The sequence below is a fragment of the Bacteroidota bacterium genome (genome assembly GCA_013696965.1).
Lineage (GTDB): Bacteria > Bacteroidota > Bacteroidia > JACCXN01 > JACCXN01 > JACCXN01.
Window position 1 is genome coordinate 1 of sequence record JACCXN010000004.1, and the last position, 57,671, is coordinate 57,671.

The following is a 57,671-nucleotide window of genomic DNA, read 5'->3' on the forward strand; positions in this document are numbered from 1 at the left end:
GACTGGCTCGTTTCATACACTCTTTAAAAGTCTATCATCTCTATAAAAGTTTTGTTACCTTGTCAAAGAACTTATCTTTGTACCCCGAGGTAACGCAGGACACACAACGCCCTATAACAGCACCTACAAAAAATTGGCGGTTCAGTGGTTAAATGAAGTTTTGTGCTTCGTATCAAGTTTTGTCGTGGCAGACAGTTTAGTGCTTCGAAATCGCCAACTTCTTGTAGCTGCAAAACGTTAGCGGTCATTGTAAAGGACGACAGCGCAGCCTGATAATTTTGTGCGGACAGACAGATTGAAAAAAAAAATTAACTTTGACTTTTACTGACAGTTTTTTACGACTGGTAGACAAAAATAAAAGTGGAGACCAGCAACCACTAAAAAAACGGGGCGACACCGAAAAGCCAAACGAGTAGGACAATTTTAAAACAAAAAAATATGAAAACAATTTTGACAATTTGCTTGTTATTGACCGTTTTCGGTGCAATGAACGCTGTATTAAATGGGACAGTTGGTAAAGACATTATCCAAATGGTAATGGGAGACGAAAGAACAATCGGGACAGATTTTTTGAGAATATTGATTGGACTTTCTGCAATTACTACTCTTGTTTGGGGACTTAAAAACCTCTATTCAAAAAAAGCATAAAATTAACCTGACAGTTTATCGTGACACTTACTGCAAAGAGAAAGGACGGATTAGTTTAGTTTTGGCGAGAAGGCAAACCGACAACAACACAAACCGTGACAGTAACGGACAATGACGAAAAAAAAAACAACGAACCGCTAACAGCACCTACAAAAAATTGGCGGTTCAGTGGTTAAATGAAGTTTTGTGCTTCGTATCAAGTTTTGTCGTGGCAGACAGTTTAGTGCTTCGAAATCGCCAACTTCTTGTAGCTGCAAAACGTTGAGCGTAATGCGTGCATTCAAAAAAATCGGATTTGAAACCGTTATTACTTTCGAAAATTTTTTAGATTTTAGTTGATATTTCTAATATTCAATTCCTATTGATTAAGTCAAATCCTTGAATGTTTTGAATGACCAGACGGATTTTGGTTTTTGTTATGTTCTTCTTAATGCTTTTGGAATAATTCTATGTTTATCACAATCTAATTTCTTATGTTTAAAAACCAAAATCCTTGGAATCTTTTGGACGGTTATTCAGGATAGGATAAAAATTGAAATGTATCGAACTTCCGTGCATTAAATGTATCATAAGGAGTGATTACTTATTTGGAATACAACCAACTCATTGCAGAAAAAACAGGGAGTGAGAAATTAAATATAATTGATAAAAATAAGTTTAATGAATTAAAAGACTATTATGATACCAGAAGATAAAATTGACCGCAGAAATAAAATTTTAGAAGGCTTGAAAAAGGCTTATGAAAAAATGTTAGAATTTAAAAAAGAGAGAAAAAGCGAACTTGTTGTTATTAGAGACAATAAAATCGTTAGAATAAAGCCATAAATTAGCACTTCAGCCAACACTGGGAGCTTTCAACTAAAACTTCGCTCAGCAGAGATTGCCAGTCTGAGAAAATATACTTATCCAATTACGAGCCATAGAGGAGGTCCAGGGCAATCATCTTTTTTTACAGCCTGTGATTGTTATTGCAAAGGCGGCTAAATAAATTATTTTTTTCATAATTGTTTTTTAAATTGTTAGAAACATTTTTGTTAGTCTTTTTTTAGGAAGAAATTGCATTGTAGCTAATGCGCTATTAAATGCGGTAATTGAATTTTTTGTTGATTTTCAACTATTTCTTGATCCAAAAAATTATGCCGAAAATTATAACAAATACCAACAGGGAAACAACTTTATATCATAAAAATATTTGTGGAATTTGTTCTCGAATTTTCCCTACTGGAGTTGCTATCTACATTGGTAAATTGTTTTAGCAAATCACTTGGAGACAAAAAGAAGAGCATGGCCAATTGCTTCGCTGGATGAAAAAGTTGGGTTACAATACCAAAATTAAAACAGGAAAAGCCTAATTTTTTATTAAACCGGTATCGTATGGCAAAAGAGAAAAAGGCAGAAAAACCAAATAGTCCAAATGATGGATTATTTGAAAATCTTCAATTAAAAAAGAGAGTGGCTGAACTGGAAAAACAATTAAAAGAAGCAGAACTTAAAGCCATAGTTTTTTCTACAATGGTTGATATTGCTGAAAAAGAATTTAAAATTCCAATCAGAAAAAAGCACAATATCAAACCACAGAAGCAATGGAAAAAGACTTTCCGCACATAGGAAATGCCAAATTATGTGGATGGTTAGTTATTACCAGGCAGCTTTCATATTTAAGTAAATATTTTGATATAATTGAGCATTGTACCCCAGGTCAATATTGTTTTCAAAGGCAACTACAGAATTGGTGGATAATTATTTCTTAAAACACTCTTCTTATTTGTAAAACCTGTAGCCAATAGTGGCCTGGTACCAAACATTTTTGTAATTAGGATTGGTAGATGTTCCATCGCCATTGTTTTTCTGGATATCCCATCCTGCTCTTGCTCCAATTACCAAATGATTAATATTAATATCAGCCCCGGCAACAAAACCAAAAGTGTTTTTACGGAAATTGGTATTTTCTATTTCTTTTTCCTGCTCATAACTTATGCTTCCATTAGAAAACACATCCTTTTGATGAAACAGATAAGAAACTTGAGGGCCGGCCAAAAGAGTTATAAATTCACCTGGCTTTAATGTAATGAACAAGGGTAAGTCAATATAACTTGTGGTTCGCGTATGGTTATAAGGTGAACCAAGAAAACTGCCTGATGAGCTATACCCTTTTTGAGAAAGCAATACCTCGGGCTGAAGCCCTATGAATTTTGAAATAGGAATTGCTAAAAAAATTCCAGCTGCCAAACCTATTTTTGAATTGGCATAAAATTCTTCACCTTGAGAATCATAAACATTTGAATAATTCAGTCCCGCTTTTGCTCCGAAAATAACCCTTTCTCGCAAATCATTTGTTTGGGCTTTACCACTTTGAACTATAAGGAAAAACATTGCTATAATTAATATTGATTGTTTCATACTATTTAAGTTTTAGATTAAAAATTTGTTTACTGTTGAGTTCCTGTATTATTAATTTATTTTTAACTGAAAAAATTACTGAAAGCCTGTCTTAATTCTTCCAAAATTTACTTTTATTGTTTAATAAACATTTAAAACATTTCTCTTATACAAAGGTGAGTTGCTTATTTCCTTTTATTGTTACACAACTTATTAAAGTTGTTACATTATTCACACTTTTTGCAACCCTCTACTATAGTAAATTCATTTACCTTCCCCTCAATTTAAACAACGTTGGCCAGGTAACATGTAATGATGCAATCAGCGTTCAGAAAATAATGATCAGTAAATAAGCTTCTCCTTCTCTTAATTAAAAAAGCACCCAGCAAATTGCGCAAATTGCTGCGGTGCTTTTTTTAAAAACTCCTGCATTATTCCAAGCTACATCCTAAAAGAAGATAGTTTTCAGTAATCTTATATTCTAAGGGGATATGAAAGTAAAGAAGGTGTTGATCCTAAAAGAAGGTAGTTTTCAGTAACCCGTAATCTTCGGTTTTTGTCCAACACAGTACTATTAAATCCAGAGGGATATTATTACTTGCTTTTCTACCCCTCTGTTCTTCCCGTTGGTTTTATCTTTTAGAGTAATTGTTAATAACCCGCCTCTGAACGCTTATATTAAACACTTCGTTCTTTACATGCCAACCTTAGCAGCAGGTTTTTTGGTAATTTGCTGTAAACCTTTTACTTAACCCACTTATAACAAAAACTCATTTTTGGATGAAAAAGGACATCTAAATTTTATGATTTTATTACTTTATGGAAACTGCATGTGTAGCTAAAAGCTACCTTATTTTCGGACGTAGTTTAAAACTACGCCTAGCTTCTAACTAAAACTATGCACAGCAGGGAGCTTTCAACTAAAACTTCGCTCAGCAGAGGCGTTTTTTGTTTTTATTACTTAAATTCTTAATCATAAATTCCAAATAAACAGTCCTAATGAATTAGTTTGAATTAGCAGCAGCAGCAAAAGTCAGAAAATCACTTAAAAGGTCGCTAATACATACAATATCAGTAACACCAAAAATTCGTTCTTTAAACAGTATAGGATTTCGTTTTTTAATGACTTGTTTTTTACTTAACTTCAATGGAAATAAAAATCATTACAATGAAAGAAAACGGAGAAGAAAAAAAAGAAGCTAATCAAAATCTGACAAGTGACCAGGGAGTAAGAATAAATCATACAGATGATTCTTTAAAGGCTGGTTTAAGAGGACCAACATTAATGGAAGATTTTCACTTCCGTGAAAAAATCACTCATTTTGATCACGAAAGAATCCCAGAAAGAGTTGTACATGCAAGAGGGTCAGCAGCACATGGCTATTTCCAGTCTTATGTGCCAATAAAAGGGTTAACAAAAGCATTGTTTTTAAATGACACTTCAGTAAAAACACCTGTATTTGTGCGTTTTTCTACAGTTGTAGGATTTCGAGGTTCAGCTGACACTGTAAGGGATGTAAGAGGATTTGCGACAAAGTTTTATACTAAAGAGGGTAATTTCGACTTAGTGGGTAATAACATTCCTGTATTCTTTATCCAGGATGGCATTAAATTCCCTGATTTAGTCCATGCAATTAAACCAGAACCTCATAATGAAATGCCTCAAGCATCCGCTGCACACGATAATTTTTGGGATTTCACCTCCTTGATGCCTGAGACCATGCATATGATCATGTGGGTTCTGTCTGACAGGGCTTTACCTAGAAGCTATGCAATGATGGAGGGTTTTGGAGTGCATACATTCCGAATGATTAATGAAGAGGGGAAATCAACATTTGTAAAGTTCCATTGGAAGCCACTTTTGGGAATGCATTCCCTTGCATGGGATGAGGTTCAAAAACTAGCTGGAAAGGACCCGGATTTTAATCGAAGGGATTTATGGGATAGAATAGAAAAAGGAGATTATCCTGAATATGAATTAGGGGTTCAAATAGTAGAAGAAGACAACGAGTTTGATTTTGCATTTGATTTACTCGATGCTACCAAAATCATTCCTGAGGAACTTGTGCCTGTTCAAAAAATAGGAAGAATGGTGCTTGACAGGAACCCGGACAATTTTTTTGCAGAAACAGAGCAGGTAGCATTTCACCCGGGAAACCTTGTGCCAGGGATTGATGTAACTAATGACCCATTGCTACAAGGAAGATTATTCTCTTATTTAGATACCCAACTAAACCGTTTTAGCAGTGCTAATTTCACAGAAATTCCAATTAACAGGCCCCATGCTGATGTTACAAATAATCAGCGGGATGGTTTTATGAGGCAAACAGTAAACAAGGGAAGGGTAAATTACACTCCCAACTCCCTTGCTAAAGGTTGCCCTTACATGTCCTCATTTAGTGAAGGAGGGTATGTGCATCATCCCCAACATGTAGAGGGAAATAAAGTAAGGGAAAGAAGCAACAGTTTTAAAGATTTTTTCAGTCAGGCAACCATGTTCTATAACAGCATGTCTGAAGCAGAGAAAAAACACATCATCAGTGCATTCCATTTTGAATTAGGAAAAGTAAATACCATGGAAATAAGGGAAAGGATGGTTAATATGTTGACGAATGTTGACCTTAAATTATCACAAGAAGTTGCAAAGGGTATTGGATTAAAAGAACCTATGGAAATGGTTAAAGTTAAGGGTGTAGATTATGAAGTGATAGAGAAACTAAAAGAAGAATGGAAACATAAAAAAAGCGTTATCAGCTCCCCTGCTTTAAGTATGGAAAGCACAATAAAGGATACCATTAAAACCAGAAAAATAGCCATTCTGGTAGAAGATGGATTTGATTATAAAAGCCTGAAAGAGGTAAAGGAGTTTTTAATGAAGGAAGGAGCTACTATTGAAATAGTATCAGAGACATTTGGCGAGAAAAAAAGTATGGACGGACAAATGATTGATACAGATAAAAGCCACCTTACTACTGCCTCTATTATGTATGATGCGGTATTAATTCCAGCCGGTCAGGAATGCCTGGAAAATTTACAAAAGCAAGGCGATGCAATTCATTTTATCAATGAAGCTTTCAAACATTGTAAACCAATAGGCGCCATATCCGAAGGGGTAGGGCTGTTAAAAAAATCAGACATCCCGGACATGTACATTAATTCAAACAATGTTGTAAATACCCAAATGGGTATAATATCCATGAATGGAAGTGGAAATTATGAACTGTTTAAGTCAGAATTTAAGACCGCAATAGCTCAGCACCGTCATTGGAGCAGAGAACAAATGGAAATGGTTCCTGCATAAGTGGGATCCACAAAAAAAAAGCTTCCTGAGATTTTATCACCTTAGGAAGCTTTTTTATTTACAATAATCCAGGTTATTTGCACTATTATAGACTTTTTATGTTTTTTCATGTCCCAGGCTATTGCCTGAAGGCCTGTAGAGTACAGGTTTGTTGTTTTCTGTTTTCCAAATATCATTCTTCAGGTGTTTTTGGATATAAAAGTCTAAACGAGTTTGAAAAAGCTTGATGCATTATTGTTACATATCCAGCTAACTAAAACTATGCACAGATGGGAGTGCAAATAAAAATCCACAAAATTCTTAGCGCCCTTTGCGTAAATCTCTTTGCGACTTTGCGTGAAACTCCAGGTATCTGTTTTTGGAATAAGAATGTAAGCTTGCCTTTAATATCAAATAAAAAAATACTTGTTTTATTTAAGTGCAATTCCTTCTTTAGGCTTTATTACCTTAGAAACGGTATCATGATGGAACATGTGTACATCTCTTTGAGGAAAAGGAATTTGAATATGATGTTCTTCAAGAGCTTCTTTTAATGTTTCCATGTTGTCGAAATAAACTGGCCAGAAATCTTCGGTTTTTGTCCAACATCTTACTATTAAATCCAGGGAACTATCTCCAAAAGATTTAAAATGAACTAATGATTCAGGATCCTCGATAATTCGCACATCTTTTTTTAGAGCTTCCAAAATTACTTTTCTTGTTTTTTTAAGATCTGTTCCATAAGCAACTCCCACACTCATTTCCACTCTGCGAATTGGTTTGGCAGTAAGGTTGCTAATATTGGAATTGGCTAAGGTACCATTTGGAATAACAACCACTTTATTATCCAGGTTTCTAACTTTTGTATATAAAATATCAATCCCTTCAACTTCTCCTAAAGTGTTTTGAGCATCTATAATATCTCCAACTTTAAATGGTTTGAAAATCAAAATCAATACTCCACCCGCAAAATTTGCAAGAGAACCTTGTAAAGCCAAACCTACAGCCAAACCAGCTGCACCCAAAACAGCAAGAAAGGAAGTAGCTTGAATTCCCAGGGTTTGCGCAAGGGCCAGAAAGAGCATTACATATAGAAAAACTTTTAGGAAACTGGAAAGAAAAATAGCCAGTGAAGACTCTAACTCATATTTTGTAAAAATTTTCTTTATTGATTTTACAAGTAATCTTATAATGAAAGTGCCAATAAAATAAGTAATTAACGCAAGTAAAACCTTAGGCACAATAACAAAGCCAAGATCTATTGCCTGAGTAATCAGCTTATCAAGGGTCTTCATATCCATTTCCATATTCATTATTTTCATCGCAGGTAAGTTTATTTCTTGATTTATTATTCAGGGAATTATTGCAAAATACGCATTATATCCTGTATTAACAGCAATTGCACATTAATAGTGGGTTATAACAATTTATTTTCTTGAATTTTTTTCTTTTTACCTATAATGAAAAACAGTTTTGGAAGAACTATTTATTTTAACTTTTATTGACATTCTTTTCAAAAATGAGCTGTTCTGTTTTTGAAAATAGATAAAAACAAAGAAAACCACACATCAAAAAACAAAGAAAATTTAACTAAATTCCACTGAAAAATCTATTTTAAAAAATTAGAAATTTCAACTGTTTTTTTGTGAAACAAAGATTACAAGTTCAACCAAAGGTTCTATTAATTACAACAATAACCGGAGCTTTTAATCCCTTTTAAAAAATTAAATATTTGCTTAGACACAACCAAAAAAATTAAATTTTTATTTCTGTTCTAATTATTAACCCAAGCGTTTTATTAAACGACTAAGGTTCATTTAAACAATTAGATATGATTTATCAAATAGAGGTCTTTTTTATTTTTCTCCATTAGGTATTTATTTAACAATTCTTTAAGGGTATCAAGGTAGGAAGCCAACGACCTGTAATTTACCTGTGGATTCTCCTGTAATTTCTGAGGATCTTCCTCTCCTCCGGTATAATAATTATATTCCTCAAGCTCATAAAGAAGTTCAGGATATTTTTCCTGAATTACTGTACTTATTTCTACAATCTTCTTTATTAATTCTCTTTCTTCAGGTTTCATATGTATATAATTTGATTTTTAGTTGTCATATGGTATTGCCATGTTAAACTCATTAGCGTTTGTGAACGGTTTGGTGAATGGCTATTTCATAGGATGATTTGTTGGATTAATGCAATTTAATGTTCAATTTTAATACCTTAATTTTTCAACTATTCTCTCAAAGAAATACAAATTCAATACCTAAAAAACAAGTAATGACTGACCGGATAAAAGAACTTCAGAAGGAATCTCAAGCACTAGAGCCGCTTGCTCCAATAAGAAACAAGGTAAGGGAAAGTGTAGTAAATTATACCGAAAATTTTCTTGATACCTTAAAACATCAAAAAGCATTTACTATGGAGGAGAGCAAAGGAGAAGATATTTATTCTTTTGCTCCCTCAGAAGAATCTTTAAAAATGGATACATTAATCGATGTTTTGAAAAAAAATGTTGATTATCCCTCATTAAACCCTGCATCTGCCGGACATCTTGGCTACATCCCCGGTGGTGGCTTATATTATTCTGCCCTTGGAGATTACATTGCAGATATTACCAACCGTTATGCCGGTGTTTTCTTTGCTTCGCCAGGAGCTGTACGTATGGAAAACATGCTTCTTAGATGGATGGCAGAGCTTATGGGTTATCCACTTGAATCTGGGGGGAATCTTACCTCAGGAGGAAGTATAGGCAATTTAACTGCTATTGTAACCGCTCGTGATTCCTTTAATTTAAAAGGCAGAGACCTTGTCAAAAGTGTAATTTATTTTACAAAACAGGTTCATCATAGTATTGACAAAGCAATACGCATTGCAGGGCTTGGGGAATGCATAATTCGTTATGTTCCGGTTGATTTAAAATTCAGGATGAATGCAAAAAAGTTAGAACAAGCAATAAAAGAAGATAAATTAAAAGGTTTAAGCCCCTGGCTAATAATTGGATCTGTAGGCACTACGGACACAGGAGCAGTTGATCCGGCACTTGAAATAAGTGCAATTGCCAAAAAGTACCATCTTTGGTTTCACCTTGATGGCGCATACGGAGCATTTTTTAATTTATGCGATGAAGGCAAAAAGGCTTTAAAAGGTGTAGCTGAATCTGATTCTATTGTAATGGATCCGCACAAAAGCTTATTTCTTCCTTATGGATCAGGGGCGGTTTTGATTAAGAACAGAGACCAAATGGCCAAATCGCACCAATATTCGGCAAATTATATGCAGGATACAATTTCCTCAATGAATGAATTTTCCCCTGCTGACTTATCCCCTGAATTATCTAAACATTTCAGAGGACTAAGACTTTGGCTTCCATTAAAACTTATTGGTTTAAAGCCTTTCCGATCCGCGCTTGAAGAAAAAATATTACTTGCACGATATTTTTACGAAAAAATTGGTGAAATTAAGGGTTTTGAACTTGGGAATTACCCTGATTTGTCTATAGTTACTTATCGTTATATTCCTAAAAAAGGGGATGTAAATGAATTTAATAAAAAGCTGGTAGAAGAAATTCAAAAAGACGGAAGAGTATTTATTTCCTCAACAATTTTGAATGGAAATTTCATGCTAAGACTAGCTGTTCTTTCATTTAGAACACATCTTGACACTATTGATTTAGCCCTAGAATTATTAAAAGAAAAGGCTCAAATGATAGAGAAAGAATTGTGAATACTGCTTATTATCTTGGTTTAAAACTCCTGGGATTAATAATTTATAACCACCAATCTTCTTAAAGCTTAATGCAAACATTTTTAGGTTCGGTAAAAAACTCAAGTGCTTCAAATCCTCCTTCACGGCCAACTCCTGAATTTTTAACACCTCCAAAAGGGGTACGTAAATCACGAAGTAACCAGCAATTAATCCAAACAATACCAGAATGCAGCTTATTGGCCAGGCGGTGAGCACGTGAAAGATTTTCTGTCCAAAGAACTGCTGCAAGTCCATACTGAGTACTATTTGCAGCGTTTAGCACCTCTTCTTCGGTATCAAAAGGCATAATGGTAACAACTGGACCAAAAATTTCTTCCTGGTTGGTACGGCAGTTATAGGCCAAACCTTCAATAACAGTAGGTTGAATGTACCAACCATCCTTACATTCCCCCTCTAAAATAACACGCTGCCCACCTGAAATCACTTTACCTCCTTCTTCCTTAGCCAGCTTAATGTAGGATAGCACTTTTTCCATATGGGATTTTGAAACCACAGCTCCTAACTTACTGCTCTCCTCCATTGGGTTGCCTACTTTCATGGTTTTTACCTTTTCCACAAAAGCATCACGGAATTTTTCATATAAGGGCCTTTCTATAAATATTCTCGATCCGCAAAGGCAAATTTGTCCCTGATTTGCAAATGATGATTGAAGAGTAGTATGCAAAGCCTTTTCAAAATTACAGTCTGCAAAAATTATATTTGGATTTTTACCTCCAAGTTCAAGTGAAAGTTTTTTAAACATGGGGGCAGCAACCCTGGCAATTTCAGCTCCGGTTTGAGTTCCTCCGGTAAAAGAAATCAGAGGAACATCGGGATTTGCTGTAATAGCAGCACCAACCTTATGACCATAACCATGCACAATATTCAAAACTCCTTTTGGCAAGCCTGCTTCAATACATATTTTTGATAAAAGATAAGCTGTCATAGGGGTAATTTCAGAAGGTTTGGCAACAACACAATTTCCTGCAGCCAAAGCTGGTGCTATTTTCCAACTAAACAAATACAACGGAAGGTTCCAGGGTGAAATACAACCCGCTACTCCAACAGGAGTTCTGAGCGTATAATTAAGTGCAGTTTCTTCCATTGCATGAGCACTGGAGGCAAAATGAAGAATGGCTGTGGCATAAAAATGAAAATTACTTGAAGCTCGTGGAATATCAACCATTTTAGCAAGCCACAAGGGTTTTCCATTATCTATTGATTCAGCAAGAGCAAGATTATCCAGGTTTTCTGTTATTAATTCAGAAATCCTGATTAAAATTTCAGATCTCTTTTCTTTTGAAGTTAATGACCAGGATGCAAATGCACCTTTTGCAGCTTTAACCGCATCTTGAACATCTTCTCCATCAGAGTCGGGTATCAGGGAATAAATTTTCCCGGTAGCAGGATTGTAATTGTCTATAAAAGAATTGCTATGAGGCCCAACTAATTGACCATTAATATAGTTTTCTATTTTTTGCATTGGTATATAGTGTGGTTTTATTTCTATTTATTTCAGTGCTAAAGTCATTGTAATATTATCAAAATAGCTATTCTTTTGGTTCTTGAAAAACTTTTCCTGAACTCCATTTTCCTTAAATCCTGCTTTTTTATACAATGAAATTCCGGCACTATTATTTCCATAAACCTGTAGCCATAACAATTCTAACAGTGAATTTTGTTTTGCCCAATTAATACTGCAATCCATTAATGCTGTCCCCAATCCCGTGTTTCGCCATTCTTTGAGCATACCCATTCCTATTGCAGCAGTATGCTTTAAGGCTCGTCTTTGATTCCCTTTTAGGTCAATATTCCCAATTATTTGTTTTCCATAAATGGCAATCAGAAAAAGTGAATTGTCGTTTTCAATAAATGATTGTATCCACTGACTTTCCTGATCAATGCTTGGATTAAACTCATCTGGTTCAAGAGGTACACATTCACTATCAGAAAGATATTCTTTAATCGTTTTAATTAATCCTTCAGCATCTTCACAACAGCATTCTCTAATAGAAACAACTTTATTGTTTTTCAACCTTTTTTCTATCTGCTGAAATTTCATATGTATATAATTTGTTTTTTTAGTTGTCATCCCGATTTATCGGGACGCCATGTTATATTCATTAGTGTTTGCGCACTTTTGGTGCATGGCTATTTCATAAATATAATTTATACTTTATTTAATTATTCCTCTAGGGAACTCATGAATGCTAAAGCATTTGTTTTTTAATTGTCATCCCGATTTTTCGGGTATCATGTTCTATTTCATTCCTGTTTGTGCAGATGGTTATTTCATAAAGAAACGCAAATAAACAAAAAAACAGCCAATGACGCACATTGTGCAGTCAAAGACTGTTTTCTTTTAATACTTATTTATTAATTATTTAACAGGAACTTCTTCAACGTTTGCTGAAATGGTCAGCATAGTTTGTTTTGGCTCAGTGTTAGCAGTAATAGTAACAGTTTTTGATTGTGCCCCTTGTTGTTTTCCAGGACTGTATTCCACAGTAATCTCGCCTTGGGCCCCTGGAGCGATTGGCTCTTTAGGATATTCAGGAACTGTACAACCGCAAGATCCCGTAGCATTTTCAATGATCAAAGGATTATTCCCGGTATTAGTGAATTTGAATTTAAAGGTGTTTTTAGTGTCTTGCTTTATTTTTCCGAAATCATGTGCTGATTTTGCAAAAGCAACACCAGTTACAGGACCGGTATTTACTTCGGTAGCCTGGGGGGTTTCAGTGTTAAAAGGATTTTTTTCTCCATGATCATGCCCTGTATGGTCGCCTCCATCATTTGGATTATGAGCCGTTGCAGCCGTTGCTGTTTGGTTTTTTGAGGATTCGGATATTGAACCTTTGTTTTGCAAAACAGTATGAGCAACTAATGTTACTGCAATTACCGCTAATAATCCGATTTTTAAATTTTCTTTCATCTTTCTAATATTATTTATAATATATAATTCTACAAACGGGGCAAAATTATAAATTATTATTTTGATAATCCAAGATAATTCAGTTTCATTTTTTCAAAGGAATCATCTTGTATTACTTTCACGGCTTTAATCAATGCTTCATTAGATTCATTCATTACTTCATAATAGGCGTTAGTTTGCCAGAAATTTCGAGCAATAAGCGCTTTTATCTGCTCGCGAATGATCTTTTCAGACAATAAAAATTCATTCTCAACCTTTGGAACTCCTTCTTTCTCGGCATATTTTAAAAACCCATTCATTAACTCTTCATCAACTATAAAATCAGCTTTGAACTTTTCAAGAGTAGGGTATTTTGAAGAAAAGCCTTTTCTGTTTTTGTCAATATAGTTTAAAACATATTGATTTAATACATTTTTTCTTATTAAATCAATATAGTAATCAGTAGCAAAAGTAGTATCAACCGGAACAAAAATATCTGGCATAATTCCACCCCCACCGTAAACCACACGGCCTTGGGGAGTATAGAATTTCAAAGAATCATCCATTTTTATACTGTCAAGATGATAGAATTCTCCATGTTCACGCCTTTTGAATAATTCTTTATTGTATTCATCCGTTCCATTGTCATATGGTTTTTGGATAGACCGTCCTGTTGGAGTAAAATAACGTGCAGTAGTAAGCCGCATAGCAGATCCATCAGGCAAAGGGAAAGGCTTCTGTACAAGGCCTTTTCCAAAAGATCTTCTGCCGATAATAAGGCCTCTGTCCCAATCCTGAACCGCTCCAGAAACAATTTCACTAGCAGATGCGGATGCTTCATCAATTAACACAACCAGTTTTCCTTTTTGAAATTTCCCCCGGGAGGATGAATAGTTTTCCTGTTTAGGCTGACGAAGCCCTTCTGTATAGACTATCAGTTTTCTTTCTGTCAAAAATTCATCAGCAAGGGCAATAGCAACATGTAGATAACCTCCGCCATTACCCCTTAAATCCAACACAAGGTCTTTCATTCCCTTTTTCTGAAGTTCGTCAAGGGCTTTATGAAATTCATCCATGGTATTTTGGGCAAATCGGTTAAGTTTAATATAACCTATTTCAGGAGCGGCCATGTAGGAGGCATCAAGACTATAAATAGGAATTTTATCACGTGTAATGTTATAATCAATTAATTTATCAGAATCTCTTCGCATAATTGATACCAATACCTTTGTGCCTTTATCGCCTCTTAGTTTTGACATAACATCACTGTTCTTTATTCCAATTCCTGCCACAGTAACTTTTTCGATCATCACTATTTTATCTCCTGATTGAATGCCTAATTTTTCTGAAGGCCCCCCTGGAATGGCGGCAATAACCATGATTGTATCATTGAGTATTTGAAATTGAATTCCTACACCATCAAAATTACCTACCAAAGGTTCATTCATTTCCTTTAATTCTTCTTTGGAAATATAAACAGAATGTGGGTCTAGCTCCTTAAGCATACCTATAATGGCGTATTCAACCAGCTTTTCCTCATCCACCTTATCAACATAACCCATAGAAACAGTTGCAAGGGCAGCCTTATACTTTTCAGAAGACTTTAATATATCCTGGGCAAAAAGCCCCGATGAGAAAAAAAATGTTAAAAAAAGGAGAAACAGGTTCATCCTGAAATTATTCTTATGAATCATACAATTTTATTTAATAGAGATTAAATATACTAGCTTTTTGCTAACGTTTATATCAATGATATGGTATAATTGTTACGATTATTGATTTCAAAATGTGTTCCAATTTTTTATCCTTAAATGAAACCTTTATAATTAGGAGGTTTGGTGGATTTTTTGTTTTTGAACCGGAAAAAATTATTTATCCATAAAGTTATGCTTTAATTAATAAAAACATCTCAATTTATACTTCATTTGCTGTTTCTTATATACGAATTGAATCCATAGTGCTTTTCCCTTCTCTTGAATCTATTGATAAGGCTCAATTCCTTGTAATTTTCGGATATTAAATATTACTTTTGTTAAAAATCAAATCAAATGGGACTTCCTTTGTCAACACTTATCATCATTGGTATTGCAGTTATTGCATTTGTAATTTTTATTCTGTATGTTGTTTTTAGTGAAAAGCCAGAAATTTCTCAGGAAAAAGAAGATGAAAACGATGAACTGATTTTTGATCCTGTAACAGGAAATTATGTAACCGTGGAGCAACTGGTAGAAAATCACAAACTGGATTACCTTGATGAACAAAAATGCCAGAGGGTATATGATGCTTTATCACAAGAAATAAAAAATGAACTTACTTTTAAAGATGTTGAAACTATAATGGAATTTCATTATCAGGTACAGGCTACAGTTACGGATGAAGATGAAAAGAATGAAGAGGAAAGCGTATTTGTTTTTTTAGCCGATACTTTTGAAAAAAAAGGAAGATCCATAAGCAAGAACGCAATTGAAAAAGTAATTGAAATTGCCAAAAATAAATCATTCACAAATTGACCAATCTTTAGATCTGTGTATCCTGAATTTTTTTGTTTTTGGAAAAAACATAAGATTTAACATTGCATAATGATAGCCGAGTTTTCTTATTTGTGTTTGTTGATTATTAACCCCAGTTGATGCCAACGCTCCGCTACCAACTGTTGCCTTATAATTAATCTGTTTTATTGGATTTATATTGTATGTTAAATTAAGATGGAAAATATTTTTTTTTAGTTTTTTAATTATTCCTAATCCTGCAAAAAATTCCGGTTGAATATAATTGGCTGGAATAAGGGAGCTTTTATATGAAAAAGAATTTGAATCCGTTTTTATGGAGGAAAAATTTTGACTATTTATGTTTAATCCAAGGATAATTTTCCCGGTATGAACATTTCCCCTGTATGTAAAAGGAAAGGATTTGTTATAGCTAAAACCTCCGCTAAGGAATGAATAATTAAATGTACCGGTATACTGAGTGCCAAAATCCATGTAATGAAAATGAAGGCGGTGATAATTAAATCCTGAATTAACAATAATCTGGGAATGGTTATTTGGCTGAAAAAGCAAGGCAAAGCCTGAGGAAACACCATATTCTCCATGTGGCTTTTCATTGGGAGACTCAAACAAGGAACCTGAACCTGTAAAAGGGAAATAAGTAGCCCCTAGATATGCACCAATGCGGAGACCGTTTTGTGAGTATACATTCTGTAAAAAACAATTAAGAATGAATATCAACAAGAACAAAGGCTTTAATTCCATTCCACAAATTTAACAAATCAAAAAAAATAAAATTCTGCTATTAAACTTGTAATAAACAATAAATATTTCGGTTTACTGATATCATTGGATTGTTTTTTTTTTTACTTTGCGTATCCATCGGTTGAAAATGCGAAAACTTCTACATTTAGTTATCTTCTTTATTTTGCTCTTTGGCTTTAATGTCAATGCCCAAAATAACAGCATCAAATTTATTAATCTTTCTATTAAGGAAGGTCTTTCTCAAAGTTCGGTTAATTATGTTTTGCAGGACAAAAGTGGATTTATGTGGTTTGGCACCCAAGACGGGCTCAATAGATACGATGGATATAACTTCACGGTTTTAAAATTTAATCCTTCTGATAGTTTTTCCATTTCAGACAACTTTATTAACACCATTTTTGAAGATAAAAACGGTATTCTTTGGATTGGTACTGAAGGGGGCTTAAATAAATTTAATCCTGAAACACAAAAATTCACTGCTTATAAAACTAATTTTACAAATAAAAACAGTCTGAGTAACAATTCTGTATTATCAATAGCTGAAGATACTAAAGGGTATTTATGGATAGGTACAGAATCGGGTTTAAATAAATTTGATCCAAAAACAGAAAAATTCACGCAGTACTTTCACAATGCTTCGAATATAAATTCTATTAGCAATAACAGAATTAAGGTTTTGTATTTGGATAAATCAGGAGATTTATGGGTTGGTACTAACAATGGACTTAATGTTTATGACAGTCGGAACAATAAATTTATTACTTACCTGAATAACCCACTCAATCCTACAACTCTGAGCAATAATTCCATTTTATCAGTTATTGAAGACAGGCAGGGTTTTATGTGGATTGGTACGAATGATGGATTAAATAGGCTGACTAAAAACAAAGGGAATTTCAAACGTTATTATTCAGAGGAAAATAAATTAAATAGTCCCTCTCACAATGTAATTAATACCTTATTTGAGGACAAATCAGGCGTTTTGTGGATTGGAACTAGTGGAGGAGGCTTAAACCGATTTAAAAAAGAGGAAGAGCAATTCACTCGGTTTCAGTATCATTCCAATATTCCAAGCAGTCTTGTAAATGATATTATTTATTCTATTTATGAAGATCGAACCGGTACTTTATGGATTGGCACCAACGGGGGAATAAGTAAATTTGATCACAACAAACAAAATTTTCATCATTACAGGAACATTCCCGGATCTTTCAATTCCATTAACAGCAATGTTGTATGGTCTCTTTTCGAAGAAAAAAATGGTGTTTTATGGATAGGTACAGACAGGGGACTAAATCGTTTTAGCAGATTAAACAATACGGTTAAAACATACCTGCATAAATCTTCAGACCATAGCCGGAATTTTAATGAAAGTGTTTATTCCGTATACAAAGATAAATCCGGCATATTGTGGGTAGGAACCGATGCAGGCATTTACAGTTTTAATCAGACTACAGAAACCTTTACTGTTTTTAAACCAAAGAACAATCGTGATTTAGGTCTTAAATCACTACGTGTTTATACTATTTTTGAAGATAATGAACAAAATCTTTGGCTAGGATCAAAAGAGGGGCTTTTTTTTATTGACAAGGCAAGGGAGCAAGTAAAAGCATATCGTTCCGATCTTTTAATTCCAGGAACAATTACCCATAATGTAATCCGAAATATTTTGCAGGATTCCCATGGAAATATTTGGGTAGGAACTAATGGAGGAGGTTTAAATAAAGTAATTAAACATTCCAAAGACTCCGTTTCATTTGAATATTTCATGAGCAACGAAAAATCAGAGAGCTCAATAAATAACAATATTATTTTATCCTTAAATGAAGATCACGATGGATTTATTTGGATTGGCACATATGGAGGGGGTTTAAACAGGTTTAATCCTGCTACTGAAAAGTTCATCAATTTTACAGAAGAAAATGGCCTGTCCAATAATGTCATTTATGGTGTATTAAGCGATAAAAATCACAATTTATGGATGAGTACCAATAAAGGTGTTTCTAAGTTTAATTCCCAAACAGAAAAGTTCCAGAATTATTTCGAAAATGATGGACTACAAAGCAACGAATTTAACATCGGTGCATTTTTTGCCAGTAATTCAGGTGAATTGTTTTTTGGGGGTATTAATGGTTTCAATGCCTTTTTTCCAGAAAATATTCATATTAATAAAGTTCCGCCTCAGGTTATACTCACCAATTTATTGATCTTTAACAAAGAGGTAATTGTTGGAGAAAAAAACGCTCCTCTAAGTAAAGCATTTCATGAAACATCTGAAATTGAATTAAGCTATAAACAATCCGTCATTACTATTGAATTTGCTGCACTGCATTATTCTTCTCCTGATAAAAACAATTATGCCTTTATTATGGAGGGTTTTGATGAAGAGTGGAATTATGTGGGGCAAAGAAGACAGGCTACCTATACTAATCTTGATCCGGGTGAATATGTTTTCCGTGTAAAAGCATCAAATAGTGATGGTATTTGGAATGAAGAAGGAGTATCGGTAATTGTTACCATACTTCCACCTTTTTGGAAAACTTGGTGGTTTAGGCTCCTTGCCAGTGTTTTTATTGTAGGTTGTTTCTTAGCCATATATAAATCAAGAATAAAAATAATTGAAGCCCAAAACAGGCATTTGGAACGCCTGGTTAAAGAAAGAACCACTGAAATTTTAAATCAGTCCAGGAAAATAGAGGCACAAAAAGAAATGCTGGAAAAGGAGAAGGATAAGGTTGAAAAACTCCTTTTAAACATGCTCCCGCAGGAAATGGTTGAAGAGCTTAAAAACAAAGGAAAAGCATCAGCCAGACATTACCGGATGGCCTCAATCATGTTTACCGATTTTAAAGGATTTACACAAATTGCAGAGTCGCTTCGGCCTAAAGATCTTATTGCTGAATTGGATAGGTGTTTTGTAAAATTTGATGAGGTAATCGAAAAATATGGACTGGAAAAAATAAAAACCATAGGTGATTCATATATGTGTGCTGGCGGATTGCCCATTCGAAATAAAAGCAATCCAGTTGATATTGTGCTAGCCGGATTAGAAATTCAACGCTTTATTCAGGAACTCAGAAGAGAGAAAATTCAAAATGGCCAACAATTTTGGGAATTAAGAATAGGAATAAATACAGGTGAGCTTATTGCTGGGGTGGTTGGAATAAAGCGCTTTGCTTATGATATATGGGGTGATTCTGTAAACATTGCCAGCAGAATGGAAATGCATGGTGAGGTTGGAAAAGTAAATATATCAGGTAAGACCTATGAACACATTAAAGATTATTTTGATTGTACATACAGGGGAAAGGTTTTAGCTAAAAACAAAGGTGAAATCGACATGTATTATGTGGACAGGATAAAGCCTGAATTATCTGAAAACAATGAAGGAATTATACCGAATGAGATTTTCAAAAGCAACCTGGCCACAATTTTATTTTACAAAATAAATTATAAAAAAGCAGAGCAGTTTATTATGAAAAAGCTCGAAGATGAGTTGCCTGAGGATTTATTTTACCACGCAATTAGTCATACCATTGATGTTAGAGATAATGCGGAGAAAATCGGGGAAATAGAAGGTGTGGAAGGAGAAGATATGATGGTTCTTAAAACTGCTGCAATGTATCACGATGCAGGATTCACTAAACAGTATTTTAAAAATGAACCTATTGGAGTTGCAATGGCAAAAGAGATATTACCAAATTTTGGTTATAGTCCTGAACAAATTGAAATGATCGAAAAAATGATCATGGCAACACAAGTTCCCCAAACTGCCACAACCCTTCTTGAAAAAATACTTTGTGATGCAGACCTTGATTATTTAGGCCGTAATGATTTTTATCCAATTGGCAATAAGCTAAAGAAAGAATTAATGGCAAGAGACATTGTAAAGGGTGATAAGCAATGGGATGAATTACAAATCTCCTTCCTTCAAAAACACAAATACTTTACTGATTCCTCTAAAAATATAAGAGAACCCGAGAAGCTAAAGCGTTTAGAAGAAATTAAAATTCGCCTGGCTGAGAACAAATACAAGGAAAATAAACCCGAACAGATTTCCTGATTTTTCTCCTGATAATATAAAATAAAAGCACTTCTTAAACAGGATCATTCAAAAAAGAATGAGGATGAATGTATTTGCCCACGCTTTTCTGATCTGTTTCTGTGCCTTTATTTTAAAAAACAAGCTCGCTTTGGCATGAGTTTAACCCTTTAAAATAAATAAATCCCGATTACCGGTAGTAATCGGGATTATTAAAAGCTGTCAAAAAATTTCTTTGTTCTATATAATTAAGATCCTAAAATCCCACTACTAACGGTGGTCTGGGCAGGGTTAATACACAAAACAGGAATCTGAAATTCATTGGTGATTATTTGCTGTTCATCGGCACTGGCTAAAAAATCAGGCAATACAGATCCATCCGGAGAATTTACTATTGCAATTAAATCCGCATCAATTGAATGAGCATATTTAACAACTTGCTTCACGAAACTACCTTTCTCATCAGCCTGTTTTACAGAAAAGGGAACGCGTTGTTCAGCAAGATAATTTTTAGCGAATGCAAGGTTTCTATTTACTGTATTGCTTAGGAATTCATCATCTTCTTTTGGAGCGATAATAAACACTTTTGATTTAAAATATTTGGCAAGGTTTACAGTGGCAGAAAGTTTTTGTTTTGTTTCTCTGGATAAACTCAACGGAAGAACAATTTCATTATACCCGTTCTTGATTGATTTTTCTTGTACAACAATAAAAGGAACCGAGGAATTAGTAATTACTTTTAGTGCATGGCTTCCTGTTATATGCTGAAAACCCTTAACTCCATGAGTTCCCATAATAATTAATCCAGCTCCTATTTCCGCTGCAACATCTCCAATATCTTCAAAAATATTACCAATTCGGATAATAATATTCGTTTTTACACCACTTTTGTTTGTTATATCTTCTGCTAAGGTTTCTAATTTTTCTTTTACTGATTCAACTTGAACTTGTTTTGCAACAACATGCAGCAGACTTATTTCTCCTACTTGCGTTTTAGCAATTTCAATGGCATGTTCAATCGCACAATCAGCTACTTTTGTAAAGTCTGTTGGTACCAGTATTATATTACTTCTGGTTTTCATAGTATAAAATTTTATAAATCTTTTGGTGTTTTATTTAATTAATGACAAAATTATTAAAAAACAAGCACAAAACTATCCAATTGCAAAAAATATTATTTCCTTTATATGTTGAATATCAGCGATTTTATTATTTTAAATGAAATAACAAAGATTAAGTTTTCGTTTTAATCAAGTCATATATCCTAAAAACGAATTCAACAAGTGTAAGGTGTTTTACAACAAAAAATAGCATGGCTCAATTAAATGCATTAATTATTGATGATGAGAATGACATCCGTTTTCTTATGCAGATTCTTCTGAAATCATTGAATTTTCAACCTTTAAGTAGTGGCTTAATAAGCCAGGGCATAGAGTTGGTTAAATCTTTTGATTTTTCTGTGGTTTTCATGGACATTCATTTACCGGATGGCTCTGGGCTTGATGCAATTGAAAAAATAAAAAAAGCAAGTATTGGAAATCCTGTAATTATTATGATAAGCGCTAATGATGGGGCTGCCGAAAGGAAAACTGCAAAACAAAGGGGCGCAAATTTTTTTATAGGAAAACCCTTAACTAAGGAAAAAATAATAGCCGCACTTGTTGCAACTAATTTATTAAAGAGATAATCAATAGAATTTATTTTTGCTGTTTTTTATCTTTATCACCCGGGTTATTATCCTTCCTTTCTTCTTGTTTTACTTCCTCCACATCTCCAATGGCAATAGAATTGTCTATTGAAGGCACTAATGCCTGAATAAAGGCATTTCGGAGCAAGAATGCAACAGCAGTCCAAACTTTAACATTCGGATCAACGAGTTTTCCTTCCAGCGGAATTCTTGTACCAACCTGGTCCTTTTCCGGTTCGCGACTCTCCAGTATATTTGCAATAACTGCAACTCCGGCCTCATACAATCTTTGAAGCAAGCCCCTTTGCTGATTTTCAAGTGGCGCCACTTTTAGATCATTCACAAGAGGTTTTGCATAGCCCACAAAATAACCCTCTTTGGCTGCAATTTCAGTATGCAAATTAAAGGTGCCGGCCTCAACATTTATATTTCCATATTTCCTTATAAAATCATTTAATGCTTTTAGTTGTAATTTTTTTAAATCCATATTTAAATCAAAAGTGGGAACCTTATTCAGGGGATCAAGTTTCATATGTATGTACAGCCTTCCTTGTCCTGTTGTATTGGCAAAGCCTACAACTTTCGATGGCAAAAGAGTATCAGGTGTAGGTAGACTGGTAAGATTGCTAGCTTCAATATCTATATTATAAGCCTGTAAATCAATGTTTGGTTGGGTAGTAAAATCTATGAATCTAATTTTTCCATTGGTAACATTTAACTTATTTATTCTCACAGGCATGAACTGATTTATTGTTTCTGCCAAATCTTCTTCCACCTCTTGTCTGGATTCTTCTTTTGTGGGTCCTGCAACAAAATTAATTTCAGGCTTAACAATTTCGATACTGCCCACTATTTTTCCTTTAAATAATGAACCATAATCAAGTTTAAACCATACTTCATCTATAGTTAAAAGCGGTTCTCTTATCTGGCTGTCAACCTCATCTATACTAATATCCCTAATACTGTATTTTCCAGCTAGTATAGCTAATTTCAAATCACCTATTTTTCCTTCATAATCAGAATTTTTATCAAGTTCATTGTTTACGTACTTAAGCAGAATTACAGGCAATAACAACCTTACAGCAACAATCAATACAATAAAAAGCACTAAAAGAGCCCAAATCCATCGCCTATTGTTTTTGTTGTTCTGCTTTTTCATTCACAATTATATTATTGAGGGAATACCAGTTTAAAGATGGGTACTAATACGCGGAGCAGAATGGCAATTCCTATTATTATGCCAACAATAAGCCAAACTCTTTTCTTTGTTTTTTCCTTTTTTCCCATGCTATGTTTCTCTTAATAAATTTAAGTAAAACTTTAATAAAAAGAAACAGCAGGCATTCCCCCTGTTTTTGGTTTTCTTTAATCCCGTTTAAGAGATATTAATTTAATAATCAGATGCTTGATTAATGAATTTATTAAAAAAGTATGTCATCATCTATTTCTTTGGATTGAAATTTGCCTTATAACTCTCTTCCAATCAAATTCTCATTGAGTTGAAAAAATACATACTCTCAAGGTATACCATTATAAAAGAAACATTCCAGGCATTTATTGGGAATAACGGACCAAAATATAGTGCCGCCTTGGCATATTATACTATTTTTTCCCTTGCACCTATGATGATAATAATCATTTGGGTAGGAGGCCGCTTTTTGGGTGAGGCTGCAATTGAAGGGAAAATTTATGATGAGATTAAGGATTTTATTGGTCCAAGTGCCGCCCTTCAAATACAGGAGATGATTAAAAATGTTTCTATTTATGAGGATGACACTTTTGCAACGGCAATCGGCTTTGGAACCCTTTTTGTTGGTGCAACCATTGTATTCACCGAGATACAAGACACTTTGAATATAATTTGGGGAATCAAGGCAAAACCAAAAAGAGGACTTTTGAAATTTCTTACAAACAGGCTGATTTCCTTTTCCATGGTAATTGGAATCGGTTTTTTGATGTTGGTTTCTTTGGGTGTAAACGCTTTAATTTCAATATTCAGTGAATTTATTAAAGGTTACATTGGACAATCCTATTTACCCTTGTTTCACATCCTCAATTTCCTGCTTACATTCTTTATAATAACGGTATTGATTATTTTTATTTTTAAGTTTTTGCCGGATGCAAAAATCCGCTGGAAAGATGTTACAGCGGGAGCCATAGCAACCTCACTATTGTTTATGGTGGGTAAATTCGCAATTGGCCTGTATTTGTCTCACACTGATATTGCATCTGCATATGGTGCGGCTGGATCATTAATTTTGGTCCTTGTTTGGGTATATTACTCCTCTATTATCTTATTTTTTGGGGCAGAATTTACCCAGGTATATTCAAGGCATTATGGGACAAAAATAATTCCAAGAGAGTATGCTGTTTTAATTGAAAAAAAAGAAATAGAAATAGAAAATAGTGAATAAAAAATACTTTTTGTTATTTGTAATAAAATCTTAACTTTATATTAATCTTTGTGATCGAAACCGAAAAAAAATTATCCTATGAAAAAAATTCTAGTAATTGATGACGATGTTGATATTTGTTTATTGCTTTCCCGGTTTTTAACAAAAAATGCATTTTCTGTAAGCACCGCACACAGTGGTGCAAAAGCATTGGAGATATTGAAAAAAGAGACCTTCGATTTAGTCCTTTGTGATTTTAGGTTAGGGGATACCGATGGAACCGAAATCCTCACTAAAATCAAAGAAATAAATCCTGCCATTGCAGTTATTATAATAACCGGATATCTTGATATTAAAATAGCAGTAAAAGTTATTAAACTCGGTGCATTTGATTATGTTACCAAGCCTTTGTTTCCAGAGGAAATTCTATTGACCGTAAAAAAAGCCTTGGAATCCCTGGAAAACAAAAACAGCAATGAAGCTGTAAGGGCAAAACTTGATGTAACTGATTCAGATTTCATATTTGGAGAGAGTTCACAATCCAAAGAACTTTACAGGCAAATCGACCTTGTAGCCCCTACCAGTTACAGTGTTATTATTTATGGAGAAAGCGGGACCGGTAAAGAATCAGTGGCTCAAACAATCCACAACAAAAGCCCTAGAAAAAACAAACCATTTATTGCAATGGATTGCGGTTCATTATCTAAGGAATTGGCAGGAAGTGAATTGTTCGGGCATGAAAAAGGCTCCTTCACTGGCGCCCTTACTTCAAAAATAGGGCATTTTGAACTCGCAAATGGCGGAACTTTATTTCTTGATGAGGTTTCTAATCTTTCCTATGATATTCAGGCATCCCTTTTAAGGGTACTTCAGGAAAGAAAGGCCAAAAGAATTGGTGGGCTTAAAGAAATCGATCTTGATGTACGTATAATTGTGGCAACAAATGAAAATCTATACGATGCAGCAAGCAAGGGAGAATTCAGGGAGGATTTATACCATCGTTTCAATGAATTTGGAATAAATATTCCATCTTTAAGAGAACGTGACAAGGATATTATGGCCTTTGCCAATCATTTTTTAAAGCTTGCGAATAAGGAATTACAAAAAGATATAAAAGGGTTTAGTGAGGATGTGACAAATTCTTTTAAAAATTACCAATGGCCTGGAAACCTTAGGGAATTAAAGAATGTCATTAGAAGATCGGCCTTGTTGACCGATGAGGAGTTTGTTCAAAAAAAGGTTCTTCCTCCCGAAATATATAACTTCAACAATTCCTTTTTGGAAAAAAAGCAAGGATTTATGTTGCACCAGGTTTCCTCTGCTCCCAATTTGAAAAACGTAGCTCATGAGGCAGAATATGAAACAATTACAAGTGTTCTGGAACAGGTTAATTACAACAAAAGCAAGGCTGCAAAAATACTTAACATCGATAGGAAAACCTTATACAATAAAATGAAAGCTTTTAACATCTAATGACTGAACATTTTTGTTTCCTTTTGTGTTTTTATTCTCTGATTTGCAATAAAAACAAGTTAAATGAAAGGATTAAAAATAAAGAAAAGTAAAATTTATTGAATCTGAATTAACAATTCAAAAGGATTTGGTTTGTAATTAAATTCTTTTGAATTGTTAAATTAAATGAAAGGCTATCCCATATTTTGGACGTAAAAGCTCTATAAACCTTTTCATTTAAGATAGCCAACATAAAAAACAAGAAGATGAGTGATATATTAAAAAAGAATGATCTTTCAGAAGCAGAGCTGATTAATTCCTATAGGATTTTATTGACTGAAAAAATCGCAAGAAACATTGCACATGAAATAAGAAATCCGCTTACAAACGTGATGCTTGGTTTAGACCAGTTAAAAAATGAATTTACCAGTGAAAAAAATGAACCATTTGCGCTTTATTTTAATATTATAAAAAGAAATTGCGATCGCATAAACGAACTTATTTCCTCGCTCGTTGATGCAGCCAAACCACTTAGTCTGACAATTTCAGATCATTCGGTAAACAAACTACTTGATGAGGTTTTAGCCGGAGTTGATGAAAAGATAAAATCAGGAAAAATAAAAATTCAAAAAAAATACACCTTAAAAACTTCACCTATTGCACTTGATGGAGAAAAAATAAAATCTGCGTTTTTAAATGTTATTTTAAATGCAATTCAGTCTATGGAAGGAAAAACCGGCCTTTTAGAAATACAAACTGAGTTTAAGGATAAAAAATGCACCATAAAATTTACTGACAACGGCATTGGGATTAGCAAGGAAAACCTTCCCCTTATCTTCGATCCCTTTTTTAGAATAAGATCATCAGGCAAAGGCCTGGGATTAACCACAGCTCAAAACATAATTCACAACCATAAAGGGAATATAAGAGCTGAGAGTCAACCTGGCATTGGTAGCACCTTTACAATAAACCTTTCTGTTTAAGCCTTTTGATTTCTTTTTTGGCTCAAATGTTTCACAAAATGTGGAAGGGGTTTCTACACTTTTGAAGAAAAATACCATCCTGAACTTTTTAACCTGTGTAAAATCTTAAACACTAGCATTCTATAATTTTGGGAACGCTCTGGCAGGAAAATTTCATTAGCATTTGGAAAACAGAAAACCCAGATGAGAAAACATTTTACCATAGAAAAAATCACTTTTGGGGCATTTATTTTAACCCTTTTTCTTTTACTAATAGCTGCATTTATTTTTTACAAAAACTCCTTGCACTTACAAGAAATAAAACGAAAGGAAAATGCAGAGAAAAAAAATGAGTCGGCAATTAAATTGACGGATTCCTTTTCCACAAATACCATCTTTCCGGATTCAAGAGAGATTTTTAGGCCGGAAATATTACATACCAACCCCGTGGCAGGTTTACAACTCTCAATTGCAGAATACATGGTTGCAATATATATTCTGAATCTATACCATGAAAAGGATAACAAGGCCACGCCATTTCGTAAAAAGAAAACTAAACATTTGGTAACAGGAATAGAAAACTATCAGTTAACTGCTAACAATTACGGCAATCTTTTAATAATCCTGATTTTTTCAATTGTAACTTTAATACAACTCTGCCTTTATCATATGATAAATAAAAAAGTTCCGGTTAAGGAAAAAAAACAGGCAACGGAAAAATTTATAGCAAAATTTGAAATGAATACTTTCCAAAGGTTTAACTACTCCAAAAAGATTAAAAGCATTTTTATTTATAGCTTTTTTGGTTTTAATTTTAAGCCCTTATTAATTTTTAAAAACCCGTTTGTTAACCCCGAAAAAAGTACCAAGAACGGTATTAAATTAAAAATTGAATCCAACAGAATATGGATGAAAAAACCTATTGACAAAACCAAAATAAAATGAATTGGTATTTGGAAAATAAAATAAAAAGTCATGCCCTGAAATTTTCCTTTTTTTGAAAAGGAATTAAAAAACCAGATTAAAATTGAAAATTCAGGCTGTTAAATGAATCTTTTTAGAATGGATTTAAAAAAAATTTACGCAAAATATCCTTTTTGCTGTTTAGATAAAAAACATGCTTCCAATTATGGGAATTAATTTCCAAATATAACCTGGTTTTAACAAAGGCTGTTTTTTTAATCCTGCTTTTACACCCCTGAATTCAAGCTGATTAAGTGCAAATCTATTGGTGGCAGGAAATTATGGGCATGAATACAAAGAATGAATTTAAAAATTACGATAATGAAAATCAATAAGAAATTAACATTCATGCTTATTTTTTTATTTCCTTTTGCAATGATAGCTCAAATACTACCCCAGGAAAGGAACTATAAAATAGGGATTAAAACAGGATTAAACTTCTCTACCCTAAATGTTTCCGGGGTAATTAATGAAAGAACGCGAACAGGATTAAATTTGGGAATTTTTTTTAAGCAGCAAATAACCGATCAATTCGCTGTACAGCCCGAGCTATTATTCTCAGCCAAAGGTTCTGAACTACGCTTTAATGAGCGAAATTTTCTTGGGACAGCAAAAGTAAATTTAAACTATCTCGATTTGCCTGTATTATTGGTATACAATCCAACTTCCTTTTTTAATGTTCACCTTGGTCCATATTTAGGAGTTCTTTTGTGGACAAATGTAAAAACAGTAAATCAACCAATACCAGAGGAGCCATTTTTTGATTTGGGAGAGCAAATAACAGGAAGGAGTTTTGGCACATTTGATGTTGGTATTGCAGCGGGAATGGGAATAGAAATAGGTGTATTTAATGCGGGAATGCGCTATAATTTCGGACTGGCTGATATAGGGCAAAGAACAATTGTATTTGGAAGGAATTATGGTTTCCCTGATGCAAAAAATCACCTGGCACAACTGTATGTAGGAGTAGCATTTTAATGCACAAAATAAAACCAAAGAAAAAATTAGAATTACAAATCAAGCTTTTTAAAATAAAAAAAAATGGATCCTGAAAAAACACATTCCGATCAATACCAATTCAACCTTGTAATGAAATATGGGCTTTTAGCAACTGCAGGCTATGTTGTTGTTTTTTTTATAATGAGTTTGCTAAACCTGCACATTATCCCTGAATTAAGAGGATTAAACTATCTAATACTTCTTATTACTGCCTCTGTTGCCATAAATACTTTTAAAAAGCAAAGTCAGAATCAAATGAGTTATCTGAAAGGGTTTTTAACCGGCCTTTTTGTAGCAATATTAAGTTTCGCTTTTTTTGCTCTATTAATGTATATTTATCTTAAATTTCTTGACCCCGAGTTTTTACAATTCATTGTTGATTATTCCCCAATGGGAATAACATTAACCCCACTTAGTGCAGCCTTACTCCTGTTTATGGAAGGCCAGGCAGTAGGTATTGTTTCTGCTTTAATTCTAATGCAGTTTTTTAAGAAAAACATTAATAAAATCAGCAAAACCATCTAATTCCAGGCTTTACTTTGGCTTTTCAAAAAAAGCAAAAATGGCTGAAAAAGCTTCCTGACAATGTGGATACTAACCACCTGAAATTACAATGAAATAAACGTTTTTTTCTTGTCCTTCTCCTTTATTGAGTAGACGATTGAAAATCTCAAATCAAGTATTTTCCTTTTAAAACTGGCAAGATATTTAATTGATTTCTTACAATAAGCACATTTTTTAAGCAACCATTTGTATTATTTAACCACGCAAATTTAATGATGAAAAAACAAGAAAAACATCCTTTAACAAGGAAAGAGACAGATTTAAAAACAAAATCAGGAAAAAAAGAAAAAGAAATTGCTGTAACTGCTGAAAATGAACCCAAGCTTACTAAAACTGGCGGCACACAAGGAAACAATCCAAAAACGGACCATACAAAATCAAATAAAATGAAGGCAGGCAAGCCTTACAAAGAACAGTAATATATTAATGAAGATCGGAAGTTTATATTTCCTCTGTTTTATTATTCTTGCCTACACTTTGGAGAATACTTCTGCCCAGAACAGGAGAATTCTCCAAAGCGTTGACATAAGCACTGATGCAATTATTGATAAAACAGAACGATATACGCAATACCAAGGAACTGAAATAAGAAAAATAAATATTGTTGTACTAGAACCATTCGGAAAACCATCTCAAATAGATACCTTAGAAAATTACACCGTATTTATTGGTAAAACAATAAATACACTACATATTAAAACGCGTAAAAAAGTTATTGAAAATTTAATGCTCCTGAAAGAAGGAGAATCTTTTGATGCTCTTGCAGTACGTGAAACTGAAAGACTTATCAGATCAGGTGTTTATAATAAGGATTCCAGAGTAATTGTTTCAGAAACAGGTAGCAACCAAGTAGATGTTACCTTTATTATTTATGACAAATGGACAATTAACATCGAGGCAATACCTTCTAAAGAACCTCTTGAGTTTCGTTTTTATGAAAATAATTTTCTGGGGCTTGCTCATCAGTTGGATCATACTTTTTCCTATGATCTTCAAAAAAACACCTATACACCACTTTCGGCAAGCTATACAATTCCTTATATTCACAATACTTTCACCTCCATTACTGCTCATTATGGTGAAACTCCTTTAAGTAAGGCAAAGGCACTTATAATAAACAGGCCATTTTATTCCATTGTAACTAAATGGGCAGGCGGAATTGCCTTGAAAGAAAATTTTTCTTCCCTTGAACCTGTTCCTGCAAATGGAACAATTCCCTACCAAATAAAATCTATGGATCAGGACTACTGGCTGGGTAAAAATTTCCAGATAAAAGGCCATAAAAGGGAGTCCGGGTTGGGAATTGCCGTAGGGGTTAATTATTTAAATTACAGTTTAAAACCACAGCAAACAGACTCTCTCAACTTTTATCAAAATAGCCTTTTTGTATTGGGAACTGTAGCCTATACTTTCAGAAAATATTATATCATTAGAAATGTATATCGATTTGGAGTAACAGAAGATGTTCCTACTGGCATTATCCTTGCTTTTACTGGCGGGTACCAACAAAAAGAGCTTTTTGCACGTCCTTATTTTAGAACCAGGATTGCATTTGGTGAACATTTCACAAGATTGGGAAACATCTCTACGGGTATTGATTTTGGGGCCTTTATCCATAAGGGTAAAGCGGAACAGGGAAGTTTCAATTATACTATTTCCTATTTCAGTGATATGTTTTTGTTTGGAAAATGGGGAATCAGGCAGTTTGTGTATTCACTTTCTTCCATTGGAATTAACCGTTTACCCAATGAAAGTATAAGTTTAAATTCAGATAATGAATTATTTGGATTCCCTGAAGAATTGACAGGAACAAAAAAAATTGCACTTAATTTCCAGAGTGTTTTTTATGCACCATTTTCGATTATTGGATTTCGTTTTGCGCCTGTTCTACTAATTGGTTTTGGATTACTCGGAGATAATGAAAATCCATTGTTTGGAGGTCCAATTTATCAGAGTTATGGAGCAGGAATTTTGATTAGAAATGAAAACTTTCTCTTCCAAACCTTTCAATTGTCTTTTGCACTATATCCCTATTTAAACAATCTTAGCATCCCTAATTATAGCATTAATCCACTAGGCACTTTTGATTTAAGGTATCCGAATTATTTTATGGATAAACCAAGCCAGGCACCCTATTAATAGAATAAAGCAAATTGGTATTTTTTAAATTCAAACAAATTTGAAACTTCAGCACTTTTTTGCTAACGTATTGACCATGTATTTTTTCCAGCCAGCAAAGAATCAAGATCGCCTTTCCCTTTCTTGTTTAGAGCGTCCATGGTTTGAGCAGCAAGTGCCTCTTCATAACTATATCTTTCTTCTCTGTAAAAAACACCGAAAGGCCTGGGAAGGCGCTCTGTTTGGGTTTGATCGCTAAAAAACCTTACAAGCATTGCAGCTTTTACGCGGTCTGTTTCATCATGTACCCATAAATCATTAGCCGATTCCTGGTTCAGGTTAACCACCACTGGCTTAAATCCATCCAGTTTAATTCCTTTATCCTTATTTTGTCCGAAAATTAAAGGCTGTGCCTGTTCTATAAAAATAGTTTCATCTGCTTTAGTACCCTTTTCCGTAAACACTTCAAAAGCCCCGTCATTAAAAACATTGCAATTCTGGTAAATTTCCACAAGGGAAGTTCCTTTGTGATTGTTGGCTCTTAATAAAATTTCTCTTAAATGTTTTGGATCCCTATCCATTGATCTGGCTATAAATGTGCCTTCAGCACCTAGAGAAACAGCAAGGGGATTAAAAGGATGATCTAAACTACCCATTGGTGTTGACTTTGTAATCTGCCCTTTAGGTGATGTGGGAGAATATTGGCCTTTTGTTAAGCCATATATTTCATTGTTAAACAAAAGAATATTTACATTGAAATTTCTTCTCAAAAGATGAATGAAATGATTGCCCCCAATAGAAAGAGCATCTCCGTCTCCAGTGATTATCCACACACTTAAGTCGGGTCGGGTTGCTTTTAGCCCACTGGCAATTGCTGTAGCCCTGCCATGAATACTATGCATCCCGTAGGTGTTCATGTAATAAGGGAACCTGGAAGAACAGCCAATACCAGAAATAAATACTACATCCTCTCTCTTTACGCCTATTTCTGGCAGAATGCTTTGCACTTGCTTTAAAATAGAATAATCCCCACAGCCCGGACACCAGCGCACATCCTGGTCCGTAGCAAAATCCTTAGCCGATAATTGTTTTTCCTTTATGTTTTCTGATGTATTATTCATTGGTATTAAGCATTTCCCGGATTTTAACTTTTATTTCATCTACAGTAAAAGGCAAGCCTTTAATTTTATTCAGCCCTTTTGCATCTTTCAAATAAGCCGCTCTAAGTATCTGTAATAATTGGCCATTGTTCATTTCGGGGATGAGAATGTTTTCAAAATTATTCAAAAGTTGCTCAAGATTTTTTGGAAGGGGATTCAGATAGCGCAAATGCAAATGAGAAACTTCAATTCCCTCATTTTTTAACTCATGCACGGCAGTTTTAATTGCCCCATAGGTTGAACCCCAGCCAATAACTAGTAATTTTCCGGAATCATTTCCTGAATCAATTTTTTGCAAAGGAATATAATTAGCAATGCGCTGCACTTTTTCTTCCCTTAGCTTAACCATAAACTCATGGTTATCGGGATCATAAGAGATGTTGCCGGTTTCGTTTTCCTTTTCCAATCCGCCAATTCGGTGCTCCAGGCCTTTTGTTCCAGGGATGGCCCAGGGACGGGATAATTTTTCATCCCTTTTATAGGGCTTAAAATTTTCCTTATCCACATCAGATGCATCAATAAAAGGAGGAACTATAGCTTTAATATCCTTTGTTTGAGGAAACTTCCATGGCTCTGCCCCGTTTGCAATATATCCGTCAGAGAGAAAGATAACAGGAATCATGTGTTCAATTGAAATGCGGCAGGCCTCAAAAACGGCTTCAAAACAATCAGATGGAGATGATGCAGCAATAACAGGAAGTGGCGATTCACCATTTCTTCCGTAAAGTGCCTGGAACAAATCGGCTTGTTCAGTTTTTGTGGGCAAACCTGTTGAAGGCCCTCCTCTTTGAACATTAATAACTAACAGTGGAAGTTCAAGCATCAATGCAAGTCCCAATGCTTCACCTTTAAGAGCAATGCCGGGACCAGAAGAAGCAGTAACTCCAAAACTGCCTCCAAAGCTTGCGCCTATAGCCGAACAAATAGCAGCAATTTCATCCTCAGCCTGGAAAGTTTTTATGTTGAAATTTTTGTGTTTTGAAAGTTCATGTAAAATATCAGAAGCAGGTGTTATGGGATATGAACCATAAAACAATTCAAGACCTGATTTTTGTGCAGCGGCTATTAAACCTATTGCTGTAGCCTGATTACCCATAATGTTTCGATAATTTCCGGCAGGCAATTGGGCTGCTTTAACTTCATAATTTGAAGTAAATACTTCACTGGTTTCCCCATAATGAAAACCTGATTTTAAGGTCTTCACATTTGCATCAATTAATTCAGGGCTTTTTTTGAACTTTTCTTTTAGAAAATTGATCGTTTTATCCAGTTCCCTGTTATACATCCAGTATATAAGCCCAAGCACAAACATGTTTTTAGACCTGTCCATATCCTTAGTGCCTAATCCTGATTCTTTAAGGCATTCCCGGTTAAGCTTTGTGATATCAAGCTGAATAAGTTTGAATTTATCCAATGAATGGTCAGTAAGCGGGTTTACGCCCTCAGGATATTTAGAAAGTCTTAAATTTTTTGAATCAAATCCATCCGTATTGGCAATAATTGTCCCGTTTGGTTTTAGTTGTTTCAAGTTTGCCTTAAGGGCAGCAGCATTCATAACTACCAGCACATCACAATTATCTCCGGGAGTAAAAAGCTCAACACTTCCAAAATGTAACTGAAAACCAGAAACACCCGCCAGGGTTCCTTGTGGGGCTCTTATTTCGGCAGGGAAATTAGGAAAAGTGCTTATATCATTTCCATAAGCAGCGGCTGTATTGGTAAATTCTGAACCGGTTAACTGGATTCCATCTCCAGAATCTCCTGCAAAAAGAATGGTAACCGATTCTTTTTCTTCTTTAATACTATTTTTCATCACTAATTTATCACAAATACTCAATTGCAGTTGTAAATTAAGAATCGTTTAGATATCCCAATTGAAAAACTGCCACAAAGTTATACTATTTATACATCTTTTTATGATATATGTCAGATATTAAGAACGCTTATTAACCGATTTTGTTTTTTTAGTAAATGAATAATAATTGAGTAACAACAGGCTATAAGTGAGAAAATAATTAATTTCGCTTCCATTGATAATAATGCTCAAATGTTTATTTAGCAATAATAATTTTATAAAGGGCGTTTATTTTCAGGTTTAAATCCATACTTCAAGATTAAAAAACATTCGTGAAAATGATAAAGACCTACAAGTTAATGATATTGTTACTGTTTATTGCACCACCTGTTTTTTCACAAAAATCAGCACAGGAATATTTTATTATAGGAAACGACTTTTTTAAAAAAGGCGATATTGATATCTCTATAAGAGCATACAACAAGGCTATTGGTCTTGACAGTACCAATGCTGATTATTATTTTTCCCGGGCAGTTGCAAAAACATATTTTCATGAATATTATGATGCACTTCCTGATTATAACAGAGCTATAAGTCTTGATTCACTTAATGCATTTTTTTATTATAACCGTGGGCATGCTCATTTTGACAGAAGTGAATATTCACCCGCATTTGATGACTATTACCGGGCTACCTTATTAGATCCGGGTGTTGCGGAATATTTTTTCAGCAGTGCAATGGCAAGGGCAAAGTTAGAGGATACCGAAAGGGCTTTGGAAGATTTTAATTCCGCAATATTATTGGATTCAACACGAAAAGAATATTACCTGAACAGGGGCCTTACCCTTTACAATTTGGATATGAAAGAACAGGCAATGGAAAATTACCTTCAGGCAACCCGAATAGACCCTTATTACACTGATGCAGTTTTTTACAGAGGATTATACTATCACCTGGATAGGAAAGATTATGAGGCTGCCATTAAAGATTTTACTTTTTTAATCAGGAAGAACCCTTACGATTTTGGAATGTACTTAAACCGTGGCAATGTAAAATACGACAAGGGTGATTTTAATGGTGCTATCAATGATTACTCCATTGCCATTGCCAATGACAAAGACGATGGTTATTTGTTTTATGTAAGAGGACTGGCAAAACTGGCAATGGGAAAAACAAAATCAGCTTGTGCAGATATTCGTAAAGCCAACACCCTTAATTATGAATTTGCTGCAGATAAATTAATGGAAGTTTGTCAGTAATTTTTTTGTCTTTTTTACCAGGTTAAAACCAAAAATCACAGCTTGATCAACACATTAAATTGCGATACATTTATTATCGGCTCTAGTCAAGTATGACTCTTTATCCAGGACTTAAACAGAAACCCGCGCCTGGCATTAAACCTCAGCATTGTGTATAAAAGTAAAATTTAAAACCCAATAAAAATTTAAGGTTCTCGGATTATAGATCACCCCTAGGAATTGTAAAAATAAATAGACTTCCTTTCCCAAGTTCGCTTTCAACAGTTATTGTTCCATTGTGTTTTTCAATAAATTCCTTAACCAATTCCAGTCCCATCCCAGTCTTTTTTGATTTTTCACCGCTCATTGGTAATTTTTCCTTAAACAGGCTTTCTTTTACTTCTTCTGACATTCCTATTCCAGTATCCTTAATCCTTATTTCAACCATTTCACCCATTTCCTTAGCATCAATAGTTACAATACCTGATGCAGGAGTAAATTTAATGGAATTGGTTACTAAATTTTGAATGATAGAACGGAACATAATTTTATCTGCATTTATAAAAAGAGCAGAAGACACCTTGTTTTCTAATTTAACATCGTTTTGGTCTGCCAAGTCTTCCAGTAATTGAAGAGATTCATTTATTGCTTCCCATAAATTAAGTTTTAAAGGATTAAAAATTTTGCTTACTCTTTTATTTTTTGCCCATTCAACAAGTTCATTCAATTGAGTCATAACCTTTACAGAAGCCTTGTTAATAATTCTGGCAAATTGGCTAAGTTCTTCTTTATCTGTTTTTTCATTTTTATTGATATCAATCAAAGCCTCTGAAGAAGCTAAAATTGTAGAAATAGGATTGCGAAGATCATGAGAAATAACTGAAATAAATTTATCCTTGGCAAGGCTAAGTTTTTTAAGTTCCGAATTGTATAAGGAAATTTCCCTGTTTGCATCTTCAAGTTCTGTTGTTCGATCTGCTATTTTATTTTCCAAGTCCTGGTTTAATTTTTCCAGTTCATCTTGTGCTTTTACTTTTTCCAATCTTTCTATTTTTAAAGCCAAATAATCCCTGGTTAGGCCTTTATAGATTTTCAGAATAAAATAGCTGTTTATTAAAAGAATTAAAATAACAGCAGCAATGGCAATATTGCCCATTAGCCTTGTTCTATTAACTTTTTCAACTGCTTCTGTAATTTCATATTCTGCATCATTTACAACCAGCGTTGTTAGTTTCTGAATAGCAGAAAAATATTCTTCGAAAAAAAACCTTGTTTCCGATTCCTCATTTTTAAATTGTTCCGAATTCTGTAAAGGAGTTGGGCTTGCAATAATTTCTTCAATCTTTTTAATGTATGATTTTCTCACCCTTAAAACATAATTCAGGTATTGTTGGGTTTCGCCTTCCTTAATAAGGCTTATAAGCTGTTCAAACAATAGATTGTTTTGTTCTGTTTTCTCGTTTAATTTTTTTAATCGAAATTGTTTTTCTTCTGAAAGATCAGAGTATAAAAATTGAAGAATATCACTTTGGTTTACACCTGTATTTAGGGAAATTTCTCCTATTAATGCAAGTTTTCTAATTACTGAACCTTTAATGTTCCTTATGCTTTCATCGTAACTTTTTATTGTTTGGTAATTAAAGAATCCAAATCCTAATATAATTATGGCAAATGCCACGAACAATATTATTACCTGCTTTTTAATTGAAAAATGTGCAAGATTTAATTTCATTTTTTTTACCACTTTAGAATCCGGAAAATTTTATTAGTCGTATATGAAAAGCAAAATTTCTGCATTTAATATAAATGTTTTTCTGATTTTTAATCACAGCAAAACGCAGCCAAAAATTTGTATCCGAAAACACTTTGAAACTAAACCGATTGAAGATATAGGAGAAAATGCAAAAAGCAAATTGCGCATTTTTTTACTCAAAAAAGGGTGTTTTGCGAATTTATTAATTTGATATTCCCATTAGGCCTTAGGCTGAAGGGCAGGTTTGAGTGAAGGGCTTAGTGTACTTACTGTGATTTGGCTATAATATAATTAGGTGTGGATTAAAGCTCCTCACTCTTTGATTTTTTTGCGCCCTTTGCGAGAAACTTTGCGCTCTTTGCTTGAAAATGATATTTCTCTTTTTAAAATTCACGCAAAGGCGCAAAGAGGTTTACGCAAAGGACGCTAAGGGTTTTTGGGGGTTTTTTAATTGCAGTTCTTTGTTTTTTGTGCCCTTTGATAAAAACTTTGCGCTCTCTGCGTGAAAATGGTATTTCCCCGTACGCTAAGCTGAAGGGCAAGTTCAAGGGAAGGGGCTTAGTGTGTACCTATCAGGTAACTTGCAGTTACCCTTGCAGCGAACAATAATTTCAGAAAAAGTGCTTTTTTAAATCCTTTCATTTAATTTTATTTGACTTTGTTCATTTGCGCTGCTCAATCTCCATTCATATGGATAATTTACAAATCCAGCATTAACAGGATTGAAATGAATATAATCCACTTTTTGTTGGATCATTTTATTGCTGTATAAATAAAAGGGATGGTTATCATGTTTCCAGAACTGCATGGTTTGTTTCTGTGGACTCATTTTTCCATAATACTTGAATTGATTCAACAGGAATTCCTTTCGACTTTCCTGAGGATTTTCTTTAATCGCATTTATTAGCTGCTTTGCAGTATAGGCCTTCAAATCCCTAAGAATGTCTGACAATTCTTTATTCTCTGAATAGCTTATAAAATGAACATGACTTGGCATTATGCAATAACAATAAATTTTCAGATTCTTGTTTAACTGACAATATGAAATAATGTCGGTTAAAATATCCTGGTATTCTCTTCTGGTAAATACATCCAGCCATCCTACAACACTAAAACTTACAAAGTATAATCCTTTACTGTCTGTTTTATATTTCTCTGACATAATTTTTTTTAAAATAGATCAAAAAGATATGCGAAATTTTTGAATTATCTAAAAATACAGTATGTTTATTAAAAAATTGATTTTTTTGATCCTGCTAGTGTAACTATAAGTTACCCGATAGGTACACACTAAGCCCTTCCCAATAGCTTACCCTTTTAGCTTAGCGTACGTGGAATTGTGATATATTTCTCCAAAGGACTATTATTCTTCTTATTATCAAATGCATTAAAGTCCTTAGCTTTTGTATTTCCTAAATGATTTAAATGGTCTATCTCTATTTTTGACTATCTAAGAGTGGCAAAATCAGGTAATTTTACCTCTTGTGAGGATAAAGAATAGATATATGTTTGTTCCCTAATAATTTAGGTTTGTTAAAAAGACTTTTTACGGTGTTGATTGTTATTCTCAATTTTAGTTGACCTTATTAATTAAAATTACAATGTAAACCTCTTTAAAAAAAATTAAAATGAAAAGATCGCTCTTAATAATAATGCTTTTTTTTAATGCATCCTATTTACTTTCTCAGGAATTATATTTTGAATTAATAATAGAAGATGCAACTGGAACCCGAGATACTTTAATATTAGGTTATGATTTAAATGCAACGGATAGTATTGATAATTCATTTGGTGAAATTAATATAAAACCTATTCCTTTTGGCAATTTATTTGAAGCACGTATTACCGATTATGATTATTCAGACATTAGTCAGCTGATTTATGATCCAACTACATTTCATTTAAAAAAACAAATAAAAAAGAAAGATTGTAATAGTAATGGTTTCCCGTTTGTATCTGCTATAGTATTGAGTAATCCTGTTTATCCAATCACGGTGAATTGGAATAAAGTTCTATTTAATGATTTTTGCTTAGAGAAAAGCTTTATTACCGATTGGCATCCTGGTGGATGGTTTGATGCTTTTCATGGAGGCGAACAAGGGCCTTTTACTTTAAGAGAAACTGAAAATACTATGTTTATTAATACAACACATTCTTATATAACAGTTTCAAATGACACAGTTGATGTTTTATTTATTTGTCTTGCCTCTATAAACAATTTTACTACAAACATTTATACAATTGCTAATTCAACAAATATAAAAATTACCCCTAATCCTACTCTTGATTATTTAAAAATTAATTTAATTGATCAAGAAATTGAAAATGTAAAAATTTATAATTTTAAAGGCCAAGAACAAGTAGTAAAAATGGACAATAATGTAGTTAATATTAGTGATTTCCCAACTGGAGTTTATTTTTTGCAATTAATATTTACGAATGGCGAAACTGAATTTAATAAAATAATCAAAAGTACACCTTAAAAAATCATTTTTCAAACCACTATAATTTTTATTTATTATGAGAATATCCTGTTTATGTTTTTTAATTTTATTCCTAAATAATTCGATTTATGCTCAAATAGTAAATACTTGTTATTTCACGGAGCCAATAGACTCTTTGGTTTTACCATTAGCAACAAGTTGCAACCGAAACTCAAACACCTTCCTATCCAAATATAATCTACCTACAACCTAAATTCCTAATGCTAATTCATTATGTAAAACAATAAAATTCCCCGTACGGCTAAGCTGAAGGGCAGGTTTGAGGGAAGGGCTTAGTGTGTGCCTATCGGGTAACTTGAAGTTACACTTGCACGGACCATAAAAATCAGTTTTCAGAAAAAGTATTTTAATATATTCTTTAATTTTATTTGACTTTGATCCTTTGCGCTGCTCAATCTCCAGGATAATTTACAAAACCAGGCTCAATAGGATTGAAATGAATATAATCTACTTTTTGCTCTTATGTAAATAAAAAGGATGGTTATCAAGCTTCCAAATTATTTTGTTCAACCTTTATTAAGTAGTTTCATTATCTCATCCAATTTAGGAGAAAGAATAATTTCAGTTCTACGGTTGCTTGCTCTACTCTCTGTTGTTGCATTGTTAGCCTTTGGTGCAAATTCACCTTTGCCTGAGGCAGTAAGACGTGTTGGAGTAATTTTATAATCATCAGTCAATACACGAACTATTGCAGTTGCTCGTGCAACACTAAGATCCCAGTTATCGCGATAAACATCAGTTTTAATTGGAACATTATCTGTATGCCCTTCAATTAATATAGCAATATCTGAATTCTTTTCAAGCACGTCAGCTAAAACCTTTAATGCTTCTTTGCCTTTGGTTTCCACAGCAGCACTTCCTGACTTAAACAATAATTTATCTGACATGGAAACATAAACTTTTCCGTTTTTTATCTCAATTGAAAGCTCTTCAGAATTAAATCCTAACAAGGCATTCCTCAAATTATCATTCAAGTGTTTTGTAATTGAATCCTGGCGGGAAATTATTCTTTGCAAATCAACCAATGATTTTTCTCTTTCTAAAAGAAGTTTTTCTTTTCCTATTAACTCATCTGATTTTTGTTTCATAGCAGAATTAAATTGATCTGCTTGAGATAGTTTATCACTGTTCAGATTACTGTTCAGTTTTTTAACTTCCGAAATTTTATTGTTTAATTCCGAAACATCCTCTTTAAGACCTGATATTTCGGCATCTCTGGTTTTTACTGTTGAGCAAAGATCATCACGTTCATCCACTACAGTTTGAACTCTTGCCGAGTATTTTTTGTCCAACTTGGGTTGTCCGCACTGGTATATAGGCTTGCATGAGTAAAAAGCCAAAGCAGTGACTGTGCTTAAAAGAATTATTTTTTTCATAAACTAAATTTTTGTTTAATAAATTCCCAGAAAGCCGGGTTTGTTATAACTTTTCAATACACAAAAGTGCACAGCTTTCTCAAACTCTGTGTTACACATTATTTATAAGTAATTACATAATTCACAGATTGAATTTTGCAACAGGGGTATGGCAGATTTTTAATTAATTTCTATAAGATTAAGCTATAGGGGCTGGTTTGAGGGACATGGCAACTTAAAGTTACTCGATAAGTACACGCGAAACCCAGTCCAATAGCTAACCCTTCAGCTCAATGCCAATGAGGGTTTAATCCATTTGAAAAAATATTGATGCTTATTGAGGATTGCTGCAAGTAACTTGAAGTTACACTTGCAGCGAACCATAAAAATCAGTTTTCAATAAAAGTAGTTTTTAAATTCTTTCATTTTATTTGACTTTGTTCATTTGCGCTGCTCAATCTCCATTGCAAAGAGATTTACGCAAAGGACACGAAGAGATTTGGGAATTAGGCAGAAAGAGTTATAATCCTTTTGATACAGATTAAAAGTACTAATCCTTTTTGTCCTGCAAAGGCTGCTCTTCTGGTTTATCAAAACCTGATATAAGATGCAAATCACGCTGTGGATAAGGAATTCTAATCTTATGTTCCTTAAATTTTTCAAAAATAGAATAATACAACTGGCTCTTTAAAACATTTGGATTATCGCTGTAGCTAGAGGTCCAAACTCTGAGGATGAAATTTAATGAGCTTTCACCAAAAGAATCAAATAGCACATCGGGTTTGGGAACCTTCTGAACACCCGGGTTTTCATCTACCACATCAAGGAGTATTTTTTTAATTCTTTCAGGATCTTCGGTATATGCAACCCCCACCGGAAAATTAAACCTAACATTCCTGTCGTTAAGTGTCCAGTTAATTACTTTTGCATTTATGAATTCGGAATTAGGTACTACAATTGCAATATTATCATTTGAAATAACTGTTGTTGCCCTTGCGGCTATTTTAATAATAATTCCTGTTACTTCTCCAACATCAACTCTGTCACCAACTTTTACAGGTCTTTCGAACAGAATTATAATTCCACTGATAAAATTATTTGTAATTCCCTGCAAGCCGAAACCAATACCAACACCAAGGGCACCTGCAATTAAACCCAATGTGCTTAAATTAAAGCCCGTTGATTCCACAATTACCATCAGCCCAATAACTACAATGGTGTATTTTACTATAGTAGCAATGGATTGCCTAACTCCAAGTATAATGTTGTATTTTACTAAAATACGCCTTGTTAACAATACACGTAGTTTCTCTGAAATATAAAAAAGCAGAAAAAGACTCAGGATAAGGTAAAAGATGGTTCCAAGGGTAAATGGAGTATCTCCTAATTGAAAAAGTTTATATCCCAGAGCCGGCCTTAATATTTCCTCTAAGTCCTTAAACCATTGTTTCATTAAAAAAATTTCTTACAATTTAAGCAATTTCTGCTGTTTGTCAATGATAAAAAAACAATGTGCCTGAGTAAGGAATCATAATTATTGTTCAAACTTATTTAGGATAAATGCTTGATACCAATCAATTAATACCTCTTTCACCGTTTTGATTATTTTGATTTCACCCTTTTAAACCCGGCTTATAAATACTTTTTCTGTTTCTGCGTTTAAATGCAGTTGATCTCTCTTCCTCTTTAATAACCTGATTGAAAAATCAAAAAAAACAGTATTTATGTGTGTTTTCGGAGCTTGTGAGCCAAATAAACATGACAATTATCATACGGCCTATGACAATTCTATGACAATAATAAGAGTTGGAATTCCGAGTTTTGCATCATATTAAGGATTTGAGCATTGAATAAGTTTAAAATTATAGCATTTACCCATAAAGTTGCAGAACTTAATGAAATTGGAAGATTTCATCTGGGCTCCGACCAACTGGAAGATTCTTTGGTTTCACTTAAGAAAATCATGGAAATCGATGAGCTCATGTATCTTTCAACCTGCAACAGGGTGGAGTTTTTAATTGTTACTTCAAAAGAAATCAACAAAACTTTTTTAACTTCCTTTTTCAGCAAATTTAATGCTTCTTTTACAAGCAATGAAATCAATAATGCTGTTGAAAAAGCTTTGGTTTTTGAAGGGGAAGATGCATTAAACCATCTTTTTAGTGTAGCGAGTTCTGTGGATTCACTTGTTGTAGGTGAACGAGAAATTATTACTCAGGTTAGAGCTTCTTATGAGACTTGTTCTAAACTTAGACTTTGTGGAGATGTAATTCGAATTGTAATTAAAAAAACAATTGAAACAGCAAAGCAGGTTTACACCCAAACTCAAATAGCAGGAAAGCCCGTTTCAGTGGTTTCACTTGCATATAGAAGACTAAAGGAACTTAAAGTGCAGCCAGATGCTCGTTTTTTGATACTTGGAGCGGGAAAAACAAACACTTTAATGGCCCAGTATTTAAAGAAACATAAATTTGGAAATTTCACCGTTTTTAACCGTACGCTTGCAAATGCAGAAAAATTAGCTGCCGAACTAAAAGGCAAAGCACTTCCATTGACAGAATTATCAAATTTCACTGCTGGTTTTGATGTAATTATTTCTTGTACAGGATCAACTGATCCGATAATAACCAAAGAAATTTATGCTTTATTAATAGGAACTGATTCCACTAAAAAAGTAGTTGTTGATTTGGCTTTGCCCAATGATATAGATCCGGGGGTTATCGAAAATTATCCGGTAAACTATATAGAAATTGAAACACTAAAGGCTATAGCTTTAGAAAATCTTAAGGAACGCCAGAAAGAGCTGAAGGCTTGTGAGCTTATCATTTTAAATGCAATTGAAGAATTCAGGCTGGTTTTTAAAACCCGGATGGTGGAAAATGTCATGAAAGATATTCCTTTAAAGGTAAAGGAAATAAGAGAAATGGCCATGTCCACAGTTTTTGCAAAAGAATTAAGCGGGCTTGATGGGCAATCCAAGGAAGTACTGGATAAAATACTTTCCTACATGGAAAAAAAATACATTAGTGTACCTATGAAAATGGCAAAAGATATTTTCATGGATTCCCAAGCCAGTCAAGAAAAATCCATTAAACAAACTAATTCCAATCCTTTATAAAAAGGAGCTTTCACATTTGAAAAGAAAATTAATAATAGGTTCTAGAGGCAGCGGACTTGCATTGTGGCAAGCCAACTATGTACAAGCCATGCTAAAGGATATCGGAGTAAAATCTGAAATAAAAATAATAAAAACCCAGGGAGACAAAATCCAGCATTTGAGTTTTGATAAACTCGAGGGTAAAGGATTCTTTACAAAAGAAATTGAGGATGCACTTATTTCAGGTGAAACTGATCTTGCAGTTCATTCACATAAAGACCTTCCAACCACTTCGCCCATAGGCCTTATTGTTGCTGCTGTTTCCATTCGTGGCAATCCTTCGGAACTCATTATTATCAACAAAAATGCGGTTGATTATTCCCTTAAATATTCTATAAAAAAAGGAGCTGTTATTGGTACTTCTTCTGCAAGAAGAAAATGTCAATTGCTGGCCCATCGTGATGATTTACAAATAAAAGACATAAGGGGAAATGTTCCAACCCGGATTGATAAATTAAGATCGGGGGAATTTGATGCAATTCTTATTGCTGCAGCAGGTGTTGAAAGACTTGAGCTGGATCTTAATGAATTTACTGTGGAAAGGCCTTCTCCAAGGGAATTTATTCCTGCCCCTGCCCAAGGGGTATTGGCAATACAGGTAAGGGAGCAAGACAAGGAATTAATCGAAAAGTTAAGTGAAATAAATGTTCCATTTGTACAGGAATGCATTGCAGTTGAAAGAAAAATACTCAACCTCTTTGATGGTGGTTGCCAATTACCACTTGGATCATATTGCTTTAAGGAAGATGGTATTTACAAAGTTTTTTCTGCAAAAGCCGATAACTGGAGCACTCCGCCAAAAAGAATTTATGCCCAAGCTTCCTCAACAGAAGGTCTTGCAGAATTAATAGTTGAAAAGATCAGAAATTTTAAACCCTGTCAGGTTTTTATTACCAGGGATCTTGATGAAGATAATTATTTGCTAAAATCCCTTACTTCAAATCGCTACCAGGTTACAGGAATTTCACTTATTGATGTTAAACCCATTCGCTTTTCATCTATCCCTGATACGGATTGGATCTTTTTTTCCAGCAGCCATGCGGTTAAAGAATTTTTTAATCAAAATCCTCTTGTAAAGCCGGGGATTAAATATGCCGTAATAGGAAAAGGCACGGAAACAACCTTGAATACAAAAGGAATAAAAGCTGATTTTGTTGGCTTATCTTCTGATACAAGCCTTGTAGGAAAAGAATTTGCAAAAATTGCAAATGAAAAAACCGTTTTATTTCCACAAGCTAAAGATTCATTAAGAAGTGTTCAGAAACAATTGTCTTTCCAGACAAAGATTTACGATCTTTTTGTTTATAAATCTACTCCGAAAAATAATATCTCTATTCCCCAATCAGATGTTGTGGTATTTACCAGTCCATCAAACGTTGAGGCATATTTTAAATTCTCTGATTTAAGCAATGTTCAACGTGTAATCTGCATTGGTAGTGCTACTGCTGAAAAGCTTAAGACACATGGATTTAATGAGTCTGTTATTCCAGAATATCCAGATGAAGCCGGGTTATTACAAGCAATTTTTGGATTAAGTTTCGAATAAAAATAAAAGCATGATTGTTCAACGTCCACGCAGAAATCGCAAATCCCAGGTAATCCGTGACATGGTTCAGGAAACAGAATTATCTGTAAAGGATTTTATCTATCCTGTTTTTTTAACCCAGGGAAATAACAAATCCATTGAAATAAAATCAATGCCGGGAATTTCTAGGCTTTCTTTGGATTATTTGCTTAAAGAGTTGGAAATATGCATGAATAATGGAGTTAAATCCTTTGCGGTATTTCCTCAAATTGAAGAATCTCTGAAAGATAAATACGCAAAAGAAAGTTACCGCGAGGGAAGCCTGTATTTAAAAGCAATAGCTGAAATTAAAAAACAGTTTCCTGAAGCATGTTTGGTTTCGGATGTTGCAATGGATCCATACAGTTCCGATGGGCATGATGGAATTGTAGAAAATGGTGAAATAATTAATGATCTTACTTTGGAGGTTTTAGGCAAAATGGCCATTGCACAAGCTCGTGCAGGAGCTGATATTGTTGCTCCTTCCGATATGATGGACGGGCGTGTTGGATACCTGCGCAAGGCTTTAGACAGAGAAGGTTTCTTTAATGTATCTATAATGTCATATTCTGCCAAATATGCAAGCGCTTTTTACGGGCCTTTTCGTGATGCACTTGAATCTGCCCCTAAAGCAGGGGATAAAAAAACCTACCAAATGAACCCGGCAAATCAGCGAGAAGCTTTGATTGAAGCAGAACTTGATTTTGCTGAAGGCGCAGATATACTTATGGTTAAACCAGCACTTGCTTACCTTGATGTAATTAAATTGCTGAAAGATAATTTTGATTTGCCTATTGCAGCTTACAATGTTAGCGGTGAATATGCCATGATAAAAGCCGCAAGCCTAAATGGCTGGATTGATGGAGAAAAAGCAATGCTGGAAAGCCTTATATCTATAAAAAGGGCTGGTGCAAAAATTATTTTATCCTATTTTGCAAAGGAATATGCTTTATTGGGTCGATAGTTAAATTATTCTTAGAATTTTAAAGAATAAAAGTTCTTTCCGCCAATAAATCCTGTATTCGTGCAACACAACAAGATCGTTTTTATTTTTCGTGCAAAATTTATCAAATTCTTCGCCTGTATGATTTATAACATAAAATAAAAAAACTGTAATTATTAAAAACAATGCAGAAACAATTAAATATCGTTTTCGTCCTGTTAACTGCCACCGTGTTCCTGTTTTTACTGGTCCCTAATATTTATCAGGAAGGACTGTTTATGGATGGTTTGATATACAGTACCACCGGCTTGAACTTAGCCAACGGAATTGGGACTTTCTGGAATCTCACATTTACCAAAACGGTAATCAGTAATTTTGATGGGCATCCTCCACTTGCTATGTATTTTCAAAACATCTTTTTTAAACTCCTTGGAGAAAGCCATTCTGTAGAAAAAATTTATTCCTCTTTCACTGCGGTTATTACAGTATTATTACTAATTGTTACTTGGAATTTTTTTCAAAAGGAAAAACAAACAAACTCATTGTATTGGATTCCCATTTTGTTATGGATTACTATTCCCGTTTGTTTTTGGTCTTATCAAAACAATGTTTTGGAAAACACTATGGGCATTTTTACCCTGGCCGCTTGTTTATGTTCTCTTTATGCAATATATAAAACAGGTTATTTGAAGTATGCTCTATTATTCTTTGCCTCAGTTTTTATTGTTTTAGGATTTTTAAGCAAAGGATTCCCTGCATTTTTTCCTCTTGCTGTTTTTGGCCTTCATTTTATCGTTTATAAAAAAGAATCTATTGTTCAGGGAATTACCAGTACCGTTTTCACCCTCTTTACCTGTGCATTTATTCTCAGCTTGATTTTTTGGGATGAAACGGCAAGAAAATTTATTTTCCATTATCTGGATATTCAGGTAATGGAAAGCCTTAAAGGAAATCAGGTTGTTGATCCCAGGTCCTTTATTTTAATTCGACTGTTACGCGAATTGATGGCCCCCTTTCTTTTATTGGTAATACTATTCTTATTTGCGTTTTTTAAACACAAAGCAAAAACCCTTTTCTCAGTATATTCCAAAGAGCAGATGAAAGATTCTTGGTTCCTTTTTTTAATCGGGTTATCCGCATCATTGCCCATAATGATTTCACCAAAACAAATGGGTTATTATCTGCTTCCTGCACTACCGTTTTTTGTATTGGCAATATCAAATCTAATTGCCCCATTAATGGTAAAGGTATGTGCTAAAAAAACAAGCATTCGCTTTTTCTATTCAAGCTATTTAGTCTTTTTTGCAGCATTAATTTCTATTTTTATTTATGCTCAAATTAATTCTGTAAATCCAACAAGGGATAAAGATCTGATAAATGATGTGAAAACAATTGGAAACTATTTAGAAAAGGATATTACAATTGGAATAAAAGAGTCATTGCTTGTAAAATGGTCTCTTATTGCCTATTTACAGCGGTATTATTTTATCAATGTTGAAACTTTTGATAAGCACAAATATGTTGTTACCGAAAAAATTTCACCTTTGGAAAACCCAAACTATGTATTGGTATTGGAGGCAAAAGGCTTTCTGTTGTATGTTAATCAAGGAATTGAAAACAAACAAGGTTCATTCAACTAATCTCGCTCAGGATATTTACCTAAACATTTACAATCCCAATAAAACCTCAACAGGATCCTTGGCTCCAAAAAGTAATTTAGTAGGATTTTCAATCATTTCCTTCACTTTTACAAGGAAAGAAACAGATTCTTTTCCATCTATTATTCTATGGTCATAAGAAAGGGCAATGTACATCATTGGACGTATTACAACTTGTCCGTTTACCGCCATAGGGCGTTCAACTATATTGTGCATACCTAAAATAGCACTTTGAGGAGGGTTTATTATTGGAGTGGATAACAACGATCCAAATACTCCTCCATTTGTTATTGTAAAAGTACCTCCTGTCATTTCATCCACAGAAATTTTTCCTTCCCTTGCTTTTTTAGCAAGCTCTCCAATTTTTCCTTCAATTTCTGCCAGAGACATTTGTTCAGCATTGCGTATTACAGGCACCATTAACCCTTTTGGGGCACTAACGGCAATACCGATATCGGCATAATTATGATATACTATTTCATCTCCATCAATCATTGCATTAACAGTTGGAAATAAATTCAATGCCTCGGTAACTGCTTTGGTGAAAAAAGACATGAACCCAAGTCCTACTCCATGGGTTTCTTTGAATTTATCCTTGTATTTACCTCTAAGCGCCATTACATTGCTCATATCTACTTCATTAAAAGTAGTTAGCATTGCAGTTTCATTTTTAACGGCAACCAACCTTTGAGCTATCTTTTTACGCAGAGATGACATTTTCTGACTATCAACATCTCTTGTTCCACCCCAGCCACTTGCTGCTTCCTTGTTGAAACCTGCTGAAAGTGCCTTTAAAACATCTTCCTTTGTGATTCTTCCTGCCACACCTGATCCAGGGACTTTAGAAACCGGAATTCCATTTTCATCCATTAATTTTTTTGCAGCTACTGAAGGAAGTCCATTTGCATAGGATGATTTGCTAGAAGCAGAAACAGGTACAGCCTTTAGCTCTTCCTTTACAACTGGTTTAACCATTGCCTGAGCTGTTTCTTTTTTCTCTGCCTTTGGTTTACTTTCACCCTTTACAGCAGTATCAATTTTACACACAACATCTCCCACCTTTACGGTTTCCCCTGCCTTTACCAATATTTTAAGTGCACCTGATTCCTCTGCATTTAAGGTTAATGTGGCTTTGTCAGAATCTACCTCACATATTTCTTCATCCTTTTCTACATAATCCCCGTCTGATTTTAGCCAGTTTGCTATTTCAACTTCAGTAATCGATTCTCCCGGGCTGGGAACTTTCATTTCTATAATCATGTTTTCTATAATAAAATCTGTTTTTAAATCTATTATGATGTTTAATTATTTTTCTATAAGTACATTTTCAAAAACCTGATCCACAATTGATTTTTGTTGTAAAAGGTGTGTTTTACTGTATCCTGTGGCTGGTGTTGAATTCTCAGGTCTTGAAACAACTTTTAATCCAGGGGTAAGTGGTCCGAATTTTCTTAAAATAAATGACCAGGCTCCCATGTTTTCCGGTTCTTCCTGAACCCAAAGCCATTCTTTTGCATTACTGTATTTTTGCAACACTCCTTTCAGTTGTTCAATTGGCAATGGATAAAGTTGTTCAAGCCTTATCAATGCACAATTCGTGATTCCATCTTTTTCTTTTTGCTCAAGCAAATCATAAAAAATCTTTCCGCTGCAAAAAGCAATCTTTGTAATTACATCCGGGTTTGCCGTTTGATCATCAATTACCTCCAGGAATCCCCCTGAAGTAAAATCTTTTAATGAGGACACACACTTTGGGTATCTTAAAAGACTTTTGGGTGTAAAAACCACAAGAGGTTTTCTAAATGGCCTATGCAATTGCCTTCTTAAAAGATGGAAAAAATTTGCAGGAGTTGTACAATTTGTAATCTGCATATTGTTGTATGCACACATTTGTAAAAAACGCTCTATCCTGGCACTTGAATGCTCTGGTCCCATTCCTTCATATCCGTGCGGAAGAAGCATCACCAGTCCATTCATCCTTCTCCATTTATATTCTGCACAACTTATAAATTGATCTATAATGATTTGTGCTCCATTGAAAAAATCTCCGAACTGAGCCTCCCAAATAGTCAGCGTATGCGGAGAGGCCATGGCATAACCAAATTCAAAACCAAGAACACCGTATTCCGAAAGAAGGGAATTGTAAATCTCTAATTTTGCCTGGGTTCCACTAAAATTATTCAAGGGAACGTATTCTTCTTCTGAATCCTCAATTTTAATTACTGCATGGCGGTGTGAAAACGTTCCCCTTTCAACATCCTGTCCGCTAAACCTTACTGCGCTTCCCTCGTTAAGTAAGGAGGCATAAGCCATTAACTCGCCCATTCCCCAGTCATAACTATCGTTCTTTATCATATCCATACGGTCTTTAAACAACTTTTTGGTTTTATTAAAGAAGTTTTTTCCTTCTGGAAGAGTTGCTATTTTCTTTGCAATTTCAAGAAAACTTTTTTCATCAACGGCTGTAACTGGAGATGAATTAAAATCTTCATTTGTGGCCATTTTCAATCCCTTCCAGGCACCATCCAGAAAGGAGCTTATCCTGGCTTTTTCTGTTTGTTTGGCCTCAGTTAGCATTTCCTGAAGCATATTTTTAAAGCTTTCTTCCATTTCTTTGGCAAGACCAGATTCAACAGAGCCCTGTTTTAAAAGCTTATTGTTATATAGTTCTCTTGGATTTGGGTGATTAGCAATTGCTTTATATAAAATAGGCTGAGTAAAGCGCGGTTCATCTCCTTCATTGTGCCCGTATTTACGGTAGCAAAGGATGTCCACAAAAACATCACGTTGAAACTTCTGTCTAAATTCCATTGCCAATTGGCAAACATATACCAAAGCTTCAACATCATCACCATTTACATGGAAAACCGGAGAAAGTACTACTTTAGCTACATCCGTGCAATAAGTGCTGGAGCGGGCATCATGATAATTGGTAGTAAATCCTACCTGGTTATTCACAACAATATGAATTGTCCCCCCGGTTTTATAGCCTTCTAGCTGTGACATTTGAATTACTTCATATACTATACCCTGACCTGCAATTGCAGCATCACCATGAATTATTATAGAGGCTGCTTTTGAAAAATCATTTTTGTGGAATGTATCTATTTTAGCCCTGGTTATACCTTCCACAACTGGCCCAACTGCTTCAAGATGGGATGGGTTGGGAGTTAAACTAAGGTGGATTTTTTTACCTTTATTGGTGAATTGATCACTTGAATAACCTAAATGGTATTTCACATCTCCGTCAAAAAGTGAATCTTCAGCTCCACGTCCTTCAAATTCTGTAAATATATCTTTATAGGTCTTGTTTAAAATATTGGCCAAAACATTTAAACGGCCACGGTGAGACATTCCAATTACGAAATCATCGATTCCTAGTTCTGCTCCTTTTTCAACTACAGTATCAAGTGCAGGAATAAGGGTTTCTGCGCCCTCAAGAGAAAATCTTTTTTGACCAACAAATTTAGTATGAAGGAAATTTTCAAAAACTACAGCCTGGTTAAGTTTATTTAAAATTGTTTTCTTTTCATCAATTCCAAAATCAGGTGTGTTTTTACAGCCCTCCATTTTGCTCTTAAGCCATTCGTGCATTTCCTGATTCCGAATGTACATAAATTCAACTCCTATTGACTGGCAATAGGTCTGTTCAAGGTGCGCTACAATGTCTTTTAATTTTGCAGGACCTATGCCTATTTGTGTTCCTGCCTGAAAAACTACTTCAAGATCTTTTGCCTCAAGGTCGAAATTTTCAATTGCAAGGCTTGGGGAATATTGCCTTCTTTCTCTTACAGGGTTTGTTTTGGTAAAAAGATGTCCTCTGGTTCTATAACCTGTAATAAGGTTAATCACATTAAATTCTTTCCTTACGTTTTCTGGCACTTCCGAACCAGAAACCTCTGTATAATTTGCCTTAGCAAAATCAAAGCCTTCAAAAAATTTTTTCCAGGAAATATCTAATTCATCCGGATTGGTTTTAAATTGTTTGTATAATTCATCTATAGATGAAACATCAGCATTGCTTAGATAGGAGTATTTATCCATTTTACTGTTTAAATATTTTTTAGAACTAGCAAAAGTACAATTTTTGTAAGATTCCAGTTAAAATATTAATTAAAAGAGACGAATTATATTGTTCTTAATGTTGCTTTTTATAAAAATTTCTGCTAATTGTTTTCTGTAATTCCCGCTTTACAACTAGTACAGCCACTTCTTTAAGTAAATCCTTACCCGGTTTTTCAATCGCATTATTCAACATTTTTTCACTTATATCAATTTTATACATGAGTGCCTGAAACAACTGATGTTTATTGTGGTAGAGGTTTTCCAAAACAGGACATAAGGCGTTAATCAATGTTTCAAAAGTTGGTTCATTTTGCTCGGCTATAATTTCCTGTTCACCAATTTGCATAAAACCCCTGTTTATTCCAGCTAAAGTTTGCTGAAGTATTTCCTTTTGATTTATATATTTTGAAATATCAGGTAATTCCATTTGCCTTGTTTGTATTGTGAAGGTACGAATTCAAAATTGACTGTATCATAAAAAGTCCTAGAATCATACTTCCTTTTTAAAAAAAACTCTACCTTAGAAAAATAAATCGAAAAGCATAGTAAGAACACTTAAAATGAGAAGTAAAATGGTAACTAAATTGGAGCAAAAGAGAGAACATAGTTTTTTTGGTGATGTAAGCAGATATTTTGACAATGCTGTAAAATTCCTTGACTATCCTAAAGGATTACTTGACCAGATAAAATGCTGCAACAGTGTTTATCAAATAAATTTCCCGTTAAAAGTAGGAAATGAAATTCAGGTAATCCAGGCATTCAGGGTAGAGCATAGTCATCATAAACAACCAACCAAGGGAGGAATACGATTTTCAGAAAACGTATCACAGGATGAAGTAATGGCCCTTGCGGCATTAATGACCTACAAATGTGCCATTGTAGATGTTCCTTTTGGGGGTGCTAAAGGAGGAATAAAAATAAATCCACGGAAATATACAGAAGAACAACTCGAAAAAGTAACACGGAGGTATGCTTCTGAGCTAATTAAAAAGAATTTTATTGGTCCTGGCACCGATGTTCCTGCTCCTGATTACGGAACCGGAGAAAAGGAAATGTCATGGATTGTTGATACTTATACTGCTTTTTTTCCTGGCAACCTGGATGCAATGGCTTGTGTTACCGGCAAACCTATTAGCCAAGGAGGAATAGAGGGAAGAAAAGAAGCAACAGGCTTGGGGGTTTACTTTGGAATGCGCGAGGTTTGCAGTTTTAAGGAAGATATGGATAAACTTGGATTATCAACTGGAATTGAAAACAAAACCGTGGTTATTCAAGGACTTGGTAATGTTGGCTATCACGCGGCAAAGTTCTTTTATGAGGGTGGCGCCAAAATAATAGCAATTGCAGAATACGAAGGAGCAATTATGAATTCCGAAGGGTTAAATTATCAGGAAGTATTTGAGCACAGAAGAAAAACAGGTTCACTATTAAATTTCCCTGGTGCTGTAAATATTGAAAAATCATCTGATGCACTTGAATTAGAATGCGATATTTTAATTCCTGCTGCACTTGAAAACCAAGTACATCATAAAAATGCGGACCAAATTAAGGCTAAAATTATTGGAGAGGCAGCAAATGGTCCAATTACACCGGAGGCAGAAATAATACTCAATGCAAAAGGCGTATTAATTATTCCAGACATTTTCCTAAATGCTGGCGGGGTTACTGTTTCCTATTTCGAATGGCTTAAAAACCTTTCCCATGTTAGATTTGGAAGACTAGGAAAAAGATTTGACGAGAATATGAATAACCAAATGCTGTCTGCCATTGAAACCATTACAGGAAAGCCTTTTACCGCCTTGCATCGCAAACAAATTGGAAGAGGAGCTGATGAACTTGATTTTGTATATTCAGGTTTGGAAGAGACCATGATAGAGGCATACAGGGATATAAGGACCGAATATAAAAACGGAAAAGGCATTCCTGATCTACGTACTGCTGCTTTTGTAGTTGCTATTAGAAAAATTGCCGGTTCTTATGAATCTCTTGGTATTTTCCCATGATTAACTCCACTGTTTCAACCGTTCTTATTACCGGAGGAACTGGTTTTATAGGATCCCAGCTTACAAAACTTTTACAAACAGAAGGTTTTCGTGTTACTCACCTAAGCAGGTCTGTAAGTGGAAAAGAAAAAGTGAAGACTTATGCCTGGGATATAGAGAATGGATATATTGAAAACGGAGCAGTGGAACAAGCTGATTATATTATACATCTTGCAGGAGCCAACATTGCCCAAAAGAGATGGACAAAAGAAAGAAAGAAAATAATTATTGACAGCAGGGTTAAATCTGCTGAACTTATCTACAACAAAGCCTCTAAATCCACAGGAAAATTAAATGCCTTTATTTCTGCCTCAGGTGTAGGTTATTATGGCACTATAACTTCAGAAAAAATATTTAATGAGGATGATTCTGCCGGTTCTGATTTTACAGCCTATACATGTAAATTGTGGGAAGAAGCAGCCCTTAGATTTTCAAATCTCGGTATTCGAACAGTTCGGGTAAGAACGGCAATTGTTTTTGGCACAAATGGTGGTGCTCTACAAAAATTAGCAAATCCTATTAACAATTTCCTGGGAGCTCCTTTAGGCTCGGGAAATCAATATTTCCCCTGGATACACATTAACGATTTGTGCCGGATTTATTTAAAAGCAATTCAGGATCAAACAATGCAGGGAGTTTATAACGCTGCAGCTCCTTATCATGTAACCAATAAGGATTTGACAAAAACTATTGCAAAAGTGCTTCACAAACCTCTAATTTTGCCCAATGTGCCCGCTATTGCCATAAAAATAGTAATGGGAGAATTGGGTGATGCCATTTTAAAAGGAAGCCGGATATCTTCTGAAAAAATCAGGAAAGCAGGTTTTCATTTTAATTTTCCCGATATAAAAATTGCCTTAGAGGATTGTTTGAAATAATGGCGTTTTTTCTAAAATAGGCAGACAATTTATTCAAAAACAAAAACAGCTCCCATTACTTTGGCTGGGTATTCAATAAAGTCTTTTAAACAGTTAAATCTCTCTTGCCATTAGGCTTTCAGCCAAATTAAAAAGATGTTGTTTTTTGCTTTTATCTACTTTTACAGCCTCAAGATTGCTTATTGCTTTTTGAAAATACTTTTCCATTTCAAATTGTGCAGCTTCTTTAACCTTATATTTTTGAAAAACTTCTAATACCCAGGTAATCTTTTCCATTGAATTTGACGGAATGGTAGAAAATAAATATTTAAGCTGCTGCTTGTCCTTTTCATTTGCTTGTTCCAAAGCCTTCAAATAAAGGAAAGTTTTTTTATTTGCAATAATATCTCCGGCTATTTGTTTTCCGAATTTTTCGGGATCTCCGTATGAATCCAGAATATCATCCTGTAACTGAAAAGCAATACCGATGTTTTTTCCAAATTCCCAAAGTAGCAAAGCGTCTTGTTCAGGGGCATGAGCTACAATAGCGCCCATTTTTAAACTGGTTCCAAGTAAAACAGCCGTTTTTAATTCTATCATTTTAAGATACTCCTCAATATTTGCCTGACTGGTTTCATAATTCATATCCAGTTGTTGGCCTTCACAAACCTCAAGGGCAGTTTTGTTGAATACAGAAAGTAGTTGGTGCAATATTTCAGGCTTGTAATGCAACAATAGTTGGTAGGACTTAATCATCATAGCATCGCCTGCTAAAATGGCAACATTAACATTCCATTTCTTATGAACAGTTTCTTTTTTTCTTCTTATTGGAGCATTATCCATAATATCATCATGGATTAAAGTAAAATTATGCAAAACCTCAACAGCAATGGCAGCATTTATAGCCGATTCAACAGGTTTGTCAAATAAATCGCAGGCTAAAAGCACAAGGAGCGGCCGCATTCTTTTCCCACCTAATTTCAACATGTAGGAAAGAGGCTCATATAATTCACATGGAATTCCATTCAAATTATTGGCATAAAAAACAATTCGCTCCTCTATTTCCAGCTGTAAATTTTGTATTGCCTGTGACATAGGAAATTTCAGAGAATATAAGAGGTGTTTTCAATTATTTTTTTCAAACCCTCTTCAAGAGAAACAGGTTCTCTTTTTAATAGAAGTTTCATTTTACTGATATCTGGCTGCCTGCGAGTCATATCTCCTTCATCAAGAGGATCAAGATGGACAATGCGGGAGGAGGAATTAGCAACTTTAATAATCGTATTTGCCAAATTCAAAATGGTAATTTCTTTTTCACCACCAACATTTACAACATCATTAATAAATTTATTTTCAACAAATGCATTAATACAAGAATCAATATTGTCATTTATGTAACAAAATGTACGTGTTTGCATTCCATTGCCATATATGGTAATATCCTTGTTTTTAAGTGCTGCGGCAATAAATTTTGAAACAACAAAGTCTTTGCTTTGCTTTGGCCCATAGGTATTAAAAAACCTAAAAATGGTATAATCAAGGTTGTATTCTGTTTTGTACGATTTAAGGTAAGCCTCGCCTACATTTTTCACAATGGCATATGGAAGCCGGGAATTCAAAGGGGTAGTATGTTCATTTTGCGGAAACTCTACAGGTTCGCCATATACTTCTGAAGAAGAGGAATAAAAAACTCTTTTTACTCCGGTGTTTTTTGATAAATGCAATACGTTTTTTATCCCTGTAATATCATTTAAAACCTTTACCGGATTACTTAAAGTCCTTTTAACGCCAACTAATGCAGCATAATGAAAAACATAATCAAATTGCCAGGCATAAAAAACTCCTGAAATATCAGTCCACTCATTTATATCGCATTTTATAAAGCGAATATTGCCATGTTCCGAAACGGGTATTTTATCAATGCTTCCAGTAACAAGGTTATCGGCAATTATTATGAAATTAGCAGGATCCTGTGCTAATTTCTCCGCCAGTGCACTTGGAATAAAACCAGCCCCGCCTGTAATTAATATTTTAGCCATAATGTATGGATTAAGGCAAATTAAGTAAATAATTGCCATAGCCACTTTTCAGAAGTGGTTGTGCCAGGTTTAAAAGTTGTTTTTTATTGATAAAATTCATCCTATAGGCTACCTCTTCAATACATCCTATTTTCAGTCCTTG

At 34.2% G+C, this 57,671-nt stretch carries 46 protein-coding genes (1 of these 46 running past the window's edge); 24 read left to right on the top strand and 22 right to left on the bottom strand.

What is annotated here, in order from left to right; genetic code table 11:
• Positions 1–438 precede the first annotated feature (438 nt).
• The 3 genes from H0V01_00295 (at position 439) to H0V01_00305 (ending at position 2,256) form a co-directional block, all read left to right on the top strand.
• Positions 439–648 (top strand): DUF378 domain-containing protein, encoded by a 210-nt coding sequence (locus H0V01_00295; GenBank protein ID MBA2581802.1) that lies wholly within the window; start codon positions 439–441, stop codon positions 646–648.
• A 678-nt stretch (positions 649–1,326) separates the two neighbouring features.
• Complete coding sequence (locus H0V01_00300) at positions 1,327–1,473, top strand: hypothetical protein (protein ID MBA2581803.1); 147 nt, start codon at positions 1,327–1,329, stop codon at positions 1,471–1,473.
• A 549-nt stretch (positions 1,474–2,022) separates the two neighbouring features.
• A complete protein-coding gene (locus H0V01_00305; GenBank protein MBA2581804.1) occupies positions 2,023–2,256 on the top strand; it encodes a hypothetical protein in 234 nt (77 codons plus the stop codon).
• A gap of 153 nt (positions 2,257–2,409) precedes the next feature.
• Here H0V01_00305 and H0V01_00310 read toward each other — a convergent pair whose 3' ends face one another.
• A complete protein-coding gene (locus H0V01_00310) occupies positions 2,410–3,048 on the bottom strand; it encodes a PorT family protein (protein ID MBA2581805.1) in 639 nt (212 codons plus the stop codon).
• A gap of 1,126 nt (positions 3,049–4,174) precedes the next feature.
• Between H0V01_00310 and H0V01_00315 the strand changes: the two genes are divergently transcribed.
• On the top strand, positions 4,175–6,328 hold the full coding sequence (locus H0V01_00315) for a catalase (GenBank protein MBA2581806.1): 2,154 nt from the start codon (positions 4,175–4,177) through the stop codon (positions 6,326–6,328).
• Between the two features lie 410 nt (positions 6,329–6,738).
• Here H0V01_00315 and H0V01_00320 read toward each other — a convergent pair whose 3' ends face one another.
• Positions 6,739–7,614, bottom strand: a complete 876-nt coding sequence (locus tag H0V01_00320) for a mechanosensitive ion channel family protein (protein MBA2581807.1) — start codon at positions 7,612–7,614, stop codon at positions 6,739–6,741.
• Positions 7,615–8,132: 518 nt separating this feature from the next.
• On the bottom strand, positions 8,133–8,393 hold the full coding sequence (locus tag H0V01_00325; protein MBA2581808.1) for a hypothetical protein: 261 nt from the start codon (positions 8,391–8,393) through the stop codon (positions 8,133–8,135).
• 194 nt (positions 8,394–8,587) lie between these two features.
• On the opposite strand from H0V01_00325, the gene H0V01_00330 reads away from it, so the two are divergent.
• Positions 8,588–10,033 carry an amino acid decarboxylase gene (locus H0V01_00330; GenBank protein MBA2581809.1) on the top strand — a complete coding sequence of 482 codons (1,446 nt, stop codon included), beginning with the start codon at positions 8,588–8,590 and terminating at the stop codon, positions 10,031–10,033.
• A 61-nt stretch (positions 10,034–10,094) separates the two neighbouring features.
• Here H0V01_00330 and H0V01_00335 read toward each other — a convergent pair whose 3' ends face one another.
• From H0V01_00335 to H0V01_00350, 4 genes are all read right to left on the bottom strand, one after another.
• On the bottom strand, positions 10,095–11,537 hold the full coding sequence (locus H0V01_00335; protein ID MBA2581810.1) for an aldehyde dehydrogenase: 1,443 nt from the start codon (positions 11,535–11,537) through the stop codon (positions 10,095–10,097).
• A gap of 27 nt (positions 11,538–11,564) precedes the next feature.
• Entirely contained in the window at positions 11,565–12,116 is a 552-nt protein-coding gene (locus H0V01_00340) for a GNAT family N-acetyltransferase (protein ID MBA2581811.1), read from the bottom strand.
• Between the two features lie 318 nt (positions 12,117–12,434).
• Positions 12,435–12,989 (bottom strand): DUF1573 domain-containing protein, encoded by a 555-nt coding sequence (locus H0V01_00345; protein ID MBA2581812.1) that lies wholly within the window; start codon positions 12,987–12,989, stop codon positions 12,435–12,437.
• A 56-nt stretch (positions 12,990–13,045) separates the two neighbouring features.
• Positions 13,046–14,662, bottom strand: coding sequence for a S41 family peptidase (locus tag H0V01_00350; GenBank protein MBA2581813.1), 1,617 nt, complete (start codon positions 14,660–14,662; stop codon positions 13,046–13,048).
• Between the two features lie 354 nt (positions 14,663–15,016).
• On the opposite strand from H0V01_00350, the gene H0V01_00355 reads away from it, so the two are divergent.
• Positions 15,017–15,478: a hypothetical protein gene (locus H0V01_00355; protein MBA2581814.1), complete on the top strand. Its 462-nt coding sequence runs from the start codon at positions 15,017–15,019 to the stop codon at positions 15,476–15,478.
• Here H0V01_00355 and H0V01_00360 read toward each other — a convergent pair.
• A complete protein-coding gene (locus tag H0V01_00360; GenBank protein MBA2581815.1) occupies positions 15,464–16,219 on the bottom strand; it encodes a hypothetical protein in 756 nt (251 codons plus the stop codon). The genes H0V01_00355 and H0V01_00360 overlap by 15 nt on opposite strands.
• A 127-nt stretch (positions 16,220–16,346) precedes the next feature.
• Here H0V01_00360 and H0V01_00365 point away from each other — a divergent pair, with 127 nt between their 5' ends.
• Entirely contained in the window at positions 16,347–20,282 is a 3,936-nt protein-coding gene (locus tag H0V01_00365) for a hypothetical protein (protein MBA2581816.1), read from the top strand.
• A 227-nt stretch (positions 20,283–20,509) separates the two neighbouring features.
• On the opposite strand, the gene H0V01_00370 is transcribed toward H0V01_00365, so the two are convergent.
• Positions 20,510–21,343 carry a universal stress protein gene (locus H0V01_00370; GenBank protein ID MBA2581817.1) on the bottom strand — a complete coding sequence of 278 codons (834 nt, stop codon included), beginning with the start codon at positions 21,341–21,343 and terminating at the stop codon, positions 20,510–20,512.
• A gap of 230 nt (positions 21,344–21,573) precedes the next feature.
• Between H0V01_00370 and H0V01_00375 the strand changes: the two genes are divergently transcribed.
• Positions 21,574–21,948 carry a response regulator gene (locus tag H0V01_00375; protein ID MBA2581818.1) on the top strand — a complete coding sequence of 125 codons (375 nt, stop codon included), beginning with the start codon at positions 21,574–21,576 and terminating at the stop codon, positions 21,946–21,948.
• A 10-nt stretch (positions 21,949–21,958) separates the two neighbouring features.
• On the opposite strand, the gene H0V01_00380 is transcribed toward H0V01_00375, so the two are convergent.
• Positions 21,959–23,107, bottom strand: a complete 1,149-nt coding sequence (locus H0V01_00380) for a DUF748 domain-containing protein (protein ID MBA2581819.1) — start codon at positions 23,105–23,107, stop codon at positions 21,959–21,961.
• A 334-nt stretch (positions 23,108–23,441) separates the two neighbouring features.
• Between H0V01_00380 and H0V01_00385 the strand changes: the two genes are divergently transcribed.
• The 8 genes from H0V01_00385 (at position 23,442) to H0V01_00420 (ending at position 31,420) form a co-directional block, all read left to right on the top strand.
• Complete coding sequence (locus tag H0V01_00385) at positions 23,442–24,362, top strand: YihY/virulence factor BrkB family protein (protein MBA2581820.1); 921 nt, start codon at positions 23,442–23,444, stop codon at positions 24,360–24,362.
• 78 nt (positions 24,363–24,440) lie between these two features.
• On the top strand, positions 24,441–25,814 hold the full coding sequence (locus tag H0V01_00390) for a sigma-54-dependent Fis family transcriptional regulator (protein MBA2581821.1): 1,374 nt from the start codon (positions 24,441–24,443) through the stop codon (positions 25,812–25,814).
• A gap of 245 nt (positions 25,815–26,059) precedes the next feature.
• Positions 26,060–26,776: a hypothetical protein gene (locus tag H0V01_00395; GenBank protein ID MBA2581822.1), complete on the top strand. Its 717-nt coding sequence runs from the start codon at positions 26,060–26,062 to the stop codon at positions 26,774–26,776.
• 183 nt (positions 26,777–26,959) lie between these two features.
• Entirely contained in the window at positions 26,960–27,700 is a 741-nt protein-coding gene (locus H0V01_00400; GenBank protein MBA2581823.1) for a hypothetical protein, read from the top strand.
• Between the two features lie 339 nt (positions 27,701–28,039).
• Positions 28,040–28,696 (top strand): PorT family protein, encoded by a 657-nt coding sequence (locus tag H0V01_00405; protein MBA2581824.1) that lies wholly within the window; start codon positions 28,040–28,042, stop codon positions 28,694–28,696.
• A gap of 63 nt (positions 28,697–28,759) precedes the next feature.
• Positions 28,760–29,242, top strand: coding sequence for a DUF4199 domain-containing protein (locus H0V01_00410; protein MBA2581825.1), 483 nt, complete (start codon positions 28,760–28,762; stop codon positions 29,240–29,242).
• Between the two features lie 251 nt (positions 29,243–29,493).
• Positions 29,494–29,700, top strand: coding sequence for a hypothetical protein (locus tag H0V01_00415; GenBank protein MBA2581826.1), 207 nt, complete (start codon positions 29,494–29,496; stop codon positions 29,698–29,700).
• Between the two features lie 7 nt (positions 29,701–29,707).
• Positions 29,708–31,420 (top strand): hypothetical protein, encoded by a 1,713-nt coding sequence (locus H0V01_00420; protein ID MBA2581827.1) that lies wholly within the window; start codon positions 29,708–29,710, stop codon positions 31,418–31,420.
• Positions 31,421–31,482: 62 nt separating this feature from the next.
• Here the strand turns inward: H0V01_00420 and H0V01_00425 are convergent, their stop codons facing one another.
• Complete coding sequence (locus tag H0V01_00425) at positions 31,483–32,520, bottom strand: 2-oxoacid:ferredoxin oxidoreductase subunit beta (GenBank protein ID MBA2581828.1); 1,038 nt, start codon at positions 32,518–32,520, stop codon at positions 31,483–31,485.
• Positions 32,513–34,372 carry a 2-oxoacid:acceptor oxidoreductase subunit alpha gene (locus H0V01_00430; protein MBA2581829.1) on the bottom strand — a complete coding sequence of 620 codons (1,860 nt, stop codon included), beginning with the start codon at positions 34,370–34,372 and terminating at the stop codon, positions 32,513–32,515. The genes H0V01_00425 and H0V01_00430 overlap by 8 nt, the downstream gene beginning before the upstream one ends.
• Positions 34,373–34,692: 320 nt before the next feature.
• Here H0V01_00430 and H0V01_00435 point away from each other — a divergent pair, with 320 nt between their 5' ends.
• Positions 34,693–35,613 (top strand): tetratricopeptide repeat protein, encoded by a 921-nt coding sequence (locus H0V01_00435; GenBank protein ID MBA2581830.1) that lies wholly within the window; start codon positions 34,693–34,695, stop codon positions 35,611–35,613.
• Between the two features lie 199 nt (positions 35,614–35,812).
• Here the strand turns inward: H0V01_00435 and H0V01_00440 are convergent, their stop codons facing one another.
• Both H0V01_00440 and H0V01_00445 read right to left on the bottom strand, forming a co-directional pair.
• Complete coding sequence (locus H0V01_00440; protein MBA2581831.1) at positions 35,813–37,324, bottom strand: MCP four helix bundle domain-containing protein; 1,512 nt, start codon at positions 37,322–37,324, stop codon at positions 35,813–35,815.
• 649 nt (positions 37,325–37,973) lie between these two features.
• Positions 37,974–38,507: a transposase gene (locus H0V01_00445; GenBank protein ID MBA2581832.1), complete on the bottom strand. Its 534-nt coding sequence runs from the start codon at positions 38,505–38,507 to the stop codon at positions 37,974–37,976.
• A gap of 466 nt (positions 38,508–38,973) precedes the next feature.
• On the opposite strand from H0V01_00445, the gene H0V01_00450 reads away from it, so the two are divergent.
• On the top strand, positions 38,974–39,828 hold the full coding sequence (locus H0V01_00450) for a T9SS type A sorting domain-containing protein (GenBank protein ID MBA2581833.1): 855 nt from the start codon (positions 38,974–38,976) through the stop codon (positions 39,826–39,828).
• 527 nt (positions 39,829–40,355) lie between these two features.
• Here H0V01_00450 and H0V01_00455 read toward each other — a convergent pair.
• Both H0V01_00455 and H0V01_00460 read right to left on the bottom strand, forming a co-directional pair.
• Entirely contained in the window at positions 40,356–41,225 is an 870-nt protein-coding gene (locus H0V01_00455) for an OmpA family protein (protein ID MBA2581834.1), read from the bottom strand.
• Between the two features lie 529 nt (positions 41,226–41,754).
• Positions 41,755–42,657: a mechanosensitive ion channel gene (locus H0V01_00460; protein ID MBA2581835.1), complete on the bottom strand. Its 903-nt coding sequence runs from the start codon at positions 42,655–42,657 to the stop codon at positions 41,755–41,757.
• 393 nt (positions 42,658–43,050) lie between these two features.
• Between H0V01_00460 and hemA the strand changes: the two genes are divergently transcribed.
• The 4 genes from hemA to H0V01_00480 all read left to right on the top strand — a co-directional run bounded on the left by hemA (position 43,051) and on the right by H0V01_00480 (position 48,508).
• On the top strand, positions 43,051–44,322 hold the full coding sequence (gene hemA / locus H0V01_00465) for a glutamyl-tRNA reductase (protein MBA2581836.1): 1,272 nt from the start codon (positions 43,051–43,053) through the stop codon (positions 44,320–44,322).
• 16 nt (positions 44,323–44,338) lie between these two features.
• Entirely contained in the window at positions 44,339–45,907 is a 1,569-nt protein-coding gene (gene hemC / locus H0V01_00470) for a hydroxymethylbilane synthase (protein ID MBA2581837.1), read from the top strand.
• Positions 45,908–45,920: 13 nt separating this feature from the next.
• The gene (gene hemB, locus H0V01_00475) at positions 45,921–46,889 is read left to right on the top strand and encodes a porphobilinogen synthase (GenBank protein MBA2581838.1); all 969 of its coding nucleotides are present in this window, start codon (positions 45,921–45,923) and stop codon (positions 46,887–46,889) included.
• A 164-nt stretch (positions 46,890–47,053) separates the two neighbouring features.
• Positions 47,054–48,508, top strand: coding sequence for a glycosyltransferase family 39 protein (locus H0V01_00480; protein MBA2581839.1), 1,455 nt, complete (start codon positions 47,054–47,056; stop codon positions 48,506–48,508).
• 27 nt (positions 48,509–48,535) lie between these two features.
• On the opposite strand, the gene odhB is transcribed toward H0V01_00480, so the two are convergent.
• The 3 genes from odhB to H0V01_00495 form a co-directional block, all read right to left on the bottom strand.
• The gene (odhB, locus tag H0V01_00485) at positions 48,536–49,774 is read right to left on the bottom strand and encodes a 2-oxoglutarate dehydrogenase complex dihydrolipoyllysine-residue succinyltransferase (protein ID MBA2581840.1); all 1,239 of its coding nucleotides are present in this window, start codon (positions 49,772–49,774) and stop codon (positions 48,536–48,538) included.
• A gap of 57 nt (positions 49,775–49,831) precedes the next feature.
• Entirely contained in the window at positions 49,832–52,570 is a 2,739-nt protein-coding gene (locus tag H0V01_00490) for a 2-oxoglutarate dehydrogenase E1 component (protein MBA2581841.1), read from the bottom strand.
• A gap of 94 nt (positions 52,571–52,664) precedes the next feature.
• A complete protein-coding gene (locus H0V01_00495; protein ID MBA2581842.1) occupies positions 52,665–53,018 on the bottom strand; it encodes a hypothetical protein in 354 nt (117 codons plus the stop codon).
• Between the two features lie 145 nt (positions 53,019–53,163).
• On the opposite strand from H0V01_00495, the gene H0V01_00500 reads away from it, so the two are divergent.
• Positions 53,164–54,594, top strand: a complete 1,431-nt coding sequence (locus H0V01_00500) for a Glu/Leu/Phe/Val dehydrogenase (GenBank protein ID MBA2581843.1) — start codon at positions 53,164–53,166, stop codon at positions 54,592–54,594.
• Positions 54,591–55,511: a TIGR01777 family protein gene (locus H0V01_00505; protein ID MBA2581844.1), complete on the top strand. Its 921-nt coding sequence runs from the start codon at positions 54,591–54,593 to the stop codon at positions 55,509–55,511. Before H0V01_00500 ends, H0V01_00505 begins: the two co-directional genes overlap by 4 nt.
• A gap of 93 nt (positions 55,512–55,604) precedes the next feature.
• On the opposite strand, the gene H0V01_00510 is transcribed toward H0V01_00505, so the two are convergent.
• The 3 genes in view from H0V01_00510 to rfbA are tightly spaced (at most 10 nt apart) and all read right to left on the bottom strand, a layout consistent with a single transcriptional unit that may run on beyond the window.
• Positions 55,605–56,585: a polyprenyl synthetase family protein gene (locus H0V01_00510; protein MBA2581845.1), complete on the bottom strand. Its 981-nt coding sequence runs from the start codon at positions 56,583–56,585 to the stop codon at positions 55,605–55,607.
• Positions 56,586–56,593: 8 nt separating this feature from the next.
• Positions 56,594–57,529, bottom strand: a complete 936-nt coding sequence (locus H0V01_00515; protein MBA2581846.1) for an NAD-dependent epimerase/dehydratase family protein — start codon at positions 57,527–57,529, stop codon at positions 56,594–56,596.
• A 10-nt stretch (positions 57,530–57,539) separates the two neighbouring features.
• Positions 57,540–57,671 carry the end of a glucose-1-phosphate thymidylyltransferase RfbA gene (rfbA, locus tag H0V01_00520; protein ID MBA2581847.1) on the bottom strand. 726 nt of this gene lie beyond the right edge of the window, so 132 of the gene's 858 nt are visible here — the last part of the coding sequence; the start codon falls outside the window, past its right edge; the stop codon is at positions 57,540–57,542.

Coding starts and splice junctions, on each gene's coding strand:
- H0V01_00430 (MBA2581829.1), bottom strand. CDS start 34,372: ATGAAAAATAGTATTAAAGAAGAAAAAGAATCGGTTACCATTCTTTTT.
- H0V01_00380 (MBA2581819.1), bottom strand. CDS start 23,107: ATGAAAAAGCAGAACAACAAAAACAATAGGCGATGGATTTGGGCTCTT.
- H0V01_00305 (MBA2581804.1), top strand. CDS start 2,023: ATGGCAAAAGAGAAAAAGGCAGAAAAACCAAATAGTCCAAATGATGGA.
- odhB (MBA2581840.1), bottom strand. CDS start 49,774: ATGAAAGTTCCCAGCCCGGGAGAATCGATTACTGAAGTTGAAATAGCA.
- H0V01_00300 (MBA2581803.1), top strand. CDS start 1,327: ATGATACCAGAAGATAAAATTGACCGCAGAAATAAAATTTTAGAAGGC.
- H0V01_00425 (MBA2581828.1), bottom strand. CDS start 32,520: ATGAATAATACATCAGAAAACATAAAGGAAAAACAATTATCGGCTAAG.
- H0V01_00495 (MBA2581842.1), bottom strand. CDS start 53,018: ATGGAATTACCTGATATTTCAAAATATATAAATCAAAAGGAAATACTT.
- H0V01_00490 (MBA2581841.1), bottom strand. CDS start 52,570: ATGGATAAATACTCCTATCTAAGCAATGCTGATGTTTCATCTATAGAT.
- H0V01_00450 (MBA2581833.1), top strand. CDS start 38,974: ATGAAAAGATCGCTCTTAATAATAATGCTTTTTTTTAATGCATCCTAT.
- H0V01_00460 (MBA2581835.1), bottom strand. CDS start 42,657: ATGAAACAATGGTTTAAGGACTTAGAGGAAATATTAAGGCCGGCTCTG.
- H0V01_00515 (MBA2581846.1), bottom strand. CDS start 57,529: ATGGCTAAAATATTAATTACAGGCGGGGCTGGTTTTATTCCAAGTGCA.
- H0V01_00440 (MBA2581831.1), bottom strand. CDS start 37,324: ATGAAATTAAATCTTGCACATTTTTCAATTAAAAAGCAGGTAATAATA.
- H0V01_00405 (MBA2581824.1), top strand. CDS start 28,040: ATGAAAATCAATAAGAAATTAACATTCATGCTTATTTTTTTATTTCCT.
- H0V01_00415 (MBA2581826.1), top strand. CDS start 29,494: ATGATGAAAAAACAAGAAAAACATCCTTTAACAAGGAAAGAGACAGAT.
- H0V01_00500 (MBA2581843.1), top strand. CDS start 53,164: ATGGTAACTAAATTGGAGCAAAAGAGAGAACATAGTTTTTTTGGTGAT.
- H0V01_00505 (MBA2581844.1), top strand. CDS start 54,591: ATGATTAACTCCACTGTTTCAACCGTTCTTATTACCGGAGGAACTGGT.
- H0V01_00365 (MBA2581816.1), top strand. CDS start 16,347: ATGCGAAAACTTCTACATTTAGTTATCTTCTTTATTTTGCTCTTTGGC.
- H0V01_00345 (MBA2581812.1), bottom strand. CDS start 12,989: ATGAAAGAAAATTTAAAAATCGGATTATTAGCGGTAATTGCAGTAACA.
- H0V01_00455 (MBA2581834.1), bottom strand. CDS start 41,225: ATGAAAAAAATAATTCTTTTAAGCACAGTCACTGCTTTGGCTTTTTAC.
- H0V01_00395 (MBA2581822.1), top strand. CDS start 26,060: ATGAGTGATATATTAAAAAAGAATGATCTTTCAGAAGCAGAGCTGATT.
- H0V01_00480 (MBA2581839.1), top strand. CDS start 47,054: ATGCAGAAACAATTAAATATCGTTTTCGTCCTGTTAACTGCCACCGTG.
- H0V01_00420 (MBA2581827.1), top strand. CDS start 29,708: ATGAAGATCGGAAGTTTATATTTCCTCTGTTTTATTATTCTTGCCTAC.
- H0V01_00350 (MBA2581813.1), bottom strand. CDS start 14,662: ATGATTCATAAGAATAATTTCAGGATGAACCTGTTTCTCCTTTTTTTA.
- H0V01_00510 (MBA2581845.1), bottom strand. CDS start 56,585: ATGTCACAGGCAATACAAAATTTACAGCTGGAAATAGAGGAGCGAATT.
- H0V01_00330 (MBA2581809.1), top strand. CDS start 8,588: ATGACTGACCGGATAAAAGAACTTCAGAAGGAATCTCAAGCACTAGAG.
- H0V01_00335 (MBA2581810.1), bottom strand. CDS start 11,537: ATGCAAAAAATAGAAAACTATATTAATGGTCAATTAGTTGGGCCTCAT.
- H0V01_00435 (MBA2581830.1), top strand. CDS start 34,693: ATGATAAAGACCTACAAGTTAATGATATTGTTACTGTTTATTGCACCA.
- H0V01_00320 (MBA2581807.1), bottom strand. CDS start 7,614: ATGGAAATGGATATGAAGACCCTTGATAAGCTGATTACTCAGGCAATA.
- H0V01_00375 (MBA2581818.1), top strand. CDS start 21,574: ATGGCTCAATTAAATGCATTAATTATTGATGATGAGAATGACATCCGT.
- H0V01_00390 (MBA2581821.1), top strand. CDS start 24,441: ATGAAAAAAATTCTAGTAATTGATGACGATGTTGATATTTGTTTATTG.
- H0V01_00355 (MBA2581814.1), top strand. CDS start 15,017: ATGGGACTTCCTTTGTCAACACTTATCATCATTGGTATTGCAGTTATT.
- H0V01_00360 (MBA2581815.1), bottom strand. CDS start 16,219: ATGGAATTAAAGCCTTTGTTCTTGTTGATATTCATTCTTAATTGTTTT.
- H0V01_00370 (MBA2581817.1), bottom strand. CDS start 21,343: ATGAAAACCAGAAGTAATATAATACTGGTACCAACAGACTTTACAAAA.
- H0V01_00325 (MBA2581808.1), bottom strand. CDS start 8,393: ATGAAACCTGAAGAAAGAGAATTAATAAAGAAGATTGTAGAAATAAGT.
- H0V01_00310 (MBA2581805.1), bottom strand. CDS start 3,048: ATGAAACAATCAATATTAATTATAGCAATGTTTTTCCTTATAGTTCAA.
- H0V01_00315 (MBA2581806.1), top strand. CDS start 4,175: ATGGAAATAAAAATCATTACAATGAAAGAAAACGGAGAAGAAAAAAAA.
- H0V01_00340 (MBA2581811.1), bottom strand. CDS start 12,116: ATGAAATTTCAGCAGATAGAAAAAAGGTTGAAAAACAATAAAGTTGTT.
- H0V01_00295 (MBA2581802.1), top strand. CDS start 439: ATGAAAACAATTTTGACAATTTGCTTGTTATTGACCGTTTTCGGTGCA.
- H0V01_00410 (MBA2581825.1), top strand. CDS start 28,760: ATGGATCCTGAAAAAACACATTCCGATCAATACCAATTCAACCTTGTA.
- H0V01_00445 (MBA2581832.1), bottom strand. CDS start 38,507: ATGTCAGAGAAATATAAAACAGACAGTAAAGGATTATACTTTGTAAGT.
- H0V01_00400 (MBA2581823.1), top strand. CDS start 26,960: ATGAGAAAACATTTTACCATAGAAAAAATCACTTTTGGGGCATTTATT.